A 57,671-nucleotide genomic window follows, 5' to 3' on the forward strand; every position below is an offset into this window, starting at 1 on the left:
GTGGGCGCTCGGTTGGCCGCTTATGAGGAAGCTCGGCAACGGAGCCTTCCTGTATTTTTCCCGGATGGCACTCTGATTACAGGCCGTACGATGGACGARAATGCCCTCTACCACTATTATATAAGTGAAGTGTACGATCCCTGCTCRGCSATGCCRCTCGACTTTGAYGCCTGGCGTCTCGCGCATTACGGCAAAACCAAAATGGAGTCGTTCCGGGATTACTGGAAAACAAGCGGCGATTTTATCCTTAAAGGCAATTACGCCGACGAAGTCAACGCGGGCGGGGTTGGCGGAAGTATACTTCTAGGTCTGACTGGTGCCGATCTTCCCATGGATGTCCGCGATTTATTCCACAATCTCACGAACTGGGAGTGGAGCTGGGGACATGCGGGAGAAACGGGGTTAAATATGTTATCCTTCTTCCCTGTCGTCGGCGCACTTAAAAATTTGCGTTTTGTAGACGAACTCACTGACATCGCCGATGTCGTCAAGGAACTCAAAAAGATGGGCGCCGTGAAGTATACCGGAAGCTCTGGAGCCATTCAAGTCCTTCAAAAGCTGCCTGATGGCTCCTATCTGGTGCTTGATGAAAGCGGCAAGCTCATTAAGAAGCTGGATAATGAAGCTGCTGCTTTTGATGAACTCGGGATTAAGATTGCTGAGGGGACGGGTAAAGCTAGCTATTCTCCTAAATTAGAAGGTCACATCAAATACATTGACCCTGAAGTACCTAGAAGCCGAGGTATTGGCGGTGCGCACAATAAAGTAGAATTCTACAAGAACGATGTTAACGTATTGAATGTTGAGAAGCACCCATCAATGCCAGGAGTTGAAAAAGTCACATACCAAATCCCTTCCATAGATGGAAAAACGGGTGAAATTACTGGATGGAAAGCAAAAGAATATGTAAAAACTATCTATGATCCAAAGGTCATATCTGATGAGGAGTATATTAAATTTGGCAAAGAGGCGGCAAACAATGCTCTTTCTAAAGGGAAACTGGGAAGAGAGTGGGAAGGTTACGATAGCAATGGTGTTAAATGGATGGGCTATGCTGATTCAGATGGAAAAGTAACATCCTTTTTTCCGGAATTTTAGTAGAGAGGAATTTATAAATATGAGGAGTAAGTTGCAGGAAAAAGATCTGTTAGAACAAATTCATTTTCCAGTAATCGCTTTTTTTAATACTGTTCCTAGTTCAAACTTTATGAGGACGGTTGAGCAAATGTCAGTAGGCATTGGCACTGGAATAAATGCGGTAGATTGTTCATTTCCAGATGATGTTGAAGAAGATGAGGAAAAGTTTGATGGTGTCAGGTTCTCTGTACATGATGAAGAAGTAATTTTAAACTATGTGACATTTTATTATTATCTAAATCTGGCATGCAAAAACTATGTAGATGCATTTCCTGATGACCGTAATGAGTTGGAGAACTATCTGTCTAGTATTAGGAAACGATATTTGCATTAGTTTCTCGTAAAGAGGTCTATTGGGGCTACCCAGTGCCGAACGAACCCATCAATCAACCAATAACACATCTAACCCATGTAAATCAAATTGAACTAATATTCCACATGCGAGTATAACAACTCCATGTGGTTTCTTTTTGTTCAAAAAAATATAAGACAAGCTTTTGCAAGAATTATTTCGATCAGTTGAAGAACAATCACAGTTATAATTCAGCTGTCGATGCATACGAAAAGCAGAATCCTTCGGCTATCAAACATGCCAATAAAGAACTGGAATCAATTATAATCATAAGATGAAATAAGCATTTAGATTTTCTTTTATAAAAGAGAATTGATCTTTTTACCGATTTCGCCGATGAAGTCAATGCTGGCGGGGTGGGCGGAACCATCCTTTTAGGTCTCACTGGCGCCGATCTTCCCATGGATACTCGCGATCTATTCCACGAACTTTCACTTCTTTTTGGTTACAGACATTGGCAAATCCTCAAAAACACCAATAATCTATAAAATAAAGCTCGTATTAAAAAAAGTGGGAGCGGAATAAACCTATGACAATCAGCGCCTTCATACTTGAACCGCAAAATGATTTTGAAAGAAGCTTTTTCATCCCAATAGCTACTGAAGCTTTTTTCAAACGGTGTTGGCTTCCCGCTATCCAATCGTTAAACTTACAATGGACTGCCATTTTTTCAACAGGCATTAATGTAGAGAAAGAGGATGTGCCCAGTATCTGTGGCGAGCTTCATCAAATTCAAAAATGGGCAGCTCAACATTTAGAGCAAGAGGAACACACAAAATTATCTGAAAGAATTACTAGGCTGCTGCAAGAACTCCCCCAAGCTTTTCAACGTGAAAATGCTGTTGTGTTTATTGGGTAAGCCTTATATCCATCCCCAATCCTCTTCCCCATTCAAAAAAAACACCCGCAGCCTGAACGCCATTTGTAAGGCCTCCAAACTAACGGGTGCACGTTCATTTTTCTAAAAGACTTCTTTCCAAACCCCTTTACTGCTTAGCAACTGTAACGTAATCAAAGTCTGGCAATAATGTTCCTGTTGCGTCTCCCAACTGATCTTTATTGTCACCATTCACCTTGACGTACTTGATTTGAATGTCGGCACCTGCATTAATGGCATCACTAAACCTTACGGAGTAACGATCAGTAAAGTCTATTCCAACACCTGACCACATCAGCTGCGAATTGCTATCATAACCACTCGTGTGGAACAAAATACTGCCTCTGAGTGCATATTCGATACCATCTACCTTTAATACAAAACCAGCTCCTACTCCCAAGTTGCCAATTTCATATCCGTTCTCAAAAATGAGCTTAATCTGTCCTGTGCTTCTTGTATATACAGCCGTAGGACTGCCTGGTTCTGCAATTTGTACAGCAGAGGTGGATACAAGCTCAATAGGGTAAGAGTCTTTCGCATAATCGACTATTCCTGCTGTATTAATGCGTATTTCAGCATCTCCTTGCGGCAATGCGGTATCAAACTTAATAAGATAAGCCATATCCGTTAATGAGTAGCTATATGAAATGCTTGACGGAGAGAAGCTACCCTGTCCCGCTATATTCATCACAAAGTCTTCTTTCGTCAATCCTCTGATCTCGTTATCATCGGGGTTCCAGCTTGGATTAATCATGACTTTGGCCGACTTGCGATCCGAGCCGATTTTGACAGTTGCCGCATATACGGAAAGCGAATTAATTCGTTTATTCGAAAAAGCAGCCACTTTATTTCGGGCATCCGTTAGATCCCGCAGCGTAGAACCCTGATAACTGATCGCAAGTACACTAGCATCCGATTCCGATATGCCACTTACTCCAAGTTTGACGTATGATTTAACAATTCCATAAAGAGATTCTGAGTTGTGCAAGCTCACCTCTTGTATCTGGCCCGCACTCAAAGCAAACTCGCTCGCAGCAGGCACAGCACTGCTATCTAGCTTTTTATCGAAATAGACATAGACGGTATCGCGCGATTTATTAATGAATTTAGAGCTGTCATACGACTTTGGCGGAGTGGAATCCAACGCCCCTATCGTTTCCCGATCAAACAGAATCGTTGTGACCTTGCTTGACGTATACTGATTCACCGTATCCATAATAGCAAATTCAATTCGCAGTTCTCCTTGAGTTGCTGCGGAAGGTGCTACTCCAGTATTAAATTCCTGCACTTGATTGACATCTGCTGCTTCAATCTTAAAGTAAGGCCACACATTTCCTTGCACGATGTCGTTATTCACACCCGCATGCCCTTCAATAACAGCCTTTACATCAGACTTCCAGCGTCCATTCATTGCATTAACTACCATATACAGTTCAGCTGGCTTATTTAGCGCATACTTGACGCGAATCGTGCCATCCTTTACATAAGCTTGCGGATAATTAGCAACAAAATAGGGATCAATAAAATTTTCAATCACGACATCATTGCTTCCAACCGCTCTGACAATCACTTCATATTCTTTCGTTCCGAAGGCTTTGCCGCCCAAAACCGCTGTCAGCTTGGCGAACTTGTCATTTTGGCTGTCTCTTGCGACGATACCCGTATTCGAAACCGCTTGCTCATTGTCCGACGTCCAGGATATAGTCACGCCCGGGAAAGCGGGCAAAGCCGCTGGCAGCGTCAGATTGGATACAACACCCATCTTGCTTTTATTGCTGCCAAGATAGACAGACTCAATTCCCGCGAATACTTCATCGGCATTGACTGCTTTCTCTACCGGGCCAAATGCTGGGCTTAGCGCCGAGCCGCTTACTTGCTGCTCATCAGCAGAAGCAAGCACCCGAATGTATTTTCCACCTTCCGCTGGCGTGAGTATATAGCTGGAAGAGGAAGCACCTGTAATCGGAGCATAAAAACCTTGCTCTGTATCTGAGGAATACCACTGGTAAACTACATTTTGATTAGCTGGTGCCCCCTCGTAATGAAGTGTTCCAGCAGTTAGCTCACTTCCAAATGCAAGGTCCCCTGTAATTGCGCCAATCGTCTGCAGGACGACCGTGCCAAGCGGACGATAAGTCAGCCATACCGTTGTGTCAGAAAAACCTTCCTTCGACAATACCAGCTTGAATGGTGTAACCACATCCGGCTGTTCAATAGCAAGCTTCAGAACAAAGCTTCCCTCCTGATGCTCCGCTGTCAATCCTTCACCAAACACAGGATTGTACGTTGAATCGTTGACGGTCAATCCCACATTCGAAGTATCTGTCAACAGCTGGCCATTACTGTCCGTCAAACTAATGACGGCATACAAGGCATGTTCGCCTTCGGAGTCTGCTTGCAGAGCCGCTTGAGCCGTGAGCGCTGCGCTGTATTGATTTTGGACAACGAGAGACGGCTGAATTGCACCGATGCTTACGCTTGCGCTATTTTGTCTCTCAGCCTCCTCTAGCTGTGTTTCGCTGGCGATGAGCGCTCCTTCATAGTTCGCGAGCTTGATGCCAAAAGCCGGTGGAAGAACCGACACAATTGCGCTGGCCGTATAACCTCCGTCCGCTGTTGTTACCGTAACCGTTCCAGTACCGAAGGCTTTGGCTGTGACAACGCCTGTCTCGCTCACAGCGATTATATCCACGCTGCCTTCCGCAATGCTCCATATCAGGTTTTTATTCGCAGCGTTTGCCGGAGCTACCGAGGCTGTAAGCTGCTTGCTCTGACCCACATTAAGCGAAAGCTGTGCAGGATTAACTGTAACTCCGCTAACCGCAACGCTCTGACCGCCGCTATTGCTGCCTCCGCCGTTTGAACCACCTGATGAACTACCCGTTGAACTGCCGCCAGCGCTACTCGTTGAGCCGGATGGCTGCACGATCGCACCATTTACGGTCACGGTGAAGTTAGCGCCGCCTGCCTGCGTTACTTTTTCAACCGAGGCACCGCCTGTAATAGTCGTTGCGGCTCCAGCTACCAGCTCTTTAATACTGCCGGAAGCTGTAATTTCAACGTCCGCTGCCTGATTCACAACTTTCGTGAAGCTGCCATCCAGCTTGATCTCCTGCCCTGCCAAAATATCTGCCGGAATTTCCACCGTTTCAAACCCGCCCCCTGTAAGCTCCTTCGTTACAAGCATAGCGCCGCTTTCCAAAATCGTTACCGACACAGAGGTGCTGCCCGTCGCAAGAACGCGCACCTTTCCGTTATATTTATTGACGACCAAAGCCCCTTTTACATCGACATTATTAAAAATAATCGAGTGCTCGCCCCCGCCTTGCACATACACGCCACCTGTAATCGTAACGTTGTCGAGCGTAACTTCACCTTCGCCAACACCTTGGGCAATATACAGGTCGCCCGTGATCGTCATATTTTTCAAAAAGACATCCGTCGTATTAATCAACAGATTCCCTTGCACATCCTGCGAATATTCACCGGAAACAGAGATAAGCTCCTCTACCAGATGATCAAAAAGCGTAACCGCCTCTGCGCGTGTCAGATTGGCTTTCGGCTGAAACGTGCCGTCCGGTCTGCCGCCAATGACCGCTTTTTCAACCAAGCCTTGAACAGCCCCCTTCGCCCAAGCGGCAATTTGGTCGCTATCCTTGAAGGTTAAGACCCCTGCTTGCTCCCCCGTCTGAAAAGCTTTCGCCAACATGACAGCTGCTTCTTGGCGCGATATTTGGCTGTCCGGCAAAGCTTTGCCGTTAGAGCCTTTGAGCACGCCAGCTGCATATAATTTGGCAATAGCATCGTAGTGCCATTGATTAGTACTCACATCAGAAAATGAACTACCCTTTGAATTAACATATTTCATCACATTATTAATCATAGTTGCGAATTCCGCTCTCGTTACCGAATCATTAGGACGGAATGCACCGTTGTTTCCCTTCACGACGCCGTAGCTGCTCCACTGCTCTATCGCGCTGCGTCCCCAATGGCCGTTCGTGTCATTAAATGCGGCCGTTGCAGTTGTCGGCGTCGAACTAGCGCCTTGCTCTGCCGCCGATGCAGCAAGTGCAGGAACTACGCCAGAGAACATAGTCAGAAACGCTGTGCTTAGTGCAATGATCTTTCTGGATAAAGCCTTCTTCATGATTTCCCAATCTCCCCACTATATTTTTCTCCTACTGTATTGCAAGACTTCAAAACACAACCTTATACCTATAAAAAGTTAGGAAAAAGGAGTATTAAAGACCCACATACTAGTATATTCGGATGATATATGGCGAAATTAAAGGTTTTCCATAAAATTCATTAGCACTAAATCATTTGTACCCTATTAATGTTCACTAAATCTTCATATTATTTAAGTACCATAAAAAAATGGTACTATTTTATGCATGCCTGTAGCCTTAAAATAAAATTATTTCAATTTATAAATTATCTCTAATCGTAATTTTGCAAACATTCACAAAATAAATATGCAACTCGCAGCAAGGAGCTGATCAAATGAGCAAAGCACGCAGTATGCTTAACCTATTAGCCGCATTCATGGCACTTTTAACCTTCTATTTTTTAATGACAAAGCAGCAGCTGTTCGGTTCGCAGTGGCTTATTGGGTTTGCAAGCAGCCTGGCAGGCTCAATTCTAAGCTTATGCGGCCCGTTTCAGGCTAGAAAACAATCCATTGGGTACGCAGCTGTCGCATGGGTCAACTTCCTGCTGTTCGGCTGGTACATTTTTATGTTTTCACCGCTCGCCGTGCTTTTTTTCGGACCTTAAGCTCACTTACCCATGCATGAACAGCTCCGTTAGCCAAGGCAGCAGCGCCAGCGAGATAAAGGCGGTCGCGATCATCGCAATGCTCGCAATCGATCCCGGAACAAGCCCAAACTCAAACGCTTTATGAGCACCAGCGCTATGCGCGCTGCTCCCCATTAGAACCCCTTTTGCGATATCGCTGCGAATGCGTGCCATTCGAATAACGAGCGGCCCGATAATCGTGCCAAGGATGCCTGTAAGCAGCACGAAAATAGCCGTCAAGGTAGAAATGCCGCCGATCATATCATTAATGGCCAGCGCAATCGGCGTTGTCGTCGAGCGCAGCAGCAGCGAGTCAATCAGGCTATCGCTCAGCTTCAGCGAACGGCTGAACAACAGCGCCACCAGCATGCCGACAATCCAGCCCGATAGAACGCCCGCAATAATTTCAAGCACATGCTTTTTCATAATAGCTGCATTCTTATACATAGGAACCGCCAAAGCAATCGTTGCCGGGCCAACCATGCTGCTGAGCAAATGGCCGCCTTCATTATAATTTTGATAAGGGATTTTCCCTAATGCCAGAATAAGAATGACGGCAATCGGTGTCACAAGCAGCGGAGACAGCAGCAGCATGGGCTTCAAGCGATGAAGCCGCTTTGCTCCCCAATAAATGCCTACTGTCAGCAAAATATAGATCAGCGCCATCATCCTCTTCCCCGCTCTTTCCTGCTCGCTACGAATTGCGTCATTACGCCAGCGCACACCATGACGAGAATAGAAGTCACCACAATAACGAGCAAAATTTGCACGCCGCTTCCCAGCAATAAATCTTTAAACTGCATCATGCCCGCAGCAGGAGGAATGAAAAACAACAGCATTTCCGCCACCAGCCACTTCGAGCCCAGCTCGACCCATTCCACCTTGATCACTCTAAAATGCAGCAGCAGAAAGACGAGAATCAGCCCCAAAATGCTTCCCGGCACCTTCAAATGCAGCCAAACCGATAATCCATTAAGCGTCCAAAACAGTGCTACAAAAAAGAGAACCTGGACGAGTCCAAGTGTTATTTTTCTTATCATGCGTATAGCCCCTTCCTTCATCCAGTGTATACCTGCGAATTGACATAGGTAAAATGAATAATTAGAATGATCTGTATTGATATTATCTATGCCAGAAAAATAGGAGTGCCTGAATGGACATTCGTCATTTGGAATATGTGCTGGAGGTCGTGCGCCATGAAAGCTTCACGAAAGCAGCCGAGGCACTGCATATTACGCAGCCTACCATTAGCAAAATGATTAAAAACCTGGAGGATGAGCTGCAGACTCCCCTATTCATTCGATCCGGGAAAAAAGTGCAGCTGACCGATGCAGGTCAAGCTATCGTAGCCCAGTCGCAGGATATTGTCCGCCTGTTCAAAACCTTGCAAAACGAGCTTAACGATGTAACTGATTTTCGCAAAGGGCTGGTGCGCATTGGCCTCCCGCCGATGATCAGCTCGATTATGTTCCCTGAGATCGTCAGCCTGTTCGTGAAGCGCTATCCCGGACTGACGATTCGGCTGATCGAGGAGGGCTCGCTGACCGTAGAGGCCGAAGTAGCTAGCGGCGCCATTGATGCCGGGATTGTCATGATGCCTGTGAGAAATGACCAATTCGAGGTTTTTCCGGTTCAAAATGCAAGCCTTAGAGTCGTCATGCACCGCCAGCATCCGCTGGCAGGACGCAGCAAGCTGACGCTGCGCGAGCTTGAGCAGGAGGCGTTCATTATGTACCGCGAGGACTTCGCGCTGCATGCCCGCATCATAGACGAATGCGCACGTCTCGGCTTTAAACCCAAAATCATGCTCGAAAGCTCCCAGTGGGATTTTATTTGTGAAACGGTGGCGGTTGGACTCGGCATCGCTCTGCTGCCCGAAGCCATTTGCCAGAAACTCGATACGTCCCGCATCCGCACGATTGCTATGGTAGATCCCGTCATTCCTTGGAATCTTGCGATGATCTGGCGTCGAGACGGGTATTTATCGTTTGCCGCCCAAGAATGGATACGGTTTACGAAGGCTTATTTTGAATCGAAGGGGTCTTGATTTACCAATTTATTGAAAATTATCATAGCGGCTTCTTCCATAAAGAAGGATTCACGCGATTTTTGTCGAATGCTATCTTTAAAATATAAGACATTTTAAGTGAAGAGCTTATAGATGAGCTTATAAATGGACTTATATTTCTACGCGATGAAGGAGGCGACAGGCTATGGCTGGACCTTATATCTTCATTTTCACCGGTACTAGCGGATCTGGAAGAAAAACGATGGCTCACCGGATTGGCAAGGAACTTGGCATCAAGCATGTCAGCTCTTACACAACACGCCCTCCACGAGATTCTGAGCCGCCTGACCGCGACTATCACTATATTGAGCAAGAACGATTTGACCGGATGAACGCAAGCGGCGATTTTATTGAAACCGCCGTTATCCATAAGCATCATTATGGAATCCGCACTCATGAGCTTACTGACTTACTGAGCGAGGGCAAGCATGTGTATATGATTCTCAACAGCGATGGCGCTTCGCTGATCAAGAAGCTGTACGGCGAGCAAGTCGTCCGCATCTTCCTGTACGTAGAGAAACGCACCGTCATTGAGCGGCTGGAGGCGAAGGGGCTTCCTGCGGAGGTTATCAACAGCTACATGTCGATTTACACCGAAGAGGTCGTCTACCGCAAGCAATGTGAGCATGTGCTGGAAAATCTCGACCTGAATCGCACGATGATGAAAATTCGCGAGGCGATTCAATCGCATTTATAATTACAAAAACGGGTACTGCTCTACAATCAGAGCAGTACCCGTTATTTATTTTAATAAAAGCTGCTTCCTTCTCGATTAGTCTCCGCCCTCATGCCACAGCTCCAGCGGCAGACCGACTAGCGCTTTGCCGATCCACTCTCTTGCGATATTGTTGGAAGGCCCCATCGCAATGCCAGCTCTGGCATCTCGAAACAAACGCTCGAATACGCCTTTTTTGTAGCCATAACCTCCTGTTACATCCAATGCCGCTTTAGTCGCTTTGTTCGCCACCTCGGCCGCATGCACCTTAAATTCCACCAGCGGCAGCAGCAGCTCTACCTGCGGCCTGCCCTGCGCTTGCAGCTCATCCAGCTGCTTCGCCAATGCTTGCTGCCACGGCTTAAGGCTTTCGATTAAAATTTTCACTTCGGCCAGCTGCTGGCGAATAATTTGATAATCGGCCAGCCGTTTATTGAAATCCCGGTGAACCATGCCTTTCACATAAGCGGTCGCAGCCTCCAGAGCAGCCTCTGCAACGCCCAGCCAGGTTGATCCTAGCCCAATCAGGTATACCGGAGATACGCCGCTCTCCAAAATCTCCCGGCCTTGTCCTTCGATTCCTAATTTGTCCTGAGCCTCAACCCGTACACCCTCATAAGTAATCGGGCCGCTATGGTTGCCTCGCACACCTAATGCATCCCATACGCCAGGTGTAATGCCCGGCAGCTTGCTATCTACAAGGAAAAAGCTAACATCGGTAGGGGTCTGCGCACCAGGCGTCCTCGTCTGGAACACATAAAAATCCGCCTGGCCCGAGCTGGTTGTAAACGACTTCTCGGCATTCAGTATATAATCGTCCCCATCGCGGGAAGCTTCGCTGAAGTTGAACCACCAATGACCGCCCGATGCTTTCTCGCTTGTTGAATAGGTGCCTACAAGCCCCTCGCTTACCGGCACAAGCCAGCGCTCCTTCTGATCGTCGTTGCCGTACAGCGCAATCGTCTGGACGGCGCCCACATGCATCACATATACGAGCGAGGTAGAAGGGCAGCCCTTGCCGATTTCCTCAGCCGCAATCGCGAAGGCGACATGATCCAATCCGCGCCCCTTCCATTGCTCAGGGATCAACACGCCATTCCAGCCAGCTTCAGCCAGTGCTTGCAGATTTTCTTTAGGAAAGCGGCCTTCTCTATCCGTGGTCTCCGCTCTTGGCTTAATCTCCGCTTCTACCAAGCTGCGAATTTCTTCCCTTAGCTGCTCATAGTCAGGCTTAACATGGTCTGCAGTCGATGCTATTTGTACACTCATCTTCATCTCTCCTTAAGTTTCTTATTATTGGGATGCTACGCTCAGCAACGCTGCTTCCTTCTCCCGAACGAGAGGAATCACTTTTTCGCCGAATGCTTGAATGTCTTCATCGTAATGCAGAAAGGCGGTCAGAATGAGGTCCACCCCAATGGCCTTTAGCGCGATGATCTTGTCAGCCACCTGCTCAGCCGTGCCAATGAGACCCGTCTTAAAGCCATCGTTGTACTGCACCAGATCGTTGTAATCCGAGTTCGCCCACATCCCCTCCTTCTCAGGCGAGGCTTTCCCGGCGAACTGCACTTGACTGCGGAAACCTTCTACAGCCTCGGGGTCCGAATACGCAATAATGTCCCTCAGCACCTGCCTGGCCTCTTCTTCCGTATCCCGCACGATGACAAATGCATTTGCCCCTACTCGCAGCTCACGATTATTAGCCGCCGCAGCCGCCTTAACCTCATCAATTTGCGCCTTGAAGCCGTCGATCGTATTGCCATTCATAAAATACCAATCCGATACTAGAGAGGCCATCTTTCGTGCTGCCGAGGAATTGCCACCTTGAAATACGGGTGGAATGACGCTCGGCTTCGGCTTCAGGGGTGCGGAGTTAAGGCGGTAGAAATCGCCGCGGAAGGAAGCTTCATCCTGCGACCACAGCTCTTGCAGCACGCGGATAAATTCCTCCGACCTGCGGTAGCGCTCGTCGTGATCCAGCCATGGCTCGCCATAGCCATGAAACTCTCCCTTAAACCAGCCGCTGACGATGTTAACGGCAGCCCTTCCATGGCTGATATGATCAATAGTTGAAATCATTTTGGCTACTGTCCCCGGATGCCATAAACCCGGCAATACAGCCGCAATCAATTTAATCTTTGAGGTCACTGCCGCCAGCGCAGAAGCCAGACTAATCGCCTCCAACTGATTGTCTGCTCCATAACTGGCAATGAAACGGGTCTGGAGCAGCGCAAATTCGAAGCCCGCTTCTTCTGCAATCTGCGCATATCTCGCATTATCATCGAACGACCATCCGGTTTTTTGCGGAATTTTGGAGATGACCAAGCCTCCGCTTACATTTGGCACCCAATAAGCAAATTTCAAAGTCATTTTACTCACCTCTACTGATTTTTTAGTCAAGAGGATAGCCTGCGCTATCCCTCCTTGCGGCCCAATTTTTGCGCACGAAAAAGACACCTGAAGCTTTACTTAAATCAGGTGCCTTTAGTGGTCTAATCGGCAGTTTTTGATAATGAAACGTTTTTAAAAAAAGAAAGCATTTAATTCCGATAAAATTAATCGTATTTGATATTTATAATAGCTAATCACGCTAGCAATGCAACCGCCATTTATAGCGAATTTGTTGGATATCCTACATTTAGCGTATGGAATAGCAGGGATCAAAACAATAATCCACTTTGCAGCTGAATCTGTAGTGAGCTTATTTTTGCAGCCCCATTGCCGCATACGTTCCCGAAAGGGAGAGGCGTGTAAGCTGGAGGGCAATGTAACGCGGGGAATAAATCATCCGCTGGTCAAGCCAGCTTTGGATAATGCCCATAATGGATGCGCTCATATAATCGAGCAGCAAGTCCATAGGAACCATCATCTTCTTCTCCAGGCTCATCGCTGATATTTGGGCATAGCAGCTTTCCCGAATGACATCTGCCATTTTCACCCCGAAAGCTTCGCTCGGCTTTTTAGCAAACATCGCGCTATAGAAGCTTTCATTGTCCGCAATATGCTCGAATAAAGCGAGAAAATAAGGATCAGGCGCTTCAAAACCCGGCTGCTCGCGCTCCGGCTTCGCGAGCTCATGCTCCATAAGAATGCGCAGGGCAGAAAACTTTTGTTCCACGATTTTATCCAGCAAATCATACTTATCCAAATAGTGGGCATAGAACGTTGAGCGATTCACATTGGCTTTCTCCGTAATATCCTTAATGATAATGCTTGAAAACTCCTTCTCCATCATGAGCTTCACAAATGCATCGATAATCGTCTGGCGCGTGCGTTGAATACGGCGATCAACAGAATGAGCGTTTGAATGTTCCATCTGATGAACTTCAGTCCTCCTCCGCTTAGTCCGACACATGAATTGAATATGTTGGAAAAATAGGCTATGGGCAAAGCACGGCAACATATGGCCGCTTAATGTTGGTTTAGCAATAAAAGCAGGCAGATTGTTTGTTGCTGCCTTCAGGTTACTAGCTATAATAATAAATAAATCAAACTAAATCAATTGGTTTTTGCGAGATTAAAAAAGCAAGGGTTTACCCATGAAAGGAGACCAGCTTCAGTGCGGGGAGGACATTTTCTTCAAAGCTTGAATGATGGGAGAAGCGTATGGCTTGGAGGAGAGAAGCTAAGTGATTTGCCTGCCCATCCAGCCTTCAAAGGCACGCTTGAGACGATCAAAACCTTATTTAATCAACTCGACGACCCGGAAGTGCGGGATAAAATCGGCTTTCAAGTTCCAGGGACCGACCGCTATGCCCACAGCTCCTTCCTTGTGCCCTATACTTCTGAGCAGCTTGCGAAACGCAGCGAGTCGTTTGCCTTCTGGTCACAGGAAACGCACGGCATGATGAGCAGGCTGTCCGACTATGCACGGTCGATGGTAACCGGCTGGTATGCGGCAAGATCCGAGCTGGGTCAGCTTGATCCCCATTTCGAATCCAAAATCACCGCCTATTATGAGAAAGCGCGGGATCAGGATTTATTTTTGACCACCGCCATTATCGACCCGCAGATTGACCGATCCAGCAGTTTGGAAGACAGCCGCATCTCTGAACGTTTTCTGCATGTGGTGAAGGAGACGAGCGAAGGCATCGTCGTACGGGGTGCCAAAATGATTGCGACAGGAGCGCCCTATACCCATGATTTCCTCATTTTCTCCTTTCTTAAATTCAAGTCTGAGGAGCGCAAGCACGCTCATGTGCTGATCGTACCGGCTAACTCGCCAGGGCTGCATATTGTGTGCCGGGAATCCTTCGCGGACGGCAGAGAGCAGAATCATATTTTGAGCTCCCGTTATGACGAGATGGATGCGGTGCTATTTTTCGATGATGTGCTCATTCCTTGGGAAAGGGTGCTGCTGCACGGTGATTCCGAGAAGGTGCTCGCGCTCAGAGCGAACAAGACAGCCAATGCGCTGGCTTTCCATCAAAATGTTGTGCGCTATGTCGCCAAGCTCGAATTTGTAACCGGCATTGCATTCGCGATTGCGGAGGCGATTGGCGCCAATGGCTTTCTGCATGTGCAGGAAAAGCTCGGGGAGCTGCTGACACAAATTTCGGTCATGAAGGCGCTTGTCATCGCCTCCGAGACACAGGCCCGGCCCGATGCTGCCGGCGTGCTCGTTCCGGATATTTCCTACATTGATGCAGCTCGCAATATTGGAACGAAGTTTTACCCGCGAGCCATTGAAATTGTCCAGCAGGTCGGTGGCGGCGGGTTTGTGCAGGCACCCGCAGGCGTCGAGGACTTTTATGGCCCCATCTCGAAGCTGATGCATCTTTATTTTGAGGGTGCCTCCGTCAGCGCCGAGAAGAAGGTCCAGTTGTTCAAGCTGGCCTGGGATTTGGTCGGAAGTCCGCTCGGGTCACGGCATGAGCTGTATGAGCGTTTCTATGCCGGCGATCCCGTCCGGGCTTATGCCAACCAATATCTCGGCTTTGATAAGGAAAGCCTGACAGACCCCGTCTGGCGGCTGCTTAAGGAAAGCAGCAAGCGCTGAATGACAAGTTTGCGATAAAGCAACGATTTTAATAAAGGAGGCCACTACGGCATGGAAATATTCTGGTTTATTCCCACACATGGCGACGGGCGATATTTAGGAACACGCGAGGGAGCGCGGGCCGTCAGCTACTCCTATTGCAAGCAAATTGCCCAAGCAGCGGATGAGCTCGGCTACAGCGGCGTTTTGCTGCCGACGGGCAAATCCTGTGAGGACGCCTGGGTCGTCGCCTCCAGCCTCATCCCCGTTACAGAACGGTTGAAATTTCTGGTGGCGGTCAGGCCCGGGCTCGTATCGCCTACCCTTGCCGCACGCATGTCCGCGACGCTAGACCGCTTCTCCAACGGTCGATTGTTGATTAATGTCGTAGCGGGCGGCGATCCCGTAGAGCTGGCTGGAGACGGCCTTTTCCTCAGCCACGATGATCGGTATGCGTTGACAGACGAGTTTCTAGAGGTGTGGCGCAAGGAGCTCGAAGGGGAATCGGTGGATTTTGCAGGCGAGCATATCCGGATCGAAGGAGGCAAGGCGCTGTACCCATCGATTCAAAAGCCCTACCCTCCGCTCTATTTCGGCGGCTCCTCGGAAGCAGCCATGGAGGTCGCGGCTGAGCATGTCGATGTGTATTTAACATGGGGCGAGCCGCCTCAGCAGGTCGAGGAAAAAATCACCCGGATGCGGAAGCTCGCAGCCGCACAGGGCCGAACACTGCGGTTCGGCATTCGCCTGCATGTCATTGTCCGTTCTACTGATGAAGAAGCATGGAAGGCTGCAAATGAATTGATTCAGCATTTAGATGAAGATACGATTGCTTCTGCCCAGCAAATTTTCGCCAGAATGGACTCTGAGGGCCAGAAGAGGATGGCGCAGCTGCACGCCGGCGACCGCTCCAAGCTGGAGATCAGCCCTAATCTGTGGGCGGGCATCGGACTTGTTCGCGGCGGCGCAGGTACGGCCCTGGTCGGAAGCCCGGACAGCGTAGCTGCACGCATGAAAGAATACTCGGAGCTGGGCATTGAAACGTTTATTTTGTCAGGCTATCCGCATCTGGAGGAAGCTTACCGAACAGCCGAGCTGCTCTTTCCGAAGCTGCCCTTAAACCTTAGGGATACCGAAAGCAACCCTTCCTTCATCAGCCCGTTCGGCGAAATGATCGCCAACAATGAAATACCGGGCGGGGAGAAGCTGTCGGCGAAGCGATGAAATGACGAAATAGCCTTCGTTTCAGAAGTAGAAATCCTGAGTCTGAATGAAAAAGAAGCTTGCCCCGGCAATCTATGCCAGAGCAAGCTTCTTTCTGATTTCAAGTGCTGCTTATATTCAAGTTCTACTTAATAAAACCAAGCAGCATTTCGCGAATGACCTTCGCCGCAACGATTTGCGTTTGCTCCGTCGGGTCGTAAGCTGGCGCTACCTCGACAAGGTCGCAGCCCACAACGTTCACACCGGAAGCCGCGATAGCGTGAACCGCTTCGATCAGCTCTTTCGATGTGATGCCGCCTGCTTCTGCTGTGCCCGTGCCCGGCGCTGCCGAAGGATCAAGCACATCGATGTCGATCGTCAAGTAAACCGGACGTCCTGCCAGCTCCGGAAGCACTTTTTTCAAAGGCTCCAGCACCTCGAACGGGTGGAAATTAATGTTCTCGCGAGCATATTGGAACTCCTCGCGCGAGCCCGAACGAATACCGAATTGGTAAATGTTTTTGCCGCCAAGCAGTCCTGCTGCTTTGCGCAGCGGCGTGGAGTGCGACAAAGGCTCGCCTTCGTAGCTTTCACGCAGATCCGCATGCGCATCAAAATGAATGATCGCAAGATCCGGATATTTCGCATACACCTCTTGGAAAATCGGCCAAGATACGAGATGCTCGCCGCCCATTCCGACTGGCATTTTGCCATCGTTCAGTACGCCGCGCACAAATTCGCCGATGATTTCAAGGCTGCGTGCCGCGTTGCCGAATGGCAGCAGCAGGTCGCCTGCATCGAAGTATTCAATCTCTTCGAGGCTGCGGTCAAGATACGGGCTGTATTCTTCCAGGCCAATCGATACTTCGCGAATGCGCGGAGGGCCGAAGCGCGAGCCTGGACGGAAGCTGACGGTGAAATCCATCGGCATGCCGTAGATGACTGCTTTGGAAGCCGCATAATCCTCAGAGCTCAGGATGAAGACGTTGCCGGAATATTTTTGATCGAGTTTCATGAGGGCTTGTCCTCGCTTTCTGTACGTTTGCTTATTTAATCAGGTCTTCCACAAATTTAGGCAGCACGAATGCCGCTTTGTGAAGGCGCGGAGTGTAATATTTCGTATCGATCTCGGCGATCGACGCTTCGTCAACCTCAAGCGGATCGTATTTTTTGCTGCCCAGCGTAAATGTCCACAGGCCGCTTGGATACGTAGGAATGTTCGCACCGTATACACGCACGATTGGGAACACTTCTTTCACATCCTTGTTGACGCTTTGGATCAGGTCCGCTTTAAACCAAGGGTTGTCCGTCTGAGCAACGAAAATGCCATCTTCCTTCAGCGCTTCGTAAATGCCTTGATAGAAGCCGCGTGTGAACAGGTTGGCTGCAGGGCCAACTGGCTCTGTGGAGTCAACCATAATGACATCATACGTGTTTTTGTGATCGTGGATATGCATGAAGCCATCATTCACGATTACTTCTACGCGCGGGTTGTCCAGCTCGCCAGCAATAGTCGGCAAATATTTTTTCGAATATTCGATAACTTTGCCGTCGATGTCAACGAGGACTGCTTTTTTCACCTTAGGGTGTTTCATGATTTCGCGAATAACGCCGCCGTCGCCGCCGCCCACGACGAGCACATGCTCAGGGTTCGGGTGCGTGAACAGGATCGGGTGAGCAACCATCTCGTGGTAAACGAACTCATCCTTCACTGTCGTCATAACCATGCCATCCAATACGAGCATCGTTCCGAATTCTTCCGTCTCAATCATATCGAGCTTTTGAAAGTCTGTTTGTTCCGTAACATAAGTTTCTTTAATCTTCGCCGTAATGCCGAAGCTGTCAGTTTGTTTCTCCGTGTACCACAATTCCATAGCGTGATATCCCTTCTTTCCGTCAATGGTTCAATCTGTATTATAGTAGAACGAGGTCAAAAAGCAACCTTTTAAACCATATCCGCCCAAAAAATTAACACTCCGCTAACATAGGATGAATATAGCCTCCCTGCTTTTTCCATACTAATGAGGAATGATCGTTCATCCGAAGGGAGCACGCTCCATGAACAAGCACAAAATCAAGCCCGCCAAGCCGTCCTTAAGACGCAAGCTTTCTGCGTTTTCTGAACGGTTTTTCCCTAGACTCCACCAGCGTCCAAGCTTGAACCGAAACCGGCGCACACAAGCGGCCCCAGCATCCGCACAGCAAGCATCCCGGCATCAGACGCCCCAGCATCAGGTACCCGGAATGGTCCAGCAGCCTACAGCCTTTTATCGATTTAAAAAATGGGCGGGGCGGCTCGCCGCGCTGTTTCTGCTGCTGACCGCCTGCTTTGTCGGTGCACTGCTGTATTTAAGCATGCAGTCGCTGCCTGCGGCATCCATAAGCCAAACTTCCCAAATGCTCGACCTGCATGGCCAGGTTATCGATACATTCCATACGGGCGAAAATCGCCGTTCCGTCCCGCTCGATCAAATATCCCCCAATCTGGTGAAGGCGACCATTGCAATTGAAGACAGGCGCTTCTACGACCACCCTGGCTTCGACATCAAAGGGCTGGGACGCGCCATCGTGGCGAATACCGTTTCGTTATCAGCCAAGCAAGGCGCCAGCACGCTGACGCAGCAGCTCGCCCGCAATTTGTATTTAACGCATGAGAAAACGTGGCAGCGCAAATTCAAAGAAGCGATCTATACGATTCAGCTGGAGATGCATTATTCCAAGGACGAAATTTTGGGCCTCTATTTGAACCAAATCTATTACGGGCATGGCGCGTATGGCATTGAGGCGGCAGCGTCGTTGTATTTTAATAAGAAAGCATCGGAATTGACGCTCGCCGAAAGCGCCATGCTGGCCGGCATTCCGAAGGGTCCCAAATACTATTCCCCATACATGGATATGAAAAACGCCAAGGACAGGCAGCTTACCATTTTGTCCATTATGGCCGAGGATGGTGTGATTTCGAAGATGGAAGCGGGTAAGGCTTATAAAGAGGTGCTGCAATTCCAGCCGCTCGGAGCCGGCAACCAGACCGGATTCGCACCGTATTTTCGCGATTATGTGAAATATTTAGCCGTAGACAAGCTCGGCATCAACGAGCAGCTGCTGAACGAAGGCGGCATTACGATTTATACAACCCTTGATCCTGTGGCGCAAAATGCTGCCGAAGCCGCCGTCGACAAGGAGCTGGCGGACAGTGACGGTCAGCAAGCAGCGCTCATCTCGCTTGATCCGCGCAATGGCTACATTAAAGCCATGGTTGGCGGGAGGGATTACAAGAACAATCAATTTAACCGCGTATTTGCGGATACACGCCAGCCCGGCTCTTCTTTCAAGCCGATTGTTTATTTAACCGCGCTCCAAAACGGGCTGTTGACGCCCATTTCACGCTTCAAAAGCGAGCCGACCTCCTTCATCTATGATGAGGGACGCAAAGTGTATAAGCCGAGCAATTACAATGACAAGTACACCAATGACTTTATTACGATGCGGCAGGCGATTGCCAGCTCCGATAACATTTACGCTGTAGATACGATTATGGCGGTCGGCGCGGACAAAGTCATTGAGACGGCGCGCAAGCTGGGCATAACCAGCCCGATGAGCCCGCTGCCATCGCTCGCGCTAGGCACCTTCCCGGTCAGCCCCTACCAGATGGCTTCGGCTTTCGCTGTGCTGGCTAACGGCGGCAAACGGGTAGAACCGATCGCTATTACAAGAATAGAGGATCGCAGCGGACACATCTTATATGAAGCGAAGCAACAAGCCGAGCAGGTTGTCGATCCCGCAAATGCGTTCGTATTGACCAGCCTGATGGAGAGTGTCTTCGATACCGGAGGTACAGGAAATCGGGTAGCGGCCATGATTAAACGGCCTGTCGCTGGCAAAACAGGCACGACCGCTAATGATGCTTGGCTCGTTGGCTATACGCCAGAGCTGGCTACAGCAGTCTGGACGGGCTTTGACAAAGGCCGCAAGCTGACCGTTGCCGAGGCGCACCGCGCAGCGCCGATTTTCGCCGCCTATACCGAACAGGCGCTGTCGGCGGTTCCGCCGAAAATTTTTCCGATACCGGAGGATGTCGTCAGCGTCTACGTCGATCCCGCCAGCGGCAAGCTGGCAGAAGCCACCTGCTCGGCGAAGCAGCTCGAATATTTCGTCAAAGGCACAGAACCTGTCGAAGTATGCGGCGAAGCATCGGGAGAGCCCGGGGACACCTCCGTTCAGGGAACAGGAGAGAGCAAAGCTGCCGAGGAGCGAAAATCCTGGTGGAATGATTTGAAGCGCTGGTGGCAGCACGACTAATACAAAAACCTAAAAGTAAAGGCACTTCCCCTAATTTTGTCGGAAATTTGATCAAATCGTGAATTTTCTTTGAACATTTCGCATAAAGTGTGTTATAATGAGTGCAAGAAAGCACTTACAAGTAAACGGGGTGTTTATAATGACAACGAAAACAGCAACAATCAGCGACGTTAAATCTGCAACTGCAGCTAGTGTGAAACGTTTAGTAACCGCAATGACCATCATCGCTTGGACCGTTCTCTCAGTAGGCGTAGTCCTTTGCTTAATAAATCTCAGCCACTTCAGCGATAAGAACGTATGGCTTATGGTCGGGCTCGGATTTATGGTAGGCAGCGTATTTATCTACACCATTGGCACTGCCATTGGCCTTGTGCATGCAAGACGGGCCCAGCAGGCTGAAGAAGAACAGAAGTAACCGTGCTGAAGCAGCACAGCCATTGAGAACGTACAATTTAAAGCCTCACCGTCGATTTGACAGTGAGGCTTTTTATTTTTTTCAACCTATTTAATGCAGCCATAATTATGACGATAGGATTCATGCAGCAGGACAAGCCTTAGCCCGCGCAAACCGCCAAAGGACGGAGATAGCCGTTTCACCTTAGATAAAGCCGGAGCTTTTTAGAGAGCCCGACAAAGACAATTGTCGAACTGGTGAACTTTCTATTACAAAAAAAAGACGAATTGTTGACGTAATTGTTAAGTCAGCAGTTATTCTCCGTAACTTCTGCTAATGTTAAGGCTAAGAGTATATCCAAGGAGTTGAACCATTTGAGACGTTATATTCGTGTATTGACACCCCTGCTCATCATGCTGATGGCCGTTCTTCTCTCTGGCTGCGGCGAGCAGTATCTGGTGCTCGATCCAAAAGGGCCAATTGGCGAGAGCCAGAAGGATTTGATTTATTTTTCAACGATCCTCTGTTTGGTTATTGTCGTGCCCGTTCTGATCTTGACCGGCTACATCGTATGGCGCTACCGTGACAAAAAAGGCAACAACGCTCCCTACCAGCCGAACTGGAATCACAGCACGAAGCTGGAGATTATTTGGTGGAGTATTCCAATTGTAGTTATCGCTATTCTGGCAATCGTAACGGTCAAGTATTCGTATGAGCTGGAGCCATCCAAGCCGATTGCTTCCGCGAAAGCACCGATAACGATTGAAGTGACCTCGCTGGATTGGAAATGGCTGTTCACGTACCCGGAAGAGGGCATATCTACAGTCAACTACCTTCAAATTCCAGAGGGCACTCCGATTCAGTTCAGACTGACTTCGGATACGGCGATGAATTCGTTCTGGATTCCGCAGCTGGGCGGCCAAATTTATACGATGTCCGGCATGGCTATGACGCTTTATCTGCAAGCAGATGAGATTGGCAATTATTATGGCTCGGGCGCCAACTTCACTGGGGAGCATTTTGCCCAAATGACCTTTAATGTGAAGGCAACTTCCGAGGATGATTATAAAGCGTGGGTTCAAGAGGTGAAGACAACCGCCCCAGCGCTGACACAAGAAGGCTTTGAGAAGCTTACTGAGCCAAGCGTTGAGACGGTGCAATCGTTCTCCTCCTTCCCTGAAGGACTGTTCCAGAAAGTCGTGATGCAATACATTGGCGAAGGCGGCTCTGCCCATCATCATGGCGGCTCCACAGCTACAGAAAAAGACACCAACAAGGATCACGACATGGATATGAGTGATATGGACATGAAAGATATGGACGGCATGGATATGAATCATGACCAAGAATCTTCAACGAACGAGCATTCACACTAAACACAAGACGAAAGGAGACGCCGCATGTTTCAGAATCTAATCGATTTCTTGCTCAATGATTTTTTCATCACTGGCGACCCGCTCATACTTGGAGCACAGGTATCCATCGGCTTGTCCATGGTTGCCGTCGTTTTCGCCCTATCGTATTTCAAAAAATGGCGCTGGCTATGGACGGAATGGCTGACCACCGTCGATCATAAACGGATCGGCATTATGTATATTATCGCGTCGATTCTCATGCTTTTCCGTGGTGGCGTCGATGCCCTGCTGATGCGGGTGCAGCTCGCTGTGCCGCAGGTAGAGTTCCTCCACGCCGATCACTATAATGCGATCTTTACAACGCACGGCGTTATTATGATTTTATTTATGGCGATGCCACTTATGTTCGGCTTATTCAATATCGTTGTGCCGCTGCAAATCGGCGCGCGCGACGTCGCCTACCCGTTCCTGAACTCGCTCAGCTTTTGGATGTTTTTCTTTGGCGCCATGCTGTTTAACGTTTCCTTCGTTATTGGCGGTTCGCCGGATGCAGGCTGGCTGGCCTATCCACCGCTTTCCGAGCTGTCAGGAAGCCCGGGTCTAGGACAGGATTTCTATATTTGGGGCATTCAGATTTCCGGTATTGGCTCCTTAGCCACCGGTATTAACTTTGTCGTAACGATTTTGAAAATGCGCGCACCAGGCATGAAGCTGATGAAAATGCCGATGTTTGTCTGGTCCGTACTTTCCTCGTGTATTACAATTATGTTTGCTTTCCCAATCTTGACCGTTACTTTGTTCCTGCTGTTTATTGACCGCTACTTCGGCGCTCACTTCTTTACGCTCGATGGCGGCGGCAACCCGATGATGTATATCAACCTCATCTGGATGTGGGGACATCCCGAAGTATATATCGTTATTTTGCCGGCGTTCGGTATTTTCTCCGAAGTCGTATCGGCTTTCTCGAAGAAAAAGCTGTTCGGTTACAAATCCATGGTATTCGCCCTGATGTCGATTAGCTTCTTCTCGTTCTTTACATGGGCGCATCACTTCTTCACCATGGGTTCCGGCGCGAACGTCAATGCTTTCTTCGCCGTAACGACGATGCTGATTGCCATTCCTACAGGGGTTAAAGTATTTAACTGGCTGTTTACGATGTACCGAGGCAAGCTGACGTTCCCAACGCCGATGCTTTGGACGATCGCCTTTATTCCTTGCTTTATCGTCGGCGGTATGACCGGGGTTATGCTCTCTGTCGCGCCTGCTGACTTCCAGTTCCACAACAGTTACTTCCTGATTGCCCACTTCCACCAAGTGCTGATCGGGGGCGTCGTATTCGGTTACTTCGCCGGACTTTACTACTGGTGGCCTAAGATGTTCGGCTTCAAGCTGCATGAAGGCCTTGGAAAATGGGCATTCTGGCTGTGGAACATCGGTTTCTACGTTTGTTTCATGCCGCAGTACGCGCTTGGCTTGATGGGGATGACCCGTCGTTTCAACGAATACAACTTTGATATGGGCTGGCAGCCGCTTAACATCGTCTCTACTGTCGGCGCGTTTATTATGGGTCTGGCGTTCCTGTTCCAAGTATGGCAAATCGCGCACAGCATCAAGTTTTACAAAAAAGAGCCAACCGGCGATTCATGGGATGGCCGTACGCTGGAATGGTCGATTCCATCTCCTGCACCGCTTTATAACTTTGCAAGAGTTCCGGTTGTAGACAGCGAGGATGCTTGGTGGGAAGAGAAGCAGCGTTTGGCAAATGGCGGAAAGCCTAAGCCGCTTGCTCCACTTGAACCGATTCATATGCCGAAAAACTCTGCCATTCCATTTTTGATTTCCGTTTCCTTCTTCGTTATGGGCTTCGGGTTCGTCTGGGATTGGAAATGGATGATTATACCTGGCGCAATCGGCGTTGCCATTTGCATGCTGGCGCGTTCCTTCAGCTACGATACCGACTACTACATTCCTGTAGATGAGATCGAGCGGACGGAAGCCGCATTAGGAGGGACAAAATAATGGCACAAGCAGTAACCGGTCATGATAAGCACGGCCATGGCGGCCACGGTCATCATGACGAGCACCATGAGCATGAACATGAATCACTCAAAACATTCGGCTTCTGGATGTTTCTAATTACCGACGTTATTTTGTTCGGTACGTTATTTGCAACATTTGTCGTACTTCGACTCAGCACGGATGGCGGCCCTACGGCCGACGAAATGTTCAAGATGCCTGGCGTTATCGCCGAAACGTTCATCTTGCTTACAAGCAGCTTTACAAGCGGTATCGCAGTGCTTCAAATGCACAGAGGCAATAAGAAAGGCCTTATTGGCTGGCTCGCCGTTACCGCAGTTCTCGGTCTTGCCTTCATCTATTTGGAGGTCAGCGAGTTTATTGAGCTGGTACACGAAGGCGTAACAATTGGCACTAGCGCTTACTGGTCTGCTTTCTTCACACTTGTCGGTACGCACGGTCTTCACGTTTCGGTCGGTATCGTATGGATGACCGCGCTGATGATTCAATTGTACCGTCGCGGCATTACGCCAGTAACACAGCGCAAGGTTAATATTATTAGCTTGTACTGGCACTTTTTGGACGTCGTTTGGATTTTCGTCCTTACGGTCGTCTATCTGATGGGGGTGATGTAGCATGGATAACCACAACTCGCATTCCCCGTCTCATGAATCACATGGTTCCATGAGGTCCTATGTCATCGGGTTTGTATTGTCGATTATTTTGACGATTATCCCGATTGTCATCGTCATGAACGATATGCTGAGCAAGAAGCTTACGATAATCGTCATTCTGATTATGGCAGCCTTGCAATTCGTCGTTCAATTGTTCTTCTTCATGCATTTAAGAGACGAGGAAAAGCCGCGTTACAACACGATGGCACTTATATTCGGGCTCGTCATCTTGCTCACCATCGTTGCAGGCTCTATCTGGATTATGTCCTACAACGTTGTAGGTTAGCTTACGCATAACAACAAGAACCCCCGATGGCGCTCCCTGAGTGCCGGCGGGGGTTCTTGTTGTTTCGCTTTATTTTCCAATAGGGCTATAGTACACTTGGAATAGCTTTTAGCCTGATTAGACAGCTGCTACGCTGTGTCTCTACAATCATTTTAGGAGGAACCCTTTACATGTTGAAAATGAAAAGCACCAAAAAAGCTTTTTCGCTGCTTCTGCTTCTGGCAGCCATGATGCTTGTTATATCCGCTTGCGGCGCAGGAAGCGGTACAGGCAGCAATTCCAGCTCAGGAGCCGCTGGATCGGCAGCTAACGTGTCCAGCGAGTCTTCGGCACCTGCTGCATCGGCTGAGCCTTCATCCAGCCCATCAGCCAATCTGCTTGACTCGGACAAGCATCCGGTCGTAACGATTCAGATGAGCAATGACACCTACATTAAAGTTGAGCTGTATCCGGAAATTGCACCGAATACAGTTGACAATTTTATATCGCTCGTCCAAAAAGGCTATTATGACGGGTTGATTTTTCACCGTGTCATTCAAGGTTTTATGATTCAAGGCGGCGATCCGGATGGAACAGGCGCCGGCGGCCCTGGCTATTCGATTCCAGGGGAATTCACGTCAAACGGCTTTCAAAATGATTTGAAGCACACGCGCGGCGTGATCTCCATGGCGAGAACGGGTGAACCGAACTCCGCCGGCTCCCAATTTTTCATTATGGTAGCGGATGCGCCAACGCTTGATAACGAATATGCTTCCTTCGGCGCCGTTATTGAAGGCATGGATGCGGTTGATCAAATCGTCAACCAGCCGACCAACAGCCAGGATCGTCCGAACGAGCCGCTTTCGATGACGAAAGTGACCGTTGACTTGAAAGGCATGACGTTCGAGGAGCCGGAAAAAACGAAATAGTTTTTGATAGGTGCATTGTATATTGTATCTGCCTTGCAACAAGGAAAGAGGCTAGCGCTGGGCGCTAGCCTCTTTATTTGTGCCAACAGAGTCGCCTTCAACCAGCGTCACATAAATCCGCTCGTTCTCGACCGGCTCTCCGGCTATGATTTTCAGCAGCTGCTCCGATGCAAGCGCTCCCCATTTATGTTTGGAATAATCAATCGTGGCCAGCTTTGGCTGCATATACGAGGCCAGCTCCACATTGTCAAAACCGATAATATGAATATGCTCGCCTACGACATAGTCTGTCTGGGATACATAGTTGTGCACGCCAATCGCCATTTCATCGTTCATGCAAAAAACAGCAGCAGGCCCCGTGTATTCAGCTAATATTTTTTTAGCTGCTTCCTCGCCGGATTCCTTGCGGAAGCTGCCTTCAATGGCTTCAAACGTCAAGTCATCGCAGCGCTCCACCGCCTGCTTGACCGCTTGCAGCCGCTGACCTGCGTCATAAGACTCTTCCGGCCCCATAATCGCATAGATTTTGCGAAAGCCCCGATCCAGCAAATGCTCCATCGCAAGTGTAGCTCCTGCCTTGTTATCAAGCAGTACCTGATTAATATTCGGGTGGTTCAGCTCGCGGTCGAGCACAACTACTTTATGCCCCAGCTCCGCGTACCGCAGCAGCTCTGTGCTATCGAACGTGGCATCGAGCACAATTGCACCGTCAATCATCCGCTCTGGAAGCATGCGATGCGAACGCTTGCCGCTGCATACAATCGTATCATAGCCTTTGCGGTGCAGCATTTCATTCACCCCTTGCAGCAAATCCCCATAAAAGGCCCCACTGAAGTCGGTCAAATATACGCCAATAATTTTAGTCTCGCGCGTCTTAAGCGTACGGGCAGCCGCGTTCGGCACGTAGTTCAACTCTTTGGCTATAGCTAAAATTTTGGCGCATGTCTCCGACGTCACCTTCGGGCTGCCGTTCAGCGCGTAGGAAACCGTCGATATCGAGACACCAGCTTTCTTAGCGATATCTTTAATACTGACCACTGCACTCTCTCCAATCTGTTGCTTCGAGCGTAAACGGCTTTTCCATTCAAATGGAAAAGGCTCGTTTCGCGTAGAAATATAAGCCTGATAATAAGAGTTCTCCTTATTACCCTTAGATTTCAAGCGTAAACGGCATACGATACCTTCGGTAATTTTTGCTCGTTTCGCGTAAAAATATAAACCGAGATTATATAAAAGCCTATTAAAGGCATTTAAACTTATAAACACTTATATTTTAAAATATTCCTGATTAATTAACTATATCATAACAGATTAAAGTTGCCTCGACTTATGTGCATACGGCGATCCGAAACGAATCGCCGTACACTTAGTCCTTACATGAAAATGTCGATAATCGTCGTTTCACCTGTTTGATGCTGCTTCAGCAGCTGCGGAGAAATTTCCAAACCGCCCGCACGATAACGATTGGAGCCGAGTACAGCTGCCATTTCATTACCATTTATTTTCACACTTTTCACAGTCGCATCGCTATCGCCATTCAAATGGTAAACGAAGGTAATCGGAGCGCCCTGATATTCGAAATCGAATTGCAGGCCATCCAACGACTGTGGCAGCACCGGATCAACGATCAGCTTATTTTCCACTTGGCGGATACCAAGCACGTTTGCTATAAGCTGGTTCATATAAATCCCCGGTCCGCTGGAATAAATTCTCCATCCGCCTTTAACCGGAGCAGAGCCATCACGCAGCTGTGCAAAACGATCCTGCGCCTCATAACGCGTATTAAATTTGCCATCCGAGCTGCTGAAATAAGAATTGCTTTGGCGAAGCTCCGCATTAGGCACAGCATCCTTCAAACCAATCGGGTTGATGATTGTAAGTCCATTCCATGCTTCATCTACCTTGCCGAGCTTAGCCATTGCTTCTACATACCGGATATGGGCATGTACATATTGCAGCCCTACCTCGCGTCCAAAGTTCGCCGCCTGCTCAGCGCGCTTGAAATGCGTGCTTACACCACCGGTATATTTCGCCGGACGGTTCATCAGCCGGACGCCATCCGGGCAGTAAAGCTCGCGCTTGATAAGCGCATAATGCGACTCGGCCTGCTCAGCTGTAAGCAGCTCAGCAATCATGCTGCGGGTCATCGGAAGCAGGCGGTATTGTATGCCTGTTACCGCATCCGATGGATGCAGCATCAGTTCCGCTTTATCTGGCTGCTCCATGTACAAGAAGCCAGGAATAACATCGGTTTGCAGCATATAACGATTGAAATCTGCTTCAATGCCCGCACTCAATGCTCCGAGCTCTGCCGCCCACTCTTTATTGTGCGTCTGCATGGCCGCAGACAGGTGCGTAAACACCTGGTACGTCAGCGCTACTGTCCAGCTGCTCACCATATACTGCTTAAGCTGGGCGTTGGCAGGCTGCAGCGTGTCATCCCAATCGCCATCGCCGTAGGAGGACAAATGGGTGTCATGCAGGAAATGTCCCTTAATATAGGCGATTTCCTTCTGCGCATGTTCAAGCAGCGATGCCGTATGCGATGTGAAAGCAAAACCTTCTTTCGTCGTATAAGGGATCTGCTCCTCCAGCACGGAATAATCCTGCGTCGCAGTCAAATAGTCGCTCAGTACCTTGAGCGGCCATACGATAATATCGCCGTGGCTTTCTTCCTGCTGTATATTCACGTAGTTGTCGAACATAAACCATTGCGGCCAATTGCCGTCTTCCTCATACTGATGGGAAAATACCGTCAGCAATATTTCGCGAACTGCGCCGTAATTTTGCATCGCCATAAAATATTCGGTCGGCCCTTGGCAAACATCTCGTGTTCCCCATGCAGCGCCGCCATATTGCTCTAGCCCGTGCGGTACCGAATAATGGACGAGCATATTGTGTGTGTACCACCATGCCAGCGTATTGAACTTGTCTACTTCAGCGGTATTGCCGCCTTTTTGCGTCAGCTCAAATCCATTCATCACCCGCTTGTAAAAAGCACGGTAAGCCTGTGCCTGCACTTCTGCATCCTCTACGCTAACGGTTGCCGCTGGAAGCTCTTCGCCTTGCAGCAAGCCCTGCACCGTAGCCGTCCATTCGCTGCTTGCGCCTAGCTCCAGAACGACTAGCGATGCGCCGCCAGACTCCATTCCCGTTACGAGCTTTTGCTCATCCGCAACAGTCATCTCCGCTCCATCCACACGCAGACGGTAGCGAAGCTTCGGATATACACTTGCGCTCAGCGCCGCCGAATCGGCCGTAAATTCAAGCCAATCCTGATTTTTGTTCATTTGATACGGCAAAATATATTCATTATCATTCATCAACACTTGGTTCGTGACCAGATAACGGTACTTTCTTCCGCTTGTCGAGCGAACATGCATCCGAACTTCCGGCGTGTCTACGGTTGTATAGTTCGTAATGATGATGAGATCATCGGACGTTTTGTAATACCATTTTGCAAAGTTAAAGCCCATTTCAAACATTGAAGGCATCGTAAGCAGACGATATACGCCATCCAGCTCTACATAAATGCGCTGTCCCGACGTTTTTGGCACATTTAGCGCGTTGCGGGCATTCGTCACCCATTTGTGGAAGGTCGTGTTGCCTACAACCAGCTGCGAGTTGAACAGGCCGTACATATACGAGGTCGTCGTCAGCACATGCGTGTGCAAGCGGTCATTGCCGCCCGTCATTAGAATATGGCCATGCGGACGCTCAACGAGCAGCTCTTTTTCCTTTAATACAACATGCTCATGGGTCGCAGTGAAAAAAGAAAGCAGAGACTCTCCCACATACTCCTCCTGCGAGCGTTCAGGGAACAAGCCGTTAATCTCTTCCGCCGTCATCGATACCGTTTGTAAAGGGGAACCAATAGCCTCCGCTTTGCGTACCGGATTCGCATCTTGCGATTGTAAAGCAGGCGCAGCACAAACTTGCTCCCACGCTTGCTGCACTTCCGCCGTAAAGGCTAGCGACGTTACAGCCTCAGGATGATTGGCTTTAAACAAGCCGTAAAAAACAACATTCTGCTCGCCGTCCACCTTAACAAGCGGTGTTTGCAAAGCTGTATATGCAAATTCATATTGGTAAACTTCATTAGCCAATGATGGCTTGGTCAATGCTTCAGCAATATCCGTTTCCTTATAGCTCAAGCCATAGAACTGGAAGCCGTCTGTCGAATAGCCAGCCGCCCCTGTCCATGCCCCTTGCTGCAAATAAGGGAAGCTGCCGCTTTGCGGCATATTTTGGCGGGAACAGACGACATAACCGCGCTGCCCGTCCTCAAATACGGAGTGGTCAATGTATTGCGATTGATAAGCTTCATTGCTGCGAACAGCAGCTTGGTCAGCCAGCCCGATATCTTGACCGTAGATCACATCCACCGTCTCGCCATTGCCAACTACATTTACATCCCAGAACCATACGCCTGCTTCCGACAGTAGGAAACGAACTTGGTAACGAACGCCCTCCGCTTCTCCTGCCCATACGACTTGATTTGCACTATAGGAGACACGGCTATTCGATCGCACACCAAGCAGTGGAAAGGCTGCAATGCCCGATTCACGATGCAAACGCAAATATATATTATTGAGTGAACCGTCTACCGCATTGGATAGAAGCTGATTAATCATCGTGTTGTTGTGGGTAATTTGATAAAGATCGCCGCTGCTGAGAAAGGTGAATGCTAATGGCCCGGCCTCTACTCGAAAGCTGCTTGTGCTTGCTGCTGTCATGTTCATCACTCACTTTCCTGACTTTTTTAAAATATAAGAATTTATAAGTTTCACCCTTATAATCAGCTTATATTTCACCGCGAAACGGTAGCATTGCCGCCAGAGGACGGCTTCAGTCGTTTACGCTTGCTTATTTGTATACATAGGCTTTCATCAATAAACGCATAATAAACAGCTGATACCAGCGAAGTTGATGCAGATTGACGGCATTTGCCGAAATCAATCGAAACGTTTCTATTTTACAACTAAAAGGATTATAGAACGTTTTCAACTTCCCGTCAATTGCTCCCATTACCCGAATTTTATATAAGTGAAACGTTTCTATTATCATTTTAACGCCCCAGAAGTAAATTTCAATAGCCAAAAAAAATGTGTTGAATACGATTACATTCTGTTTTATAATGACATCGAAACGTTTCTATAGTCACTAGCATCTTCTGATGCAATCGCGTATAATCTAAAATCGAAACGTTTCTATGTTTCATAAGGCTTATATATTAAGGGGAGCTTTTCAGGAATATGAGAGGGGGGGCATGTCGCTTAAGGGATATGTTCAGAAGGAAGCCAGCTGCTTTAATGACAACACCATTGCATAAACCGACAACAATAGAGTCATCATTTACTTAAGCTACTGCACCTTAAATTACTGCTTCTTAAAGAGAGGAAGATTGGAATGTTTAATAAATCCGTTAAAACTGCACTTATCAGCACCATGCTGCTTTCAGGTATTTTGACAGCGTGCTCATCCAATAATACAAATACAACTGGCGAAGCCGCTACTGGCGATCAGCCTGTCACCATTAAAGTTTGGGGCATGGGCGACCAAGAGCAGACGCTCAAAACGATTTCCGAGCAATTCGAAACAGACAATCCGAACATTAAAGTAGATGTGCAAGTTATTCCTTGGGGCTCGGCGCATGACAAGCTGCTGACAGCTGTTGCTTCCAAATCCGGTCCTGACGTGCTGCAAATGGGTACTTCCTGGATGCCGGAATTTGCAAATGCGGGCGCTTTGCTTGATTTGACGCCTTACATCGACCAATATCCTGAATTTAAACCGGAGAACTTTTTCGACGGTATCGTAAATACAACGCAATTTGACGGCAAAACGTTCGGTATTCCTTGGTATGCTGAAACTCGCGTCCTGTTCTACCGTACTGACCTGCTGAAAGAAGTAGGCTATGACAAAGCGCCTGCTACTTGGGATGAGCTGAAGGATGCAGCAACGAAGCTGACTGCACGCGGCGAAGGCAAATACGGCATTGACCTCGTTCCAGGCGAGCCGACGCTGGGTATTATGTTTGCCCGCCAGAACGGTTCCAAGATTTTTGATGAGCAAAATAAACCTTTGTTCAATCAACCGGAATTCGTTGACGCTGTAAAATATGTAGGCAGCTTCTATCAAGAGAAGCTTTCTCCTGTAGATCTTGGCATTGATGCCGTTCAAGGCTTTGCTGGCGACGGTGTTATCCCGATGTTCATCAGCGGACCTTGGATGATCAAGCCAATTAAAGAGCAAGCGCCTGATATCGAGGGCAAATGGGCAACAGCCGTTCTTCCATCCGGTTCTGCGAACAACAACTCGATTCTTGGCGGTTCTGATCTGACTGTATTCAAATACAGCAAAAACCAAGAAGCGGCAGTTAAGTTTATTGCCTACATGAGCAAACCAGAAGTTCAGTTGAAATGGAAAGAGCTGTCCGACGCGCTTCCAGCTGTACAAAGCGTATGGCAGGATGCTTCCATGACTGCTGATCCTAACCTTCAAGTTATCGGGGAGCAGCTCAAGCATGCTGAAGCAACGCCAGCTCTCACCGCTTATGACCAAATTTCGCAAAAATATGTATCACACTTTGAGCAAATTTATCGCGCTAACGCTGACGTGCAGACGGAAATGGACGCTTTGAACGTTGAAGCCGAAAAATTAATTAAATAATCTTTTAGCCGGCAGCTGCTTTTGGGTAGGGTTGCCGGTTATCCCTATTATTGTCCATTTGCGCTCAAGCGTAAATTTAAAGGATGTGACTTAGCCGATGAAAGGCATATTGAATAATAAAACCCCTTATTTCTTTATTGCGCCAACTTTGATTTTGCTTGCTATGTTCTCCCTGCTGCCCATTGTTATTGCGCTGGTCATCAGCTTCACAGATATGGATCTCGCCGGCCTTGCCGATGTATCCAACATTTCATTTGTGGGCATGCAAAACTACTTGGACGTATTGACTGATCCCTTATTTCTCCAAGCGATTACCAACACGCTTTATTATGTCATTATTGGCGTTCCGTCCGTTATCGCCCTATCGCTAGCGATTGCGCTGCTGATTAACTTCGGCAAATCAAAAGTATTTACAACGTTCCGCGTTATTTACTATTTGCCGTCCGTAACCAACGTCGTTGCCGTTGCGGTCGTATGGACTTATTTGTACAACCCATCGCTTGGCTTGTTCAACTATTTGCTGAACCTTGTGCATCTTCCAGATGTCCAGTGGCTCCAGCATCCGATTATCGCTAAAATCTCGCTGATCATTCTTGCCTTATGGCGGGCGATCGGTCTGAATATGCTTATTTTTATCGCGGCTATCAAGGGCATTCCACGCTCTTATTATGAAGCTGCACAAATTGACGGAGCTAGCAACTGGCAGCAAATGCGGACGATTACGCTTCCGCTGTTGCGTTATGCTATTTTCTTCGTTTCCATCACCACAATGATTGGCTGGATTCAATTTTTCGAAGAGCCGCTCATTATGACCAAAGGCGGGCCGCTTAACGGCACGATGTCCGTAGCCTTGTTCATTTACAACAACGGCTTCCAATACAGCAAATTCGGATATGCTGCGGCAGGATCCTTTATACTATTTATTTCCATAATCGTCATTACGCTCATTCAATTTAAGTTCCAGAACAAGGAAACAGATGTTTAAGGAAAGGAGAGGGGAATAATTATGGCACCGAAAACAAAAAGCGGCACAGCCCTTCAATGGCTGCTCGGCATTTTGCTGACTGGCGGGGGGATAGTAATGATGCTTCCGTTCGTATGGATGATTATGTCGGCATTCAAAACGGAAAGCGAGGTAAAGCAGCTGCCTCCAACACTGTGGCCGAAAAATATTACGTTCGAAAACTTTAGCAATCTGTTCGTCAATATGCATTTTGGCACGTATTTGAGCAATACGTTGCTGATTGTCTTTTTCTCCTTTATCGGCTTGTTCCTGAACGCAATGGCTGGTTATGCATTCGCCAAGTTCAAGTTCAAAGGCAAAGATAAGCTGTTCTATCTCGTACTCGCTACGATGATGATTCCCGGCCAGGTGACGATGATTCCTGTTTACCTGCTGCTCAATGAAATGCATCTGACGAATACGATGGTCGGCATCGTGCTTCCGGGCTTTGTCGGCGCATTTGGCATCTTCCTGTTTCGCCAGTTTATGTCCACGATTCCCGACGAGCTGCTGGAGGCGACCCGGTTGGATGGGGCAAGCGAAGTGCGCACCTTCTTTCAAATCGTGCTTCCGATCTCCAAAGCCATTCTTGCGATTCAAGGCATTCTGACGTTTATCGGCGGCTGGAACAGCTTCCTATGGCCGCTCATTATCGCCAATGACGAGAAGCTTTACACGCTATCCGTCGGGCTGGCTTTGCTTAAGGGAGAGCATGGCAGCAACTATGCTTTGCAAATGGCAGGCTCCACATTTATGGTACTGCCAGTCGTTATCGTATTTATTTTCTTCCAGAAGCAAATTATTGAGAATTATTCGATTTCCGGCATTAAATAAACGCAGCAGCTTTCACGATGTGAATAGGCTATCAAGAGTGCTAACAAGGAGGTTCCATTGCAATGGCCTTGTTTCAATGTGATTTTTACTCAGAAAAGCTGGGCTTCTCGACCGGCATGTCGGTTATTTTGCCGCAGCCGTCATTAGCTGAACTTTCTTCCCGCAAGGAAGGAACGGATTACAAATATCCGGTGCTGTATTTGCTGCACGGGCTGTCCGACGACCATACCGCCTGGACGCGTTATACGTCAATTGAACGTTATGCTTCCAGCAAAGGGATCGCTGTCGTCATGCCTGGCGTGCATCGCAGCTTTTATGCAGACATGGAGCAGGGCGGCCGCTACTGGAGCTTTGTCAGCGAGGAGCTGCCGCGTGTGGCCCGCTCCTTCTTCCCGCTGTCAGCTCGCAGAGAAGACAATTTTGTCGCCGGCCTCTCGATGGGCGGCTATGGCGCGTTCAAGCTGGGACTGCATCATCCTGAGCGCTTTGCAGCTGCAGCGAGCCTTTCTGGCGCGCTTGATGTTGTCAGCCGGCTCCAGCATCCCGACTTCTCTTATACGGATGAAGGCGAGTTTGGACGGTTGTACGGCAGCATAGAGAAGCTGGAGGCTGGGCCAAGCAATTTGTTTAACCTTTTAGCCTCTGCAGCTGAACTCGCCCCTGAACAGCAGCCGAAGTTTTACCAATGCTGCGGGACAGAAGATTTTCTATATGAAGATAATCTTCGCTTCAAGGCAGCGATGGAGGAGTATGGGCTGACTCTCGCCTATGACGAGGAGCCGGGCATGCATGAGTGGGGCTACTGGGATCGCAATATCCAGCGCGTCCTCGATTGGCTGCCGCTTTCCCGCTAGAACGATAAAACGCTTGCTCCGGTTGTTATCTGGAGCAAGCGTTTTATCGTTCTTTTTTATATAATCAATGAGTTCTTAAAAACCGCGCTGCTCGATTTTGATAGACTTCGGCAATACCAGCGTCATTTGAGCGTTATACATATTCGACTGAATCGGTCCGTTATGCCGATCAAATTCGCCGACCATCACATACATGACCGATCCCACTACGCTTGTGCTAACGAGCTGCTCTGAAGTGTCGATCGGCTCTGCAGCCCAGTACTGCACCTGCCCGAGCAATTGCACCTTTCCACCGTCTACTTGATCTACACTTACCGGACGGAGCGCTTGCACGACGATTTTATCGACCTTCTCTGGCACGGAAATAGGCGCCGTCTCAATAAGTGCCGTCCGTTCCATTTGGCGCATCGCCCCGCGGAATTCATCCAAAATCCCAGTTGAAATCAGGCCCGCCATCGCAAGGCTGAAGCTTCCGATCATCCCTACTATAAATAGGCTGATCCAATCGTAACGAAGCGTCGTCCGTTCGCTGCCCGCAAACCAAATGTACAATAAAATTTCTGCTCCGAGCAAAATAAAAACAAGCGGTGCCACCCACAGCAGCATATCGTATGCCCCCGTGCCGCTCCAGATGGAAACCGCCACAGCGATTCCCATCAATAATAAGGCAACGCCCATCGAAAGCGTGCCTACACGCCACTGCTTCATTCGCTTTTCCCCTTCCGCAGCGATTCCGTTGGTGTCCAATCTTTAGGGGGAAGCCCCTTATTTCGTTGGAATCCTCTGCCAAATGCCATGCGCAGCCCAGCGGCGATCATGACAAAGGCGATAAGGGCGGTTGGCAAATTATATTTTATATTTTGATACTGGGCATACCATCTTGGAAAATAATTCGCAGCGTATTCAGCCAGAACACGATCACCCATAAAATACAGCCCGATCAGCAGCAGACCGATGCCGATCCAGCGCTGATAAGGAGCAAACTGCGTAATAATCGCTTGATCCTTTAAGCCTTCCTGCGGTTCAGTCGACAGCTGCCGCATGACATCGAAGAAAGCGAAAAACCAGAATAGCGGCATCAGGAATAGAAACATCGACAGCCGCATCGCATCCATTAAATAGACGGAGGCGAGAAAGCCTGCCATAATTTGCAGGCCGCGTGTTTGAAGCCCGAGATATAGATGCCCTGCACCGGGAAAGAGCGACAGCGTTGCAGCGAGCGCTTTATTTTTGCGCCCCTTGTTCATGTACTCCTCCATCTCTTCGAAAAACGGCCGATCCTCCAAGGGCTCGCCCCGTTTCTTGCGATGCAGCTGCTGTGAAGCATCAAAAATACTATAAATCCAGATGACGGGCACGCCTAGCAGGAAAATAAGAAACTCTCCTGTTCCCGTTACCATCGATATAAAAATAACAACTGCGAATAAGCCGATGGATGCAACGAGAAAGGCAATGCCCCGCTGCATCAGCCCAAGCGCCATATGGCCCAAACCGGGAACGATGGAGAGCAGCAGCGTGTTCGTACGCTCTTTCTGCTCGCTGTAGGTTAAGATGTCTGCTTGTGCGCGCATCGCTCCCGGCGGCAGGTTGCTGTACATCTGATCTGGACTTGGAGGTGCGCCCACACCATAGGCGGCCTCATTCGGATGCGGCTGCCGCCTGCCAATGAGCGTTACAATCATATCAAGCATATTGATGCCCCAGAAGAGAAACGACAGCAAGCATAGAACAAAGGCCGTATCGTCATTAATATGATCCGCGATTGCTATTAGAATCAGAAGCGCAAGAGGTCCAAATCCTCCTGCCGCATATAGCACAAACCTTATCGGACGCCCCATATATGCATGGCCGAAACCGGGAAGCATGGACAGCAGCAGCGCAACAAGGGGCTTTTTCTCCCTATTCATTCCTTGATCTCTCCTTCATCATTCGTTATTTAAACCGTTTGGAGGCGATGCCGTCCAGCCAGAGGGAAGTGCGGTTCATCATTTGCTGCGACCAGGAGGACTCGCGCTGCTCCTTGTCTCGGATGAGCTGCTCCTCTTTATGCTGCAGCCTGCTATGGTCTATTTTTTCAAGCTCCTGCGAAATGTTGTTCAGTACGCCTGTACCGAGCAGCAGCAGGGTAATGACCGCCGCAGCGGTATAGTGGGTTGCCGGATGCTGGAGCCAGGATCTGCGGCGGTATGATTTCTCTTGAAGGAACGGACCCGGCACGGACAGCAGATCCTGTTTTTCGGATTCCGACGCTCCGAACAGCTGCTTGCTGAGCTTGTGGCCCATCTGCTCAAAATCCGGAAGCTCAATCGCCTGATTTAACGGACTGGCTCCTGGAACGGCTCCTGCTATATGAGGCTCAGACGTAGGGGGACTCCCCGCCATATCCGCCTCCAACACCAGCATAAATTGCTCTAAGCATTCGTCGCATTCTGCAAGCTGCCGCTCGATCTGCTCGCGTTCAGGCTCGGAAAGCACATTCGCCACGTATTGCTCCAGAAGGGAAGCCTCCACATGATTCAAATGATTCACAGGATTGCATGCTGAGGATGCTTCATCCGTCACTGGCATGATCGGCTGTTCTATCGGTTGTTCTATGGGCTGCTCTACCTGCTTGCCCTGCTGTTTCGTCCTTGAACTCTCGCTATGCTTGTGTTCCTCATGATGACTCATTCAAAGTCCTCCCTTCTCCAGTGCCGCTTAATCCAGTTTCTTGCCCGGTATAGGCGCGATTCTACACTTTTGCGCTCCAGTCCGGTTGAGGACGAAATTTCCTCGTATGATTTCTGTTCTATATAATAGGCGTTTACGACTTCACGATAATTGTCCGGGAGCTGCTCGACCTGTTCTCTTATGTAGCGTTTTTCCTCGCGCTCGATCGCAGCGCGCTCCGCAGGCATCGCAGTTCCTTGCCCATCGGTGCCGGGTCCCAGATTGTCCACATATTCGCTCAGTTCTTCCGGCTTGCGTGCCTTGCTCCTCTTCCAATCAATCGCACGGTTTACAGCAATGCGGGTCACCCAGGTTTTAAAGCCTTCCAGCCTGCACTCGGGGAGAGAGCGGTGAATTTGCAGCAGCACTTCCTGGGTAACATCCTCCGCATCATGCGGCGAATGAAGCACAGCATAAACCGTTTTATAAATATGAGCGCCATATTCCTGCACGAATGACTGGAATTCCGCAGGCCCGCCGTCGCGGAGCGCTATTAACCATGCTTCATCTTGAATCTCTCTCTCCCCCTTCCCTTTATATTAGACGCCATAACCTTGGCTATCCCCTGCACCTGCAGCAATATTTTTTATAAAAAAGTAAAAAGGCTCCGCTCCAGCGCAGCAATCGCTGCTGCATTGGGGCGGAACCCGTCACTTATAAGCTTCCCAGTTAGAAGCTGCCTTGGTCATTCTTCTGTCATTCTTTCTGTCATTCTATGCCTCCAAAGCCTGCTTCAGCTCATCGGAGGAGTTGGTCCACCATTCTTCATTATGCTCGATTAACAGCTTGCGGAACGCAGCCTTTTCTTCCGCACCCAGCTCGCCCAAGTTGTAGCGGCGCTTAATCGCATGATCAAGCTTGTTGACATGGTCAGCGAGAATTTTCCAGCCGCGGCGTGCTTCCGTGTCAATCCACATTTCGCAAGCGGTTGCGCCAGCGTAGTTCGTGCCGTTCTCTCCACGTTCTACCGCAACCCATACAATCCAGCATTGGCGGCCATTAGGCGTGTCCTCTTTATTAGGAGAAAACTTGATGCCGCGCTCTACTTTGCTTTTGGCATGCATCGCGCCGTCGTCGATATAAGCGACGCCCGCATCAATAATAACGCAGGATACTTGGCTTAGGTCGATGGTGCCTGCACCAAAACCTTTATGCTGTTTGTTGCTCACGACGTTAAGCGCGAGTGATTTCTTTTCTTTTTTCTCCGGTTGTCCTTGCTGTTCCATCCGTTCGTACACGTCCTCTCGTCACATTTCATCTATTGTACTGCCGCAGCAGCTTGCAGCCAATCTCTCCTTTCCATTTTGAACGTTTTTCCCCAATAACACAAGCGCACACGGCACAATTTCCTGCCGAATCCGCAAGCGGCTGCCGCTTTACACGCCTTCATCAGCGCCGCTGCAAAAATCCACAAGACTATTCCGGTACAAGCCGACATATACATGCTGTAGATGCTTGTCAACGGGAGGGAAACGTTCAATGACTCCAGGACCTTTCAAACGAATCGCGCTCATTATGCTCTCGGCCGTCCTGCTCGGACTGTCGCTGCATCATGGCTTCGGCAACGCTTGGTTATCCCAGTATACGTACGCCTCTGGCGCCACAGACCCGATTGGCATTGCCGATCTCACGACAGCAGCAGTAGAGCAAGCTGCTCCGCAAACGGCCAAGCCGCCTGCCCCGGCACCGCCAGCACAGCCCGACCCTGCCCAGATCGAAACGGTACAGACGCTTAGCAAAAGAGTCGTCCAATACAACATGCAAGTGGCGCTTCGGGAGGATATCCGATATTTAGATGGCTCCCAGACCGTAACTTGGACGAACCCAGGCAAAAAAACGGTGTCCGAGCTGTATTTTCATCTGTACCCCAATGCCTTTCAGTCCGAAAAGTCGACGTTCATGCGCGAGTCTGGCGGTCAGCTGCGGGGTGATAAGGCCACGGTCGACAGCCAAGGTTATATGAAGCTGCTTACCTTGCAAACGCTGGAGGGCGAGAGCTTGCTTCCCCGTCTGCATTATGTTCAGCCCGATGACGGAAATACGGACGACTTTACGCTGACGAAGCTCAATCTTCCGGTTCCAGTCGCACCGGGCAAATCAGTAACACTCTCCATGACCTATGAGGTCAAGCTGCCCGAGGTGTTCGCTCGCATGGGCTATTCCGGGAGCTTTGTTATGGCGGGCCAGTGGTTTCCGAAGCTTGCTGTTTATGAACTGGCTGGCACACGCGGCCGAACGAATGAAGGCTGGAACGTCCACCAGTATCATGGCGATTCGGAGTTTTACAGCGATTTTGGCTTGTACAGCGCCCAGATTACAGTGCCAGAAAACTTTGCGGTCGCTGCTACCGGCATTCAGACCAGGGAAGCTGTGACGCAAAATGGCACAAGCACCTATCAGTTCTATGCCGAAGACGTGCATGACTTTGCTTGGTCAGCCTCGCCGGACTTCATATATGCGGAGGACACATTGTCAGGAACGGGTATTCCGGGTGTTCGCATTAAGCTTTATTTGGACCCTGCCCACGAAGGGCTGAAAGACCGCTATATGCATGCAGCAAAATCAGCACTGTCCAAATACGCGGAGTGGTACGGCGATTATCCGTATTCGACGCTGTCCATTATCGTCCCTCCGAAGGGTGCGAATGGTGCAGGCGGCATGGAGTATCCAACGCTCGTAACCGCTTTAGCTGCTGAATCCGATAACCCTGGCTACAGCCTCGAGCGCACCGTTGTACATGAAATTGGCCATCAGTATTGGTACGGGATGGTTGCATCGAACGAGTTCGAAGAAGCGTGGCTCGACGAAGGCTTTACTTCTTATGCGGAGGATAAGGTGATGGAGAACGCCTATGGCGTTGAGCCTAACTTGGCTATGGAAGCCAGCTATATTACGGCCCCTGCCCCGCTGAAGCAGCCTTCATGGGCTTATCACAACAGCGATGAGTACGCGGAAAATGTATACATGCGCGCCAAGCTTGTGCTGGTCGGCATTGAGAAGCAGGTCGGAGCAAAGACGATGTCAAAAATTATGCGCACATATTTTCAAAAATACAAATTCAAGCATCCCACCACGTCTGATTTCCAGCGTGTCGTTGAGCAGATTACGAAGGAAAAATGGCAGGACTACTTCCACCAGTATGTATACGGCAGCCTGATGGCGGATTTTTCAGTAGAGGCTATTCGAGTGAATGAAGTGGAGCAGGATGGCCAAACGGAGTACGAGTCTACTGTGCTGATCAAGCGCAATGGCGGGCAAAATGGGCCAATCCCGCTCGTATTCTCCTTTACCGACGGCGAAAAGATTTCGAAAACATGGGATGCCGTCGAGTCGCATATCCAGTACAAGGTTGTGCATGCTGCTCCGCTTGCCTGGGTGGCGGTTGACCCGAAAAACAGCAATGTGCTGGACAACAAGCATATTAACAATTTTATGCGCGCAGAAGTGCCCGAGCAGTCGCGCATTCGATGGAGCCTCGGCCTGACGAAGCTCATCGAAGGCTTGCTCGGATCCGTAGGCTGGTAGAGAGGAGGTTGAAAAATGAAGCAGCATATGAAGCAAGGCTGGCGGCTCGCTATCCGCCATTTCTATATCGTCATTCTGTTATTCCTTTACCAGCTATTATGGGGACTTTTCCTTTACCGTTTTGTTGATATGACTGTACTGCCGCTGCTGCGGCGCTTTCCGCTCCAGCATCCGTCTGACTCGGCCGTGTCGCTGTTCTTCAGCGAGGCCCAGTTTCAATTGACGAAGACGGATTTGATCAATCCTTATTTGTGGCTTCTGGGCGGCTTGTTCGCTGCCCGCATGCTGCTGACGCCGCTGTTCAATGCGGGGCTGCTCTACTCGCTGCATCATATGGGCGAAACAGGTGAAACACAGTTTCTTCAAGGCATTCGCAAAGCTTGGAAGCCCGTGACGCTGCTCTATTGGCTGCGCACGCTGCTTATTTTCGCACCCGGCTGGTTCCTGCTGCCTCGCGCCTTCAAGCTGCTTATGGAGGGCCATTCGCTGGGCGAGCTGCTGCAAGGCACGCTGCCGGGCTTTGGCGGCTGGCTGCTATGGAGCTTCCTCGTTCACCTGCTGCTGCTCGCTATGCAGTTCGGCGCCGCCTCCGGCACGGGCTCCTTGCGCTGGCTCAGCCATGCGCTCCGAAATCTTTTCCCTTATGCCGGCCTCTCTCTGCTGATGTGGCTGCTGGCTGTTGCCGCTTCGCTCGCTGTGTCTGGGCTTTCCTATGCTTGGGCAGGCATGCTGGCACTCATCATGCATCAAGCCTATCATCTGCTGCGCACCTTGTTAAAAGTATGGACGCTCGCTGCCCAATACGATTGCCTGCAATCAAAGCAGAGCTGAGACCCTTAGAAAAATGAGGGCAACCCCACCTAATTCTCATTTAGTATTCTCATTTTTCTAAAGCCCTTCTCATAAAAAAACCGATTGCGGCCAAAAGGCCGAAATCGGTTTTTTGCCGTTATCCTGCACCTGCAGGTAAAGCCTCCATTTACTTCCCAGCCTATATGGCGACCTAGCTCAAACTCTCTAAATCTTCATTTTACGCTATAATTCTTGCCTATTCACACGATTCATAGCATATTAGCTGCCTATTTCTCATATAAACTGACAAAATGTTTTTTTGCCCAAGAACGGCGATAGATCGAACATTTATTAGGCAAGAAACTTGTTTTAACGCAAAATTGAGCCAAAAGGTTACATGAGAATTATTAGAAATTCATTCATATAGAAGGAAATCACATGAAAAAAACGAATTATTAGCGCAGAGCAAAATTAAACCAGCCTAATTTTTTATACCGCAAAGGTATAGAAATACGGGGGAACCACTTTGGGTGAATTGATTTCGATGCTTGGACGGCTTGATTCAAGTGTCTTGGAAATCATAGGGAACCTTCACAACCGAACCCCACAGCTAACCTCGTCGGCACCGGAAGGAGTTTCAAATTTTGAAGAAGGTTACTGCACTACTCGTTGGTCTTGTATTAATGCTTGCTTTCCAAGCAGGCAGCGTGTTCGCGAGTTCGAAGATGGATGGTGTTATCGCTGATCTGATCGGCACACCGTACCAAAGCGGCGGAACGACTACGAAAGGCTTCGACTGCTCCGGTTTTACGAAGTATGTTTTCGACAAAATGGGCATCGATCTTTCCCGTACTTCCCAAGCCCAATCGAACGATGGCAGTGAAGTGAAGAAGAGTGACCTGATCGCTGGCGATCTCGTATTCTTCAACACGAGCGGCAAAGGCATCTCCCACGTTGGTATTTACGTAGGCGATGGAAAGTTTGCACATGCTTCCTCGAGCAGAGGCGTTATTATTAGCAAACTTAGCGAGTCTTATTATGCTGATCGTTACGTATCAGCTACACGCGTTATGAGCCAAGACGCTTACGACAAGTACGCAAGCGAGCAATAGAGCCAGGCCACGCTTTTTTCGCTTACATAACGAAAAGCTGCTGTCTCAATCAGCAAAGCCGCAGTTGTTTGTCTTCGGACAAATAGCTTGCGGCTTTGCTGTTTTCTGGCAACGCCTTATGCAAGGGCACGCGACCACGCTATGCAGCAGGTTGTACGCGCAGCGGGACGCCGCTGGATGACGCTCGACGATGCGCCGCTGGCCGATTTGGAGGAGCTCCATACGTTTTCTCGGCGCAGTGAGCCTTACAAGGTATTTACGCCGTTTTACCGCATATGGCATCCTTTATGCAGAGCCACTATTCCCCTGCGGGCGAGACAACACTGCAGCAGCTTAATACGCTGAAAAATATAGATGCCAGCATGGCAGAGCGCTTCAGTCTTCCGCGGGAGCATCTGGCTGCGGCAGCCTTTCGGCAGATAGATGACTCAGCCGGGCGCGGCCAATCCCACGCGAGCCATGCAGCCGAGGTGTTGGAGCAATTTCTAAATCAACGCCTGTCTGGCTATGAAGGCGGCCGCGACCAGTTTGCGGACGACCATACGAGCCATTTGGCGCGTTATTTGAATACGGGAGCGCTGTCAGCACGGCAAGCCTACGAAGCGGCGCAGCAGCAGTTTGGAGCCGAGGCGTGGATTAGACAGCTGGCATGGCGGGATTTTTTTCTATATCAAGGAAAATACAATGAGGACTTCTACCGATATGAGCAGAAGCTTGATTTATCTGCGCTAAGCGATCAGCATTTCGAGGCATGGAGCGAAGGAAAAACGGGCATTCCTGTTATTGACGCCGCTATGAAGCAGCTAAATGAAACGGGGGAAATGCCGAATCGGCTGCGGATGGTTACCGCCATGTTTTTGACGAAAAATCTGTTATGCCCATTTACGCTGGGCGAGCAGTATTTCCGCCGCCAGCTGGCCGATTATGATCATACACTGAACCGAGGCGGCTGGCTTTGGAGCTCGTCGCTCGGCTACGACGCCGCGCCATATTTTCGCATTATGAATCCGGCCACGCAGTCCGCAACACATGATCCGAGCGGCACTTACATTAGACGCTGGCTGCCGGAGCTTGCCCATCTGCCTGATAAGCAAATCCACCTACCGCAGCCGCATGCCATCGTTGATTTGAAAGCTTCACGCGCCCGCGCGATTGAGATTTATAAGGAGATTGTATAATGATGACAAAAGCAAATGCTGCTCCTGCTGGCGCCCAGCCGCCATTTGGCTGGAAGATTGCCGCTATGGATGAATCCCATGCCCGGCAGTTGTGCGATTGGCGGTATGAGCCGCCTTACGGCATCTATCAATGGCCCGCATGGGAGGTTATGGAGCAAGCCGAAATGGAGTTCGGTGATCCCGAGCTGCGCCAGAGGCAATATGCTGCTATTTTAGACGATCGCGGGGAGCTCGCTGGTTTTGCACAGTTTTTCCCGCTGGGGGATGAAGTGCTGCGGCTTGGATTGGGTCTGCACCCACAGCTTTGCAGCAGGGGCTCAGGCACCGCCTTTGTGGCGCTGCTGGTAGAGGAGGCTTGCCGCCGTGCTCCTAATAGCGAGCTGGATTTGGAGGTGCTGACCTGGAATGCACGTGCTATTCGTGTATACGAGAAGGCAGGCTTCCGCATTACCGACACGTATATCCGCCCGACCCCGCAAGGCGCGGCGGAATTTCATTGCATGGTTTACGGAGGAGGGGAAGAAGCCTAGCGTCTCTCTTACCCCTCCACTTCCTTTCCGCTTCCTTTTCTAGCCCTTTCCTTACCCTCTCCGCTCCCATCAACCGCCGACCCGCTCCAACTGCTGCAATTGCAACGGTTCAGCCTGCCTCGTCTGGCTCATGTAACAGCCCATTCGCTCCAAAGCCTCCGACAGCTTTGCTGATGATACCGAATAGGAACAGCGGATGCGCCCTTCACCGCCCGGGCCAAAAACATGGCCTGGCACGACGGCCACGCCCGCTTCCTTCATGAGCTTGAAGGCGAACTGCTCCGAGCTTAGTCCCGTATGGGCGATGGATGGAAAAGCATAAAACGCCCCTTCCGGCATATGGCAGGAAAGCCCAAGCTGCTGCAAGCCGCCCACGAACATCGCCCTGCGCTGCTTGTAAGCCTCCTTCATTAGATCCTTGTCTGCCAATCCGCTGCGCAGCGATTCCAGAGCAGCAATCTGTCCCATAATAGGCGCGCACATTGCTGTGTATTGATGAATTTTCAGCATTTGCGAAATAATTTCCACAGGGCCGCTGGCATAACCAATACGCCAGCCTGTCATGGCAAAAGCTTTCGAGAAGCCATTTATGACGATCGTCCGCTCCTGCATGCCAGGCAGCGATGCGATGCTCACATGCTGGCTTTCATAAGTCAGCTCCGCGTATACCTCATCGGATACGACGATTAGATTATGCTCTTTCACCAGCTCAGCAATGGGGCGCCAGTCCTCATAGGACATGACCGCACCCGTTGGATTGTTCGGATAGTTGATCAGCAGCACCTTGGAGCGCGGAGTGATTTTTTCCCGCAGCGATTGTGCCGTTAGTTTGAATTGCTCCTGCTCATGCGTCTCAACGTTTACAATACTGCCGCCCTGCAGCGCTACAATGGGCGAATATGCGATATAGCTTGGAACCGGGATCAGCACCTCGTCGCCCGGACAAATCAAGGTTCTCATCGCCAGATCAATCGCCTCGCTGCTGCCCACCGTCACGAGAATCTCATCCTTCGGCTCATAATTTAATTCAAAGCTGCTCGCCAAATAACGGGCGATTTCCTCGCGCAGCTCCATGAGTCCGGCATTCGGCGTGTACATCGTCTGACCGCTTTCCAACGCTCGTATGCACGCGGCGCGCACGCGCTCCGGTGTTGCAAAATCCGGCTCGCCCACGCCCAGCGAAATCATATTTTCATCCTGCCCGGCCATATCGAAAAACTTGCGAATGCCCGAAGCGGGCAAGCTCTTTACAAGCGGTGAAACGTTATACTGCACCATTATGCCTGCATCCCCTTTTCAAAATAATCAAATGTATAGTTGTCGCTCTATTCCTTATGAAAGGCCCCACAGCTGTTTTGCCGTATCGCCGATAATTCGAATACCATGCATAATATCCTCATCCGCCACGCGGGAAAACCCCAGCCGCAGCGTATTGTTGCCCCGTCCATCCGTAAAAAAATGATGGCCTAAAGTAAAAATAACGCCTTGCTGTGAGCACGCCTCCAGAAGCTCCCGCACCTTGCACGCTTCCCGAAAGGTCACAAACAGATGCAGCCCGCCATCCCCCGACAGCGTCTCATAGGGAACATAGGCTTTGCAGGCTTGCAGCGTCAGCTCGTATTTACGCTTGTATTCCGCCCGCGCCCGCTTCAAATACTTATGCAGATTGCCATTATGCAAATATTGATAGAGGAGCGATTGGTCAAGCGTCGAGGTATGAATGTTGCGGGCCCGCTTCATGCTTTCCAAATAATCAATCAGCTCGCGGTCTGCAAGCACCCATCCGACCCGCAGGCCGGGGAACAGCACCTTCGAGAAGCTTCCAATATAAATGACGCTGTTGCCGCTGCCCGCCGATGCGATGAGCGGCGGCACATGCGCTCCGGAATAACGCAGCTCTTCATTAAATCCGTCTTCAATGACGGGAATTTCATAACGGCTCATGAGCTGCATGAGCGCCAGCCGTTTCTCCATCGACATCACGATGCCTGTCGGATTGTGATAGGAGGGGACAAAATAGGCACAATCGTAGGGGCGCTCCTCCAAAGCCCGTTCAAGCTCCCCCAAATGGATGCCATCCGGCTCCATCGTAACGCCCTTAATGTCAAAGCCATGCAGCTTGAGATTTTTTATCGCGGTATGATGGGTCGGATTTTCGCAGAGGACTGCGCCGTGCTTTTGCCTGAGCGCAGCCAGTACAAGGTCAAATCCTTCCGTAAATCCGGCAGTGATGAGCATATCCTTGCCCTGCACATCCACGCCCTTGTTCTCCATATAGGTCATCAAATACTGAATCAGCGGCTTATAGCCTTTGGCATAACCATAGTTCAGCAGCACATGGCCCTCCACCGACATACGGCCCAGAAACGCCTGCTTCACATGATCCAGATCAAACAGCTTCTCATCCGGGGCAATGCTCGTAAAAGAAATCGTACTCTTACCTGCGCGAATGCCGCGCTTCATGAGGTCCAGCTCCTCCGCAAGCAAAGCCTGCCTGCTCAGACGCTCCTTCCATGGCAACTGCCAAGACAAGGACGACGGGGCGGCGCTGCCCGCCGAATCCTCCGACACATAATTGCCTTTGCCTTGCAAGGCATATACGCGGCCCTCGTCCGCCAGCTCCGCATAAGCGGCAATGACCGTATTGCGGCTCACACCGAGCAATACGCTAAGCTCCCGTGTCGACGGCAGCTTCTGATGAGGCTGCAGCGCGCCTTTTATCATTAAACGCTTCATATAATCTTTTACTTGAATCGATACTGGACGGCCTTCTATGAGCTTGAAATCATGATACACTTCTCAACGCCCCCACCTTTATCATGGCATATGGTCCCGCCCGAGCGTAAACGGCTGTCGCCGTCCTTTGGCGGCTCGGCGCGTTTCAGTCCGAGAAATATAGAGAAGGGCTGAAACCATCATATCCTTTCCTATATCCTAACAAAAGAACCACGACGCCGGATTTTTCATCCTGTCGTGGTTCTGCAAGCAGCGTCCTCTCGTTGCCGATCCGTCTGCTGTTCATCATCCTTCATATCTGCAAATAAAATAAGGCCGGGACCTGCAAGGACCGATACGGTCCGAATCCATTCACATGTATCCAAATCGACGTAGGCACGCGACACTAGGGTGCTCTGCGTCTCGCTTAACTGCGCAATGGTAGGAATGAAGTAGGGGCGCCAGCTCCAATTCGCCCCATAATATTCCTCCTGCCGCTCCCACTCGCCAGCCTCCACCCTGCAATAGTTGGCCGATAGCTGAATGCCGTCCTCCCGGCACAAATAAATGCGAACGCAGCTCGGCGGCAGCTCCTCCAACAGTCCGGCAATCCATCCATTGCCTGCTCCGGGTTCGTCCTCTCGACCGAAAGCGAAAGCTTGCTCCTTGTCGATGAACGCAGCAAGCTGCGCCGCTTCCTTCTGCCAATTCCTCTCGGTGCGCAAGCGCTGCTGGACATATTCCGCAAGCTCGGCCTCCAGTGCTGCGGCGAAACGATCCGCTCGCTGAAATTCCGGCTCGGCCTTGGAGAAGAAGAAGCCCTGCACATAACGGGCACCCGCTTCAATCGCACGCACCAAATCCTGGCGCGTCTCCACTCCTTCAGCGAGCAGCGACGCCCCGATCTGCTCTGCCAGCGCGGAGAAGGAACGAAGGGCGCCTAGATAGCCATTGTGCGTCGCGCTCTTTTTGATCATATGAATGTCGATTTTCAGTATATTCGGCTGAATATGGGCGATACGATCCGTACTGCTGAATCCGCTTCCTACATCATCGATCGCAATGAGGCACCCTCTCGAACGGTACAGATCCACAATGGAGCGCAGCTCATCCATCGGGCCATTAAAGCTTTCCTCGGTAATCTCGATGACGATGCGGCGCGGATCAATCCGGTATTTATCGATCAGCTGCAGCGTAAACAGCTCGCCGGATTGCTGATAGCGATGAATCCAGTTCGGCTTTAAATTAATAAACAGCAGCGACTCGGAATTTTCCGCACCCAGCTTGCGCATCGCCTGCTCCCGCAAAATCCGATCGACCGCAATATGATCCTCTACCGAAATGGCGGCGTCTCCAAAAAAAGGGCCCAAGCTTCGCACGCGCTCGCCTGCATAGGCTCTGCCCAGCACCTCATACCCCATAATGGTTCTGGTGTCCATCGCCAGAATAGGCTGATAGAAGGCAGCAAGCTGCTCGCCCTTAAGGCCTAGCGATTCCGGTATCTTTCGCATCGTTTGTCGGTCCTTCATCGCGTGCTCCTCTACATAAAAACGATGTCATATATTCTTCCATTGTTAAAGTTAGACCCTATTGTAGCGGAATCGACATTCGTTGTAAAGAAGCGACAGCGTTCGCTAAGACCGATTTTTCCCCAGCTGTTCGGGCTCCGAATGCCCTGCTCGCCCTATGCTCTAAATCAACCGCACCATATGCGTGACATTATCGCCCTGCGCGACCTCAATGACATGATGCTTCGCGTGATAGGAAACTTTGCCTGCGCCCACCTCGATCAGCGCTTGCTCGCCCAATCCGAAAAACACATCATCGGCCAACGCCTCCATCACCTCGTGCTTTTCTTCTTCTCCCAATGCCTCCCACTCTTCCTTTTCCATTTCAAAGAAAGAGTAGCTTCCCTCAATCGCGCTAACCGCTGTTGTCAGTTCCTTCAATATATCCGCATATTCCCTTGCATGCTTTACGCCCATAATAAGGTTCCACCTTTTCACTGATTTATATGATTCATTTTACCTCATTTTCACAATTTTTAATGCCTTTCTGTTTAAATCCTTTTCAGGTCTAATCTCACCGCCCCCTTCTGTCGATAATATAAATAGAGAACTTTCGAAATTGTATTGGACGGGGTGTATAATGAAAAATTCAACTATTATCGGTATTGTTCTAGCTATCATAGGTATCTTTGGCGGGATGGTCGTCAAGGGAGCTCCAATTTCCAGTCTCTTGAATCCTGCTGCCTACATGATTATCATCTTGGGTACCGTCGCAGCCGTAATGATCGCTTTCCCCATGTCAGAGCTAACAAAAATCGGCAAGCTGTTTAAAATGGTATTTGGCACTCAGAACTTGACTTCACGTGAACAACTCATTACTCAATTTATGGAATGGGCCGGCATTACACGCCGCGAAGGCCTGCTCGCTCTTGAAGCTAAAGTAGATGAAATCGAAGATAATTTCCTGCGTAACGGCATGCGGATGATTATTGACGGCAACGATCAGGAATTCGTTCGTGACGTTCTGCTTGAGGATATTGCCGCTACAGAAGACCGCCATAAAGTCGGCGCGCTTATTTTCACCCAAGCAGGTACATACGCTCCTACACTCGGGGTACTCGGCGCCGTGGTCGGCCTGATTGCCGCCCTGTCGGATATGAGTGACATTGAGAAGCTGTCCCATGCTATCGCCGGCGCGTTTATCGCAACGCTGCTCGGTATTTTCACAGGTTATGTGTTATGGCATCCATTTGCCAACAAACTCAAGAGGCTTTCTAAAGCCGAGGTTCAAATTCGTCTAATGATGGTAGAAGGCTTGCTCTCTATCCAATCAGGCGTATCCACCATCGCAATCAACCAAAAGCTGTCGGTATTCCTGACTCCGACTGAGCGTGAGAAGATGAGGGAGAAGGAGGAAGGGGCCGTTGAGCAAAAAGCATAGGCACGAAGAACATGAGGAGCATGTTGACGAATCCTGGCTCATTCCTTATGCCGACTTGCTCACTCTGCTGCTGGCACTGTTTATCGTATTGTATTCAATGAACTCGGTAGACGTAAAAAAATTCGAGGAAATGAGCAACGCCTTCAATATCGCCTTCACCGGCGGTACAGGCCTGCTTACCGATCCAGCTGCGGTCACTACGGGTGATCAAAGAGACAAGCAGGAGCCGTCACCTAACGATTCAACGCAAAACCCAGCTGCTGGTGATGACGAGAAGGACGATGCGCAGAAGCGCCGTGAAGAGCTGATGAAGCAGGAGCAAGAGGATCTGGAGAAGCTGAAGAAGCAAATCGATGACTATATTAAGAAAAATGGTCTCACCTCCGACCTTGAGACGAAGCTCAACCAGTCCCAGCTGATGATTACTATTAGCGACGAGGCACTGTTCGCATCTGGCAGCGCTGAAGTGAAGGAAGATTCGCGCGAGCTCGCCATTTCCATCGGCACGATGCTCCAGCAGTACCCGGACTACGAAATTATCGTATCGGGACATACGGACAACAAACCGATTAACACCTATCTCTTCAGATCGAACTGGGATTTAAGCACCTCCCGTGCTGTACGTTTTATGGACATTTTGCTTGAAAACCAACAGCTCTCACCGACCAGATTTACCGCAAGCGGCTACGGAGAAAATCGCCCGCTTGCCAGCAACGACACCGAGGAAGGCCGAGCGAAAAATCGCCGCGTTGAAGTATCCATTATCCGCAACTATGTAGATTTGGAGAAAGCGCAGGAGCTTAAAATCAAACCAAAAGAATAACCGGCTTGGCAGCACGAATGGGTAATAGAAAAGCCGTCGCCCCTATGCTTATGCATCGGAAGCGACGGCTTTTTTTGCTATTAATGAAAGTAATCGCATTAGTGCTTTTATTTCGACAGAACATTTTCACTAAACCACTTTCTAAGCTGGTTGATTTGGGCTTGGTGGTAGCGGCTATGGTCAGCCATATGCCACAACCCCCAGCGTATAGTTGCTTGCTTTTCATTTTCATGACCGAAAGTGACAACTTTATCTAGATCAGCATCTATTAATTGTGCACATATGTCTTTCAACATATTTAAAACATCCTCATAGCTGGAAATAAGCGTGTTCAAGGGCATGCCTTGGACCATGGGAAGCCGGTTATTTTCATCTATCATAGGGCCATATTGTTCTTTCAATAACTGCGGAAGCGGCTGTCCTTTTATTCTATAAACCCAGTTCAGATCAACATAGAGGATATGTTTGATTAACTGAGCCGTACTATTTGAATGATGGCTAGGCCCCTTGCTGTCTACTTCCTCTTGCGACATGCCGCTTGTGATGAATTTTAGTCGCTCACTGTTCTCTTTTACAGCGGAATATAGCATCCCCACAATCGGCGACATATTCGCCTCACCTTTTAAATCGTGCAGCATCCTAGCTCAGCCCCTCGTCGTTATTTGCTAGTGTTATAAAAAAAGAAAGCTCCCGAGCCTTCGCTCGAGCTGCTTCCTCCACATGATACGACCATTTCTAACTATTGATTCGATTCTGATTTAGACCCTGCTTGTGCAGACGATGACGGCGACGGCGAAGCTGGCGTATAATCCAGCAGATCAAACAGCTGCGCCTTCTCCAGCTCCGTCAAGTCTCTCCATTCGCCGTTAGGCAGCTCGCCCAGCTGAATGTTCATAATGCGTACCCGCTGAAGCTTACGCACATGGTAGCCAAAAGCTTCGCACATTCTGCGAATTTGGCGGTTGCGCCCCTCGGTCAATACGATGCGGAACACGCGCTCCGCACTGCGCGTCACTTTGCAGGGCAGCGTCATGCTGCCCAAAATTTTGACACCCTCCGACATGCCAATAACAAATGATTCGCTGATCGGACGATCCACGGTCACAATATATTCCTTCTCATGCTTGCCCTCCGAACGCAAAATCGGATTCACGACATCGCCGTCATTCGTCATGAGAATAAGCCCTTCCGAATCTTTATCGAGTCTGCCAATCGGAAAAATCCGCTCCTGATGGTGCACATAATCAACGATGTTGCCCTCAATATGCAGCTCAGTCGTACAAGTGATGCCAGCTGGCTTGTTTAAAGCGATATACACATGCCCCTTATGTTCACCAATACGGTTGCCGTCAATGCGCACATCATCGCCGTGCTCGGCTTGGCTGCCTAGAAGCGCCGTGTGACCATTAATGGTCACACGTCCGTTCTCAACAAGCTTGTCCGCTTCCCTTCGCGAGCAATAACCGGTTTCACTAATAAATTTATTAATTCTCACTTGCGCTCACCTCATTCAAGTATGCCGCTCATTCTGCTGTTCATATTAACCTGCAGCGCTTGCTTTTTCTACTAGTATACCTCCGTCTCCCTCGTCTTTCAAAGCAGGGAGCGTAATCGTCACCGTTGTTCCGGCGTTCACTTGGCTTTGAATATCAATCATGCCTTGATGGCTCTGGATAATACGCTGGCTGACCATCATGCCAAGTCCGGTACCGCTCTCCTTGCCCGTCACGAATGGACTGCCGATTTGCGAAATCAGTTCCTCTGGTATGCCGATGCCTTCATCTGCTATTTCTATCGTAATGTGGCCCGTATTTCGTTTCAAGCGTATGTAAATGGGCCCTCCAGTCGGCATCGCTTCAATCGCATTTTTCAGCACATTAATGAACACTTGCTTGAGCTGATTTTCCTCACAGGAAATCAGGCAGGGCTCTTCGGCGAAAACGGTCAGAAATTCCGCATTATGCAGATGAGCCTCGCTATCGAGAAACAGCAGTACGTCGCGCAGCACCTGCTTAACATCCTTTAAGGTAAACTGTGTCGCCTGCGGCTTGGCCAAAATCAAAAATTCGCTGACAATCAGGTTAATGCGATCCAGCTCCGACAGCATCAAGCTTGTATGCTCGGTATTGCCCGTACGATTTTTCAGTTGAAGCTGGAGAAAGCCTCGCAGCGTCGTCAGCGGATTGCGTATTTCATGGGCGACACCAGCCGCCAGCTGACCAACTGTCGTCAGCTTCTCGGAGCGGCGCAGCAGCTCCTCCATCTTGTTGCGGCTCCTCATGTCGCGAGTAATGCTCGCGAACGCCTTCACCTCGCCCGCGCTATCGCGAATAGGGGATATCGTGACGCTAACGGGGATAATCTCGCCCAACTTCGTTAAACGCTTCGTCTCCTGTGCAGGGAGCACCTTGCCCGCTAGAAGCGAGGCAAGGATCAGCTTCATTTCGCCCCGGTGGCTTTCTGGTATGAGCGTAAGTTGGCTGCCAAGCGCCTCTTCCGCTGTATAGCCATAAAGCTGCTCGAAGGCTTGATTCACTTGAATAATGATTCCCTGCAGATCGACAACATGGATCGCATCACTCGTATGATTAATGAAGGATTGCAGAAAATTTTTCATCCGGCGGTTTTCTTCAAAAGCTTTGCGCAGCTTGTCCATGTAAATGCTGAGATTTTGCGACATCGCGTTTATTTTCACAGCAAGCAGGCCAAACTCATCCCTGCTTCTCACTTTAATGAACGAATCAAAGCGGCCGTGAGACACCTCATTGACCTTCCATAAAATCGATTTAAGTGGACGGAGCAGCATCCCCGACAGCAAATAGCTGCCAAATAAAATAAATAACATAAAGATGCCGGCATATTTCAGCCAATCCTTCACCTTGTACGCAGCCCGATCCTGAAAGTATTCGTAGCTATAGACGATGCGGATAACAGCGGGCTGCATATTTTTATTGCTGTAGTAGCTCTTTAAATAAGCGGCCCCGTCCGTTTCGATTTCATTAACCCGATAAAGACGATCCTTGGCTGTCAGATTAATCAGCTCTTGTTCAAGCTCGGCGTCATAGAGGCTCTGTTTGCCGTAAATAATATCATAGCTAGCTACGCTCGTAATCTGCTCCTCATGTTCCTGAGGCCGTAATATGGTTATATCCAAAATGCGTGCGTCCCAACGCTTCCAGTCTTCAATCAGCTTATTAAGCTGCTCCTCCGTCTCTGCATCAAGAGGCATGCCCGCCGCCAGCTCGTTATTTGATAAAGCCAGCGTCTCGTAGAGCTGTACAGATGCTTTGCTCAGCATGCTGCCAAGATTTTTGTGCATATTGCGAAACATCGAATATTGGTCCACAATAAGTAGGGTAACAAACATGGAGAAGAATGCTATCGCAATCAGTAAGCAGAGCTTGAGTTTGAATGGCACTACGAAGACCACCTTTATCGTCGTAAATTCGAACGACTTATCCACATTTTATAAACAATATACGCTACTTATACACATGCTGGTCGAATATTTTGTGTATAAAAAAGTGTATAACCAGAAAGTTATCCCCAATGTTATCCACCACATGTTAACAACAGAATATTTGTTCGCTGAATAAACGCAATTGATTTTACATATATAGGAGGGATTGCATCATGCTGCAAGAGCAGGAAGACGAATTTTGGATGCAACAGGCTATTGAGGAAGCCAAAAAAGCTGAGCAAATTGGTGAGGTTCCCATAGGAGCAATTGTTGTTAAAAATCATCAAATCATTGGGAGAGGTTACAATCTTCGAGAAACGCAGCATGATCCTACTGCCCACGCCGAAATGGTCGCCATTCGCGATGCATGCAAGGAATTGGACGCTTGGCGGCTGCTCGATTGTACCTTGTATGTAACATTGGAGCCATGTCCAATGTGTGCTGGAGCTATCGTCCAATCCAGAGTGAAGCGTGTCGTTTATGGTACCGGCGATCCCAAAGCAGGATGCGCAGGCACGCTAATGAATTTGCTGCAGGAGCCGCGTTTCAACCACGAAACGGAACTGACTAGCGGCGTATTGCAACAAGAATGCGCCACAATGCTTACCCAGTTCTTCAGGAAGCTGCGACGGAAAAATATATAGTTGACTAGTCGTGTTTACGACGCATGGAAGAACCAATCATCTCATCACGCTGCATCTGTTGAAGGGCAACGATTAGTTGATCTGCTTCCTCGCTAATCGCAAGAACGTCAGGGTCTGTCAGACTACCTCGTGCTTCGGCTATCTCATGGAGCTTTAGCCTTAGCGATTGCAATTGATCGAGTAGAATTATTTTGTCCATAGCTCGCTTCGTGGCCCACTCCTTAAATATAGCGCTCGTGTGGCAATTTTATTTTATTATACGCTTATTCCGGTGGGCTGTTTGTAAAAACGTGTCGACAATCACCTATAATTTTCAGGCAACTTTCGACAAAATCAGGATTAGCTTCCAAAATAGTAGTCCATTATACCCATTTTTAAAGTTTTAATGATTAACCAAATCAGCAACATATTGGTAAACCTGACATTCATGAATGGTTGCTGCTGTTCATTTCTTCATTTGGGAAAGTCATTTTTATTTTCCCGACATGCGATGTCGATTTATCCACCACGATTTTGTCGTAATACATCTTTTTTTGTAAATGAAAGCTGACATTATCATGGAAGGCGCGGCTATCTGTGCCGTATCTTTATGCATTTTGCATAGCATAGAAGTACACCCCTAGGAGAAACCTTGATATAGCTGACATTTTGAAAAAAAGCCCTGCCTCCTGACGGTTATCGCCAAGGGGCAAGGCTTCTCTCGCTTGCAAAATGCTGAAAGCGTTTGTCCCAAACAGATCTTTCATTCTGGAACTATGATTCCGTAAGATTGTAGGAAATCATCTGATCAGCTATGTCCTTCATCGATTGGCTTGAGCTTTGCAGACGCTCGATCACGCTCGTAAAAGCGCTAACCATGGAAGCCTGCTCCTCGGATGAGGCCACAATTTGCGAAATTTCGCGTTCCATGCCTTTTATCGACGTCTGAATATCACCAAGCGCCTTCTCAATTTCTACAGTCGCTTTTTTGGAATCGACGGACAGCTTGCGCACCTCGGTGGCCACGACGCCAAAGCCTGCTCCTGCTTCACCTGCGCGCGCCGCTTCAATTGCTGCGTTCAGCCCGAGCATATTCGTCTGCTCAGATACCTCTTTAATAAAGCCCGCTACTTTGTTGATTTGCTTCGAGTTTTCCGCTGTTGTTTTCGAATTTTCCGAAATTTGTTCACTTGCCGCTTGCAATTCCTCGGAGTGGGCTGCCATTTGCTGTACCATCTGCACCAAATGCTCTGTAATGGAATGACTTTCGCGCACAAGATGCTCCAGCTGATTCTGGTTCGTTAAATTATAAGCAACGCAAAAAACAGCCTCCACCTCGCCATTCTCGTTCTTAAGCGGTATATTTACAACATCCATTGCAATTCCAAACGTTTCCTGGGGAATATGGGTGATGCTTTCCTCCCTGCCATTTTTAAGCGCGGCAAAATTCATAAAACCCTCAGAAAGCGTATCGCCTGTTTTGAAGCCCATATCGACTCCCGGCATAGGCAAATAATAAAGCATATGAGTGCGGTCATATAGAGATAGGCTTGCACTCTCCCGCATCATCTTCCGGATGTAAGGCATGGCGTGGAGCATAGCTTGGACTGAATTCATATTGGTATCCCTCACTGTCTAATTCAAGTTGTTTAATTATATTTCGGTAAAAAAGAACTGATTTTTTAGGTATTTTGAATTATTTTTTATTAAATTTTTAGTAAAAACTCTTTAATCCGTTCGACAATATGTTCCACATGGAACATTATCCTTCGCGAATGCTGTTGAATTCATGATTTGAAAGAAAGCCAAAAGCCGCTTGTTTCGGGAGCTTGC

Annotated in this window: 52 protein-coding genes and 1 riboswitch; of the genes, 28 read left to right on the forward strand and 24 right to left on the reverse strand. The window is 49.3% G+C overall.

Annotation, left to right across the window (positions count from 1 at the left end):
- The 3 genes from ASF12_RS12845 to ASF12_RS12855 all read left to right on the forward strand — a co-directional run.
- Positions 1–1,098, forward strand: a 1,098-nt coding sequence (locus ASF12_RS12845; RefSeq protein WP_235533144.1) for an EndoU domain-containing protein, incomplete at its 5' end; no start/stop codon positions are given.
- Positions 1,099–1,129: 31 nt separating this feature from the next.
- The gene (gene cdiI, locus ASF12_RS12850) at positions 1,130–1,471 is read left to right on the forward strand and encodes a ribonuclease toxin immunity protein CdiI (RefSeq protein ID WP_235533145.1); all 342 of its coding nucleotides are present in this window, start codon (positions 1,130–1,132) and stop codon (positions 1,469–1,471) included.
- Between the two features lie 547 nt (positions 1,472–2,018).
- Complete coding sequence (locus ASF12_RS12855; RefSeq protein ID WP_056035013.1) at positions 2,019–2,348, forward strand: hypothetical protein; 330 nt, start codon at positions 2,019–2,021, stop codon at positions 2,346–2,348.
- A gap of 127 nt (positions 2,349–2,475) precedes the next feature.
- Here ASF12_RS12855 and ASF12_RS12860 read toward each other — a convergent pair whose 3' ends face one another.
- Entirely contained in the window at positions 2,476–6,513 is a 4,038-nt protein-coding gene (locus ASF12_RS12860) for an S-layer homology domain-containing protein (RefSeq protein ID WP_056035015.1), read from the reverse strand.
- A 356-nt stretch (positions 6,514–6,869) separates the two neighbouring features.
- Here ASF12_RS12860 and ASF12_RS12865 point away from each other — a divergent pair, with 356 nt between their 5' ends.
- Complete coding sequence (locus ASF12_RS12865) at positions 6,870–7,142, forward strand: hypothetical protein (protein ID WP_056035017.1); 273 nt, start codon at positions 6,870–6,872, stop codon at positions 7,140–7,142.
- A gap of 6 nt (positions 7,143–7,148) precedes the next feature.
- Here the strand turns inward: ASF12_RS12865 and ASF12_RS12870 are convergent, their stop codons facing one another.
- Positions 7,149–7,832 carry an LrgB family protein gene (locus ASF12_RS12870; protein WP_056035020.1) on the reverse strand — a complete coding sequence of 228 codons (684 nt, stop codon included), beginning with the start codon at positions 7,830–7,832 and terminating at the stop codon, positions 7,149–7,151.
- On the reverse strand, positions 7,829–8,203 hold the full coding sequence (locus ASF12_RS12875) for a CidA/LrgA family holin-like protein (RefSeq protein ID WP_056035023.1): 375 nt from the start codon (positions 8,201–8,203) through the stop codon (positions 7,829–7,831). Before ASF12_RS12875 ends, ASF12_RS12870 begins: the two co-directional genes overlap by 4 nt.
- Before the next feature lie 113 nt (positions 8,204–8,316).
- Here ASF12_RS12875 and ASF12_RS12880 point away from each other — a divergent pair, with 113 nt between their 5' ends.
- Together ASF12_RS12880 and ASF12_RS12885 are read left to right on the forward strand one after the other, a co-directional pair.
- Positions 8,317–9,210, forward strand: coding sequence for a LysR family transcriptional regulator (locus tag ASF12_RS12880; RefSeq protein ID WP_056035026.1), 894 nt, complete (start codon positions 8,317–8,319; stop codon positions 9,208–9,210).
- A 166-nt stretch (positions 9,211–9,376) separates the two neighbouring features.
- Positions 9,377–9,928: a guanylate kinase gene (locus ASF12_RS12885; RefSeq protein ID WP_056035029.1), complete on the forward strand. Its 552-nt coding sequence runs from the start codon at positions 9,377–9,379 to the stop codon at positions 9,926–9,928.
- A 75-nt stretch (positions 9,929–10,003) separates the two neighbouring features.
- Here ASF12_RS12885 and ASF12_RS12890 read toward each other — a convergent pair whose 3' ends face one another.
- The 3 genes from ASF12_RS12890 to ASF12_RS12900 form a co-directional block, all read right to left on the reverse strand.
- Positions 10,004–11,215 (reverse strand): acyl-CoA dehydrogenase family protein, encoded by a 1,212-nt coding sequence (locus ASF12_RS12890; protein WP_056035031.1) that lies wholly within the window; start codon positions 11,213–11,215, stop codon positions 10,004–10,006.
- A gap of 24 nt (positions 11,216–11,239) precedes the next feature.
- The gene (gene sfnG, locus ASF12_RS12895) at positions 11,240–12,316 is read right to left on the reverse strand and encodes a dimethylsulfone monooxygenase SfnG (RefSeq protein WP_056035034.1); all 1,077 of its coding nucleotides are present in this window, start codon (positions 12,314–12,316) and stop codon (positions 11,240–11,242) included.
- A 331-nt stretch (positions 12,317–12,647) separates the two neighbouring features.
- Positions 12,648–13,262, reverse strand: coding sequence for a TetR/AcrR family transcriptional regulator (locus ASF12_RS12900; RefSeq protein WP_056035037.1), 615 nt, complete (start codon positions 13,260–13,262; stop codon positions 12,648–12,650).
- Between the two features lie 243 nt (positions 13,263–13,505).
- Between ASF12_RS12900 and ASF12_RS12905 the strand changes: the two genes are divergently transcribed.
- Positions 13,506–14,945, forward strand: coding sequence for a 4-hydroxyphenylacetate 3-hydroxylase family protein (locus ASF12_RS12905; RefSeq protein ID WP_056035040.1), 1,440 nt, complete (start codon positions 13,506–13,508; stop codon positions 14,943–14,945).
- Between the two features lie 51 nt (positions 14,946–14,996).
- On the forward strand, positions 14,997–16,148 hold the full coding sequence (ssuD, locus tag ASF12_RS12910) for an FMNH2-dependent alkanesulfonate monooxygenase (RefSeq protein WP_056035042.1): 1,152 nt from the start codon (positions 14,997–14,999) through the stop codon (positions 16,146–16,148).
- A 124-nt stretch (positions 16,149–16,272) separates the two neighbouring features.
- Here the strand turns inward: ssuD and speB are convergent, their stop codons facing one another.
- Positions 16,273–17,142 (reverse strand): agmatinase, encoded by an 870-nt coding sequence (gene speB / locus ASF12_RS12915; RefSeq protein ID WP_046229589.1) that lies wholly within the window; start codon positions 17,140–17,142, stop codon positions 16,273–16,275.
- Between the two features lie 31 nt (positions 17,143–17,173).
- Entirely contained in the window at positions 17,174–18,001 is an 828-nt protein-coding gene (gene speE, locus ASF12_RS12920) for a polyamine aminopropyltransferase (protein WP_046229590.1), read from the reverse strand.
- 370 nt (positions 18,002–18,371) lie between these two features.
- Here speE and ASF12_RS12925 point away from each other — a divergent pair, with 370 nt between their 5' ends.
- The 7 genes from ASF12_RS12925 to ASF12_RS12955 all read left to right on the forward strand — a co-directional run bounded on the left by ASF12_RS12925 (position 18,372) and on the right by ASF12_RS12955 (position 26,059).
- Positions 18,372–20,426, forward strand: a complete 2,055-nt coding sequence (locus ASF12_RS12925; protein ID WP_056035222.1) for a transglycosylase domain-containing protein — start codon at positions 18,372–18,374, stop codon at positions 20,424–20,426.
- A gap of 139 nt (positions 20,427–20,565) precedes the next feature.
- Entirely contained in the window at positions 20,566–20,841 is a 276-nt protein-coding gene (locus ASF12_RS12930; protein ID WP_056035225.1) for a hypothetical protein, read from the forward strand.
- A gap of 392 nt (positions 20,842–21,233) precedes the next feature.
- Positions 21,234–22,196 carry a ubiquinol oxidase subunit II gene (gene cyoA / locus ASF12_RS12935; RefSeq protein ID WP_081418792.1) on the forward strand — a complete coding sequence of 321 codons (963 nt, stop codon included), beginning with the start codon at positions 21,234–21,236 and terminating at the stop codon, positions 22,194–22,196.
- 24 nt (positions 22,197–22,220) lie between these two features.
- Positions 22,221–24,194 carry a cbb3-type cytochrome c oxidase subunit I gene (locus ASF12_RS12940; RefSeq protein WP_056035045.1) on the forward strand — a complete coding sequence of 658 codons (1,974 nt, stop codon included), beginning with the start codon at positions 22,221–22,223 and terminating at the stop codon, positions 24,192–24,194.
- Positions 24,194–24,826 (forward strand): cytochrome o ubiquinol oxidase subunit III, encoded by a 633-nt coding sequence (cyoC, locus tag ASF12_RS12945; protein ID WP_056035047.1) that lies wholly within the window; start codon positions 24,194–24,196, stop codon positions 24,824–24,826. Before ASF12_RS12940 ends, cyoC begins: the two co-directional genes overlap by 1 nt.
- 1 nt (position 24,827) lies before the next feature.
- The gene (cyoD, locus tag ASF12_RS12950; RefSeq protein ID WP_056035051.1) at positions 24,828–25,151 is read left to right on the forward strand and encodes a cytochrome o ubiquinol oxidase subunit IV; all 324 of its coding nucleotides are present in this window, start codon (positions 24,828–24,830) and stop codon (positions 25,149–25,151) included.
- 179 nt (positions 25,152–25,330) lie between these two features.
- Positions 25,331–26,059, forward strand: coding sequence for a peptidylprolyl isomerase (locus ASF12_RS12955; protein WP_056035227.1), 729 nt, complete (start codon positions 25,331–25,333; stop codon positions 26,057–26,059).
- Positions 26,060–26,110: 51 nt separating this feature from the next.
- On the opposite strand, the gene ASF12_RS12960 is transcribed toward ASF12_RS12955, so the two are convergent.
- Together ASF12_RS12960 and ASF12_RS12965 are read right to left on the reverse strand one after the other, a co-directional pair.
- A complete protein-coding gene (locus ASF12_RS12960; protein ID WP_056035053.1) occupies positions 26,111–27,097 on the reverse strand; it encodes a LacI family DNA-binding transcriptional regulator in 987 nt (328 codons plus the stop codon).
- Positions 27,098–27,432: 335 nt separating this feature from the next.
- Complete coding sequence (locus tag ASF12_RS12965) at positions 27,433–30,795, reverse strand: GH36-type glycosyl hydrolase domain-containing protein (RefSeq protein ID WP_056035230.1); 3,363 nt, start codon at positions 30,793–30,795, stop codon at positions 27,433–27,435.
- A gap of 673 nt (positions 30,796–31,468) precedes the next feature.
- Here ASF12_RS12965 and ASF12_RS12975 point away from each other — a divergent pair.
- The 4 genes from ASF12_RS12975 to ASF12_RS12990 all read left to right on the forward strand — a co-directional run bounded on the left by ASF12_RS12975 (position 31,469) and on the right by ASF12_RS12990 (position 35,422).
- On the forward strand, positions 31,469–32,731 hold the full coding sequence (locus tag ASF12_RS12975; RefSeq protein ID WP_056035058.1) for a sugar ABC transporter substrate-binding protein: 1,263 nt from the start codon (positions 31,469–31,471) through the stop codon (positions 32,729–32,731).
- A 97-nt stretch (positions 32,732–32,828) separates the two neighbouring features.
- Positions 32,829–33,716, forward strand: a complete 888-nt coding sequence (locus tag ASF12_RS12980) for a carbohydrate ABC transporter permease (RefSeq protein ID WP_056035061.1) — start codon at positions 32,829–32,831, stop codon at positions 33,714–33,716.
- Between the two features lie 21 nt (positions 33,717–33,737).
- Positions 33,738–34,568 carry a carbohydrate ABC transporter permease gene (locus tag ASF12_RS12985; RefSeq protein ID WP_056035064.1) on the forward strand — a complete coding sequence of 277 codons (831 nt, stop codon included), beginning with the start codon at positions 33,738–33,740 and terminating at the stop codon, positions 34,566–34,568.
- 62 nt (positions 34,569–34,630) lie between these two features.
- Positions 34,631–35,422 carry an alpha/beta hydrolase gene (locus tag ASF12_RS12990; RefSeq protein ID WP_056035067.1) on the forward strand — a complete coding sequence of 264 codons (792 nt, stop codon included), beginning with the start codon at positions 34,631–34,633 and terminating at the stop codon, positions 35,420–35,422.
- A 75-nt stretch (positions 35,423–35,497) separates the two neighbouring features.
- Here ASF12_RS12990 and ASF12_RS12995 read toward each other — a convergent pair whose 3' ends face one another.
- The 5 genes from ASF12_RS12995 to ASF12_RS13015 form a co-directional block, all read right to left on the reverse strand.
- Positions 35,498–36,130, reverse strand: a complete 633-nt coding sequence (locus ASF12_RS12995; protein WP_056035070.1) for a hypothetical protein — start codon at positions 36,128–36,130, stop codon at positions 35,498–35,500.
- Positions 36,127–37,329 (reverse strand): hypothetical protein, encoded by a 1,203-nt coding sequence (locus ASF12_RS13000; protein WP_056035073.1) that lies wholly within the window; start codon positions 37,327–37,329, stop codon positions 36,127–36,129. Before ASF12_RS13000 ends, ASF12_RS12995 begins: the two co-directional genes overlap by 4 nt.
- 25 nt (positions 37,330–37,354) lie before the next feature.
- Positions 37,355–38,092, reverse strand: a complete 738-nt coding sequence (locus ASF12_RS13005) for a zf-HC2 domain-containing protein (protein WP_056035076.1) — start codon at positions 38,090–38,092, stop codon at positions 37,355–37,357.
- Positions 38,089–38,583, reverse strand: coding sequence for an RNA polymerase sigma factor (locus ASF12_RS13010; protein WP_063892555.1), 495 nt, complete (start codon positions 38,581–38,583; stop codon positions 38,089–38,091). Before ASF12_RS13010 ends, ASF12_RS13005 begins: the two co-directional genes overlap by 4 nt.
- A 261-nt stretch (positions 38,584–38,844) precedes the next feature.
- Positions 38,845–39,357 (reverse strand): YwhD family protein, encoded by a 513-nt coding sequence (locus ASF12_RS13015; protein ID WP_056035079.1) that lies wholly within the window; start codon positions 39,355–39,357, stop codon positions 38,845–38,847.
- 253 nt (positions 39,358–39,610) lie between these two features.
- Between ASF12_RS13015 and ASF12_RS13025 the strand changes: the two genes are divergently transcribed.
- From ASF12_RS13025 to ASF12_RS13045, 6 genes are all read left to right on the forward strand, one after another.
- Positions 39,611–41,656: a M1 family metallopeptidase gene (locus tag ASF12_RS13025; RefSeq protein ID WP_056035087.1), complete on the forward strand. Its 2,046-nt coding sequence runs from the start codon at positions 39,611–39,613 to the stop codon at positions 41,654–41,656.
- Between the two features lie 15 nt (positions 41,657–41,671).
- Positions 41,672–42,487, forward strand: coding sequence for a hypothetical protein (locus ASF12_RS13030; RefSeq protein ID WP_056035090.1), 816 nt, complete (start codon positions 41,672–41,674; stop codon positions 42,485–42,487).
- Positions 42,488–42,916: 429 nt separating this feature from the next.
- Positions 42,917–43,088, forward strand: a riboswitch (cyclic di-AMP (ydaO/yuaA leader).
- 1 nt (position 43,089) lies between these two features.
- A complete protein-coding gene (locus ASF12_RS13035) occupies positions 43,090–43,560 on the forward strand; it encodes a C40 family peptidase (protein WP_056035094.1) in 471 nt (156 codons plus the stop codon).
- Between the two features lie 141 nt (positions 43,561–43,701).
- On the forward strand, positions 43,702–43,905 hold the full coding sequence (locus tag ASF12_RS35615; RefSeq protein ID WP_081418793.1) for a hypothetical protein: 204 nt from the start codon (positions 43,702–43,704) through the stop codon (positions 43,903–43,905).
- Positions 43,848–44,738 (forward strand): FAD-binding domain-containing protein, encoded by an 891-nt coding sequence (locus ASF12_RS13040; protein WP_235533147.1) that lies wholly within the window; start codon positions 43,848–43,850, stop codon positions 44,736–44,738. The genes ASF12_RS35615 and ASF12_RS13040 overlap by 58 nt, the downstream gene beginning before the upstream one ends.
- Complete coding sequence (locus tag ASF12_RS13045) at positions 44,738–45,268, forward strand: GNAT family N-acetyltransferase (protein WP_235533148.1); 531 nt, start codon at positions 44,738–44,740, stop codon at positions 45,266–45,268. The genes ASF12_RS13040 and ASF12_RS13045 overlap by 1 nt, the downstream gene beginning before the upstream one ends.
- A gap of 69 nt (positions 45,269–45,337) precedes the next feature.
- On the opposite strand, the gene ASF12_RS13050 is transcribed toward ASF12_RS13045, so the two are convergent.
- The 4 genes from ASF12_RS13050 to ASF12_RS13065 all read right to left on the reverse strand — a co-directional run bounded on the left by ASF12_RS13050 (position 45,338) and on the right by ASF12_RS13065 (position 49,968).
- Positions 45,338–46,546, reverse strand: a complete 1,209-nt coding sequence (locus tag ASF12_RS13050; RefSeq protein WP_056035099.1) for an aminotransferase class I/II-fold pyridoxal phosphate-dependent enzyme — start codon at positions 46,544–46,546, stop codon at positions 45,338–45,340.
- A 54-nt stretch (positions 46,547–46,600) separates the two neighbouring features.
- Positions 46,601–48,064 carry an aminotransferase-like domain-containing protein gene (locus tag ASF12_RS13055; RefSeq protein WP_056035101.1) on the reverse strand — a complete coding sequence of 488 codons (1,464 nt, stop codon included), beginning with the start codon at positions 48,062–48,064 and terminating at the stop codon, positions 46,601–46,603.
- A gap of 167 nt (positions 48,065–48,231) precedes the next feature.
- Complete coding sequence (locus tag ASF12_RS13060; RefSeq protein ID WP_081418790.1) at positions 48,232–49,512, reverse strand: EAL domain-containing protein; 1,281 nt, start codon at positions 49,510–49,512, stop codon at positions 48,232–48,234.
- A 162-nt stretch (positions 49,513–49,674) separates the two neighbouring features.
- A complete protein-coding gene (locus ASF12_RS13065; protein WP_056035103.1) occupies positions 49,675–49,968 on the reverse strand; it encodes a hypothetical protein in 294 nt (97 codons plus the stop codon).
- A 163-nt stretch (positions 49,969–50,131) separates the two neighbouring features.
- On the opposite strand from ASF12_RS13065, the gene motA reads away from it, so the two are divergent.
- Both motA and motB read left to right on the forward strand, forming a co-directional pair.
- Positions 50,132–50,932 (forward strand): flagellar motor stator protein MotA, encoded by an 801-nt coding sequence (gene motA, locus ASF12_RS13070; protein ID WP_056035104.1) that lies wholly within the window; start codon positions 50,132–50,134, stop codon positions 50,930–50,932.
- Positions 50,916–51,755, forward strand: coding sequence for a flagellar motor protein MotB (gene motB / locus ASF12_RS13075; RefSeq protein ID WP_056035107.1), 840 nt, complete (start codon positions 50,916–50,918; stop codon positions 51,753–51,755). Before motA ends, motB begins: the two co-directional genes overlap by 17 nt.
- A 107-nt stretch (positions 51,756–51,862) precedes the next feature.
- Here motB and ASF12_RS13080 read toward each other — a convergent pair whose 3' ends face one another.
- The 3 genes from ASF12_RS13080 to ASF12_RS13090 form a co-directional block, all read right to left on the reverse strand.
- Entirely contained in the window at positions 51,863–52,393 is a 531-nt protein-coding gene (locus tag ASF12_RS13080) for a DinB family protein (protein WP_056035110.1), read from the reverse strand.
- A 101-nt stretch (positions 52,394–52,494) separates the two neighbouring features.
- On the reverse strand, positions 52,495–53,250 hold the full coding sequence (gene rluF, locus ASF12_RS13085; protein WP_056035113.1) for a 23S rRNA pseudouridine(2604) synthase RluF: 756 nt from the start codon (positions 53,248–53,250) through the stop codon (positions 52,495–52,497).
- Between the two features lie 45 nt (positions 53,251–53,295).
- Positions 53,296–55,173 (reverse strand): ATP-binding protein, encoded by a 1,878-nt coding sequence (locus ASF12_RS13090; protein ID WP_056035116.1) that lies wholly within the window; start codon positions 55,171–55,173, stop codon positions 53,296–53,298.
- 215 nt (positions 55,174–55,388) lie between these two features.
- Between ASF12_RS13090 and tadA the strand changes: the two genes are divergently transcribed.
- Positions 55,389–55,859: a tRNA adenosine(34) deaminase TadA gene (tadA, locus tag ASF12_RS13095; RefSeq protein ID WP_056035119.1), complete on the forward strand. Its 471-nt coding sequence runs from the start codon at positions 55,389–55,391 to the stop codon at positions 55,857–55,859.
- A 4-nt stretch (positions 55,860–55,863) separates the two neighbouring features.
- On the opposite strand, the gene ASF12_RS13100 is transcribed toward tadA, so the two are convergent.
- Positions 55,864–56,058, reverse strand: a complete 195-nt coding sequence (locus ASF12_RS13100; protein ID WP_056035122.1) for an aspartyl-phosphate phosphatase Spo0E family protein — start codon at positions 56,056–56,058, stop codon at positions 55,864–55,866.
- 554 nt (positions 56,059–56,612) lie between these two features.
- On the reverse strand, positions 56,613–57,455 hold the full coding sequence (locus ASF12_RS13105) for a methyl-accepting chemotaxis protein (protein WP_056035125.1): 843 nt from the start codon (positions 57,453–57,455) through the stop codon (positions 56,613–56,615).
- Positions 57,456–57,671 lie beyond the last annotated feature (216 nt).

The sequence above is a fragment of the Paenibacillus sp. Leaf72 genome (genome assembly GCF_001422685.1).
Lineage (GTDB): Bacteria > Bacillota > Bacilli > Paenibacillales > Paenibacillaceae > Pristimantibacillus.

Coding starts and splice junctions, on each gene's coding strand:
- ASF12_RS12855 (WP_056035013.1), top strand. CDS start 2,019: ATGACAATCAGCGCCTTCATACTTGAACCGCAAAATGATTTTGAAAGA.
- ASF12_RS12860 (WP_056035015.1), bottom strand. CDS start 6,513: ATGAAGAAGGCTTTATCCAGAAAGATCATTGCACTAAGCACAGCGTTT.
- ASF12_RS12865 (WP_056035017.1), top strand. CDS start 6,870: ATGAGCAAAGCACGCAGTATGCTTAACCTATTAGCCGCATTCATGGCA.
- ASF12_RS12870 (WP_056035020.1), bottom strand. CDS start 7,832: ATGATGGCGCTGATCTATATTTTGCTGACAGTAGGCATTTATTGGGGA.
- ASF12_RS12875 (WP_056035023.1), bottom strand. CDS start 8,203: ATGATAAGAAAAATAACACTTGGACTCGTCCAGGTTCTCTTTTTTGTA.
- ASF12_RS12880 (WP_056035026.1), top strand. CDS start 8,317: ATGGACATTCGTCATTTGGAATATGTGCTGGAGGTCGTGCGCCATGAA.
- ASF12_RS12885 (WP_056035029.1), top strand. CDS start 9,377: ATGGCTGGACCTTATATCTTCATTTTCACCGGTACTAGCGGATCTGGA.
- ASF12_RS12890 (WP_056035031.1), bottom strand. CDS start 11,215: ATGAGTGTACAAATAGCATCGACTGCAGACCATGTTAAGCCTGACTAT.
- sfnG (WP_056035034.1), bottom strand. CDS start 12,316: ATGACTTTGAAATTTGCTTATTGGGTGCCAAATGTAAGCGGAGGCTTG.
- ASF12_RS12900 (WP_056035037.1), bottom strand. CDS start 13,262: ATGGAACATTCAAACGCTCATTCTGTTGATCGCCGTATTCAACGCACG.
- ssuD (WP_056035042.1), top strand. CDS start 14,997: ATGGAAATATTCTGGTTTATTCCCACACATGGCGACGGGCGATATTTA.
- speB (WP_046229589.1), bottom strand. CDS start 17,142: ATGAAACTCGATCAAAAATATTCCGGCAACGTCTTCATCCTGAGCTCT.
- speE (WP_046229590.1), bottom strand. CDS start 18,001: ATGGAATTGTGGTACACGGAGAAACAAACTGACAGCTTCGGCATTACG.
- ASF12_RS12925 (WP_056035222.1), top strand. CDS start 18,372: ATGGTCCAGCAGCCTACAGCCTTTTATCGATTTAAAAAATGGGCGGGG.
- ASF12_RS12930 (WP_056035225.1), top strand. CDS start 20,566: ATGACAACGAAAACAGCAACAATCAGCGACGTTAAATCTGCAACTGCA.
- cyoA (WP_081418792.1), top strand. CDS start 21,234: ATGCTGATGGCCGTTCTTCTCTCTGGCTGCGGCGAGCAGTATCTGGTG.
- ASF12_RS12940 (WP_056035045.1), top strand. CDS start 22,221: ATGTTTCAGAATCTAATCGATTTCTTGCTCAATGATTTTTTCATCACT.
- cyoC (WP_056035047.1), top strand. CDS start 24,194: ATGGCACAAGCAGTAACCGGTCATGATAAGCACGGCCATGGCGGCCAC.
- cyoD (WP_056035051.1), top strand. CDS start 24,828: ATGGATAACCACAACTCGCATTCCCCGTCTCATGAATCACATGGTTCC.
- ASF12_RS12955 (WP_056035227.1), top strand. CDS start 25,331: ATGAAAAGCACCAAAAAAGCTTTTTCGCTGCTTCTGCTTCTGGCAGCC.
- ASF12_RS12965 (WP_056035230.1), bottom strand. CDS start 30,795: ATGACAGCAGCAAGCACAAGCAGCTTTCGAGTAGAGGCCGGGCCATTA.
- ASF12_RS12975 (WP_056035058.1), top strand. CDS start 31,469: ATGTTTAATAAATCCGTTAAAACTGCACTTATCAGCACCATGCTGCTT.
- ASF12_RS12980 (WP_056035061.1), top strand. CDS start 32,829: ATGAAAGGCATATTGAATAATAAAACCCCTTATTTCTTTATTGCGCCA.
- ASF12_RS12985 (WP_056035064.1), top strand. CDS start 33,738: ATGGCACCGAAAACAAAAAGCGGCACAGCCCTTCAATGGCTGCTCGGC.
- ASF12_RS12990 (WP_056035067.1), top strand. CDS start 34,631: ATGGCCTTGTTTCAATGTGATTTTTACTCAGAAAAGCTGGGCTTCTCG.
- ASF12_RS12995 (WP_056035070.1), bottom strand. CDS start 36,130: ATGAAGCAGTGGCGTGTAGGCACGCTTTCGATGGGCGTTGCCTTATTA.
- ASF12_RS13000 (WP_056035073.1), bottom strand. CDS start 37,329: ATGAATAGGGAGAAAAAGCCCCTTGTTGCGCTGCTGCTGTCCATGCTT.
- ASF12_RS13005 (WP_056035076.1), bottom strand. CDS start 38,092: ATGAGTCATCATGAGGAACACAAGCATAGCGAGAGTTCAAGGACGAAA.
- ASF12_RS13015 (WP_056035079.1), bottom strand. CDS start 39,357: ATGGAACAGCAAGGACAACCGGAGAAAAAAGAAAAGAAATCACTCGCG.
- ASF12_RS13025 (WP_056035087.1), top strand. CDS start 39,611: ATGACTCCAGGACCTTTCAAACGAATCGCGCTCATTATGCTCTCGGCC.
- ASF12_RS13030 (WP_056035090.1), top strand. CDS start 41,672: ATGAAGCAGCATATGAAGCAAGGCTGGCGGCTCGCTATCCGCCATTTC.
- ASF12_RS35615 (WP_081418793.1), top strand. CDS start 43,702: ATGCAGCAGGTTGTACGCGCAGCGGGACGCCGCTGGATGACGCTCGAC.
- ASF12_RS13040 (WP_235533147.1), top strand. CDS start 43,848: ATGCAGAGCCACTATTCCCCTGCGGGCGAGACAACACTGCAGCAGCTT.
- ASF12_RS13045 (WP_235533148.1), top strand. CDS start 44,738: ATGATGACAAAAGCAAATGCTGCTCCTGCTGGCGCCCAGCCGCCATTT.
- ASF12_RS13050 (WP_056035099.1), bottom strand. CDS start 46,546: ATGGTGCAGTATAACGTTTCACCGCTTGTAAAGAGCTTGCCCGCTTCG.
- ASF12_RS13060 (WP_081418790.1), bottom strand. CDS start 49,512: ATGAAGGACCGACAAACGATGCGAAAGATACCGGAATCGCTAGGCCTT.
- ASF12_RS13065 (WP_056035103.1), bottom strand. CDS start 49,968: ATGGGCGTAAAGCATGCAAGGGAATATGCGGATATATTGAAGGAACTG.
- motA (WP_056035104.1), top strand. CDS start 50,132: ATGAAAAATTCAACTATTATCGGTATTGTTCTAGCTATCATAGGTATC.
- ASF12_RS13080 (WP_056035110.1), bottom strand. CDS start 52,393: ATGCTGCACGATTTAAAAGGTGAGGCGAATATGTCGCCGATTGTGGGG.
- tadA (WP_056035119.1), top strand. CDS start 55,389: ATGCTGCAAGAGCAGGAAGACGAATTTTGGATGCAACAGGCTATTGAG.
- ASF12_RS13100 (WP_056035122.1), bottom strand. CDS start 56,058: ATGGACAAAATAATTCTACTCGATCAATTGCAATCGCTAAGGCTAAAG.
- ASF12_RS13105 (WP_056035125.1), bottom strand. CDS start 57,455: ATGAATTCAGTCCAAGCTATGCTCCACGCCATGCCTTACATCCGGAAG.